The sequence below is a fragment of the Streptomyces sp. NPDC043853 genome (assembly GCF_056436025.1).
The window spans coordinates 57672-115342 of sequence record NZ_JBWKDJ010000005.1; the positions used below are offsets into that span (position 1 = coordinate 57672).

Here is a 57671-nt window from a genome sequence, read left to right on the forward strand (position 1 = left end):
GACAGGGAACGCACCGTTGTTGGGGAGCTGGACCAGGACCCGGTCGCCGGACCGGATGCCGAGGTCGGCGAGGCCGGCGGCCATCCGGTCGGCGCGCTCGTCGAGCTGACGGTAACTCAGCCGCTCGTCGCCCGCCACGATCGCCGGACGGTCCTCGTACTCCTGCGCCCAGTGGCGGAGCAGCGTGCCGAGCGTGCGCCCGTCCCAGTGGCCGGCTGCCACGTAGCGGGCTGCGTCTTCCTCCGGCCAAGGGGTCAGTCCCGAAGGCAGGGGCGCGGGGGGCATGGTGGCGTTCTGGGTCACGATGGCTCGACTCTCGTGGGCCGGAGGGCGTCGCGCGCACCTCGCTGGTTTCCGCTCGTCAGGGCGTGGATGTCGAAACTGTTGGCGGCATCCACAATCATGTCTGGTTAGGTTAACCTAAGTCCCGTCGTTGCACACCTCCCGTCGCGAAGGGTGCTCAGGATGGTCATGTCTGTTGCCTTGTACGCCATTTGACATCGGTCCTACTGGGCCCCGCCGCCTCTGGCCGGTCTTCCGGAAGACGGCGAGCCAGGCCCACGACTCCTACACCACACGACGCGTTAGGAAGATGCCGCTTCATGTTGTCCATCGACGACCTCCGCCGTGTGGTCACCGAGCTGCTCGGCCCGGATGCCGAGCCCATCGGTGACCAGGTCAACCTCATCGAACTCGGCCTGGACTCACTCAAGCTGATGAGGATCGCGGACCGCTTCCGCCGGGCCGGGATGGACGTGGGATTCGCCGACCTGGCACGGCAGCCGACCCTGGCCGGTTGGGGAGTGCTGCTCGCCGCTGCCGCTCCGCAGTCCGCTCCCGCCGACGGGAACACCGCCGCCGCCACCGCAGCTCCGGCCGAACCTGCCGAGTCCGCTGAACTGCCCGACGAGCAGGAGCCCTTCCCGCTCGCCCTCATGCAGCACGCCTACTGGATCGGACGTGGTTCGCAGACCCTGGGCGCGGTGGCCGCCCACCTGTACACCGAGTTCGAGGGCAGCGGCGTCGACCCGGACCGCCTGGGCGCGGCCGTGGCCGCCCTCGCCGACCGGCACCCGATGCTGCGGGCGCGGATCCTCGACGACGGCCGGCAGGTCATCGGACCGTGGACCCGCGGCACGCGCATTCCCGTCCTCGACCTGCGCGACGCCGGCGAGGCGGAGGCCGAGCAGCAGGCGGCCCGGCTCCGCGAGGAACTCTCCCACCAGCTGCTGGATGTGTCGGCCGGTCAGGTCTTCGACGTGCGGCTCACCCGGCTGCCCGGCGGACGCACCCGGGTCCACGTGGACGTGGACATGCTGGCCGCCGACGCGCGCAGCTTCCGCGTCATGCTGGCCGACCTGGTCCACCTCTACGAGCACCCCGACCAGCCGCTGCCCGAACTCGCCTACAGCTACTCCCGTTACCTCGCCGAACGCCGCGCCCAGCCGCCGCGCCCCCAGGACGTGGCCTGGTGGCGCGACCGCCTGGGCGAACTCCCGGGAGCACCCGACCTGCCGACCCGCCCCGAAGCGGAACGCGGTCCGGCCAACCGGGTGACCCGGCTCCACCACTGGCTCTCGCCCGAACAGCGGGCCCGGCTCACGGAGCAGGCCCGCAAGCACGCGGTCACACCCGCGGTGGCCGCCGCCACCGCCTTCGCCGAGGTGCTCGGAGCCTGGAGCGGGGAGCCCCGCTTCCTGCTCAACGTCCCCATGTTCGACCGGCGTCCGCTCCACCCCGACGTGGACCGCCTCGTGGGAGACTTCACCAGCTCGGTCCTGCTGGACGTCGACCTGACCGAGATCCGCAGCTTCGCGGATCGGGCGCGCGACGCCCAGGACCGGATGCACTCGGCGGCCGCCCACTCCTCGTACTCGGGCGTCGAGGTCCTGCGCGACCTCTCCCGGGACCAGGGAACGCAGGTCCTGGCGCCGGTCGTCTTCACCAGCGCCCTCGACCTCGGTGAACTCTTCGGAGCCGACGTGGAGCGGGTCCTGGGCGAGCCGGTGTGGATCGTCTCCCAGGGCCCGCAGGTCCTGCTCGACGCCCAGATCACCGAACTCCACGACGGACTGCTCGTGAACTGGGACGTCCGCTCGGACGCGTTCCCCGACGGCACCGCCGAGGCCATGTTCGCGGCCTTCACCGACCTGCTCGGCCGCGTCGCGGAAGGTACCGCCTGGGACGTCCCGGTCGGCCCGCTGGCCACCCCCGCCCAGCTCGCCGTACGTGCCGAGGCCAACAGCACCGACGGCCCCGCACCCCGGAACCCGCTGCACCACGCCTTCTTCGTCCGGGCCGCCGAACGGCCGACCGCCCCCGCGATCCTCGCCGGAGACGGCACGGCCCTCGACTACGGCCGGCTCGCGGACCAGGCGCTGCGCGTCGCCGGAGCCCTGCGTGACCGCGGGGTCAAGCCGGGCGACGCCGTCGCGATCAGCCTCCCCAAGGGCCCCGAGCAGATCGTCGCCGTCCTCGGCGTCCACGCGGCAGGTGCCCATTACGTGCCGATCGGCATCGAACAGCCCGCCGCCCGGGCGGAGTCCATCCGCGAGCGGGCCGGGGTGACCACCGTCCTGGGCTCCACCGCCGGCCCCGGCCTCCTCGCCCTGGACGAAGCCGCCACCTGGCCCGACCCGCTGCCCGAGCCCGTGTACGCCTCGCCCGACGCGGTCGCCTACGTCCTGTTCACCTCCGGCTCCACCGGAGAGCCCAAGGGCGTCGAGGTCTCCCACCGGGCCGCCGCCAACACCATCGACGATCTCGTGGAACGACTCGGCCTCGGCACCGGCGACCGCACCCTCGCCCTGTCCGCCCTCGACTTCGACCTGTCCGTCTTCGACATCTTCGCCCCCCTGTCCGCGGGCGGCGCCGTCGTCACCGTCGACGAGACGACCCGCAAGGACGCCGCCGCCTGGACGGGCCTGGTCCGCCGGCACGCCGCCACCGTCCTCAACTGCGTACCGAGCCTGCTCGACATGCTGCTCACCGCGGCCGAACAGGACCCGATCGACGACACGCTGCGCGCCGTCCTCCTCGGCGGTGACTGGGTCGGCGTCGACCTGCCGGTCCGGCTGCACGCCCAGGTCCCCGGCTGCCGCTTCCTCGGCCTGGGCGGCACCACCGAGACCGCCATCCACTCCACGATCCAGGAGGCCGTCGGCGGGCAGGTACCCGCCCGGTGGACGAGCGTTCCCTACGGCACCCCCCTGCGCAACGTCCGCTGCCGGGTCGTCGACGCCCAGGGACGGGACTGCCCCGACTGGGTCGCCGGCGAACTCTGGATCGGCGGAACGGGCGTGGCCGACGGTTACCGCGGCGATCCGGTACGCACCGCGGACCGCTTCCTCGAACTGGACGGACTGCGCTGGTACCGCACCGGAGACCGCGCCCGCTACTGGCCCGACGGCACCCTGGAGTTCCTCGGGCGCGCCGACGACCAGGTGAAGATCCGCGGTTTCCGCATCGAACTCGGAGAGGTCGAGGCGGCCCTCGCGGAGCACCCGGCCGTCCGCCAGGCCACCGCCCTCGTCCTTCGCACCGGCCCCACCCCGAGGCTGTGCGCCGTCGTCGCGACGGGGGCCCAGGAGGCCGACGCGGCGGACATCCGGGCCCGTGCAGCCGAGCGCCTGCCCGCCCACATGCTGCCCGACACCCTCGCCGTGCTCGGCGAGATGCCGTTGACCGCCAACGGAAAGACGGACCGCCGCGCCCTGCGCGAGCTCCTGGCCGCGCAGCTGAAGACGGACGGCGGCTCCGCCGGAGCGCTCACCGCGCTGGAGGACGTGATCGCCCGCGTCTGGGCCGGCGTACTCGATGCCGGGGCCGTGGGCCGCGAGGACGACTTCTTCGCGCTCGGCGGCGACTCCATCCTCGCCACGCGGATCACCTCGCGGCTCCGCGAGGTCCTCGACACCGACGACGTGTCGGTCCACGACATCCTCTCCTCCCTCACCGTGGCCGACCTCGCACGGACGCTCACCGCCCGGGAGGAGGACGCCGGCCGCCTGGAGGCCGTGGCCGAGATCTTCCTGGAGATCGACGGTCTCTCCGACGCGGAGATCGAGGCGCAGCTGGCTGCCGAGGACGGCAGCGGAGCAGCTGCCGCGGGACCGGACCATGCCTGAGCATCCACGCGGGCCCGAAGGCGCCCTCGCCTCCCCATGGTTCCGCCGGTACGCCCCCCGGCCGGACGCCGCGGCACGCATCGTGTGCTTCGGCCCGGCCGGCGGGTCCCCGGCCTTCTACCGGGATTGGGCCCGAGCCGTTCCCGGAGACGTGGAGGTCCTGTCGGTGGTCCTCCCGGGGCGCGAGCGCCGCCTTGCGGAGCCCGCGGTGACACGCATGGCCGACCTGGCCGGTGCGCTGGCGCAGGCCGTCACCGGCTGCATGGACCGGCCCACCGCGTTCTTCGGGCACAGCATGGGCGCGTCCGTCGCCTTCGAGGTCACCCGACGCCTCGAACTGCAGCCGGGGCCCCGGCCCGTGGGCCTGGTCGTCTCGGGCCGCCCCAGCCCCCGCAGGCTGCTCGAGCACCCGTCCCCGGTGGCCGATTACGACGACCCGCAGATCATCGAGTACCTGCGCGGCCTGGGCGGGACCCCCGACGAACTCCTCGACGACCCGGAGGTCCGCGCGCTGATCATGCCTCCGTGCAGGGCGGACTTCCAGGTCATCGGCCGGTACGCACCCGACCTGAGCCGGCCCCGGATCAGTACGCCGGTGCGCGTGCTGCTGGGGGACTCCGACCCCGCCACACCCGCGTGGGACGCCCCGCGCTGGGAGGAGGTCGCGTCACGCGTCACTGCCACGGACGTCCTGCCCGGCGGGCACTTCTACCTTCTGGACCACCTGACCACCGTGGTCGACCACGTGCTGCGAACCCTGCGAGGCGAGGCGGACCCCTCCCCGAACCGGACGTCCGCGGCGCCCCGTTCCACCGATTCCCGCGGGACATCCCGCCCCACCGGACCAACCGACTCCGGGAAAGAGAGAGAAGTCGTGACCCTGGCCCCTGCCTACCATGAGCGCCGGATACCGCTGACCGGCGACGTGCTGAGCACCGCGGCTGCCCTGTCCGAAACCTCGGCGGATGCCTACGTGCTCTACGAGAACCGTGGCGCCGTCGGATGGGCGGAAGGAGAACACGGCACGATCACCGTCCACACGGACCGCACCACCCTCAGCGTCAAGAACCCCGGTGGCGCGGACACCACGGCGGTGTTCACGGCCGATACGGGCGTGCTCCAGGCCCTGGACCAGGCCCTGGCCGCCGTCCCCGTACAGGGCTGGCGCGCCTACGGCTGGGCGGCCTTCGAGCTCAGCTATCCCCTGCACGGGCTGCCCGCCGCCCCCGGCGACGCCCCCCTCGCCATGCTGGCCGTGCCGCTGCGCGAAGTGCGGCTGGAGGACGGCAGCGCCCTGCTCCGGGCCCTCGACGCCGACGAGCTCGGCGCCCTGGAGCAGCGGGTGCGCTCGGCAGCCGCCCTCGGCGGTGCCTTCGGCAGTACCCGGCGCGTGGTCGCGGACATCGAGAACCACGACGCGGACTCCTACAAGGCCGCCGTCGCGGGCGCCGTGGAGGAGATCCGCGCCGGAAAGCTCACCAAGGTCATCCTGTCCCGCGCCGTGCCCGTGAACTCGCCGGTGGACCTCCCCACCACGTACGTGGAGGGACGTCGCGGCAACGACCCGGCCCGGTCCTTCCTGCTGCGCCTGGGCGGCTGGGAGACCGCGGGCTTCAGCCCCGAGATCGTCGCCGCGGTCACCGACGCCGGGCACGTCGTCGCCCAGCCGCTGGCCGGGACGCGCGCCCTCGAAGGTGACCCGGAAGGGGACCGCGGCCGCCGGGCCGAGCTCTACCGGGATGAGAAGGAGGTCTTCGAGCACGCGGCCTCCGTGCGCCTCGTCGCCGAGGAGCTCCACCAGGTCTGCACCGAGGACTCCGTCACCGTGGACGACTTCATGTCCATCAAGGAGCGCGGCAGCGTCCAGCACCTGGCCTCCCGGCTCTCGGGCACCCTCGCGGAGGGGCGTACCGCCTGGGACGCGGTCGGCGCGCTCTTCCCCGCCGTCACCGCGTCCGGCATCCCCAAGGCCGAAGGCTGCGACCTCATCCGCCGCGCCGAACTGGGCCCGCGAGGCCTCTACAGCGGCGCGGTGCTGACCGTGGACGCGGACGGAACGGTGGACGCGGCGCTGGTCCTGCGGAGCATCTACCGGCACGAAGGCCGGACCTGGCTGCGCGCAGGCGCCGGCATCGTCGCGCACTCGACTCCGGAGCGCGAGCTGGAGGAGACCCGTGAGAAGCTGCGCAGCGTCTCGCGATTCCTCGTGCCCGCGGCGGAGGCTGCGGTCGAGGGTGGTCCCGAGGTTTCCGCCCTGAACGAGGAGTCCGCAGCGCTGGCCCGCTGAACCTCCACCGGCCCGGGACGGAAACACAACAGGCCGGGCGCCGCGCGTCAGAGCGCGGCGCCCCGCCCTGCCGATGGACCGGGCCACGGTCAACCGGTGGGGTCAGGCCATGTCTTCGGGCGCGTGGACCCGAAAGGTCCACGCGCCCGAAGGAGCGCTCTCAGCGATCAGGAAGCCTTCCGCAGCTCCAGCGTGCAGCACTTCACGCTGCCGCCGGCCTTGAGCAGCTCCGAAAGGTCGATTCCCCAGGGTGTGAAACCGCGTTCACGCAGTTGCCCGGCAAGGTCCACTGCTCCGTGGGGCAGAACGACATTGAGGCCGTCCGAGGTCGCGTTGAGGCCGAAGACACGCGCGTCGGCGTCGCCGGCGATCAGTGCGTCGGGGAACAGCCGACGCAGCACGGCCTGGCTGGAGGGAGAGAACGCCGGCGGGTAGTACGCGATCGTCTCGTCGTCCAGGACGGACAGGGCAGTGTCCAAGTGGTAGTAGTTCGGGTCCACGAGGGTGAGGCTGATCACCGGTCGGCCGAAGAACGCCTGGGCCTCTGCGTGCGAACGGGGATCGCTGCGGAAACCCGTCCCGGCCAGCAGCAGGTCACCCACGAGCAGGTAGTCGCCCTCGCCTTCGTTGACGAGTTCGGCCGTCTTCGGCTCGGGGAACCCGTTGGCGTGCAGCCAGTCCCGGTACGCCGGAGCCTCCGCGACGCGCTCCGCATCGCGGAACTTGGCCACGAGGGCCCGCCCGTCGATCACGGTGGCCCCGTTCGCGGCGAAGACCATGTCGGGCAGGCCCTCGACAGAGTCGATGAGTTCCACGGTATGGCCGAGATCCACGTACAGCTGGCGCAGCTGCTCCCACTGGGCCACGGCCAGAGCCGGGTCGACGGGCTTGCCCGGGTCCATCCACGGGTTGATGGAATAGACCACGTCGAAGTACGTGGGTCGGCACATGAGGTAGTGCCGGGGCTTCGCAGTGCGCATGGTGTGCGTTCCTGGGGTCATGGGCTGTCCGGGGTCCGGAGCCCGGAGGGGGAGGACGGTGGGGATGCCCAACGTCCTGCTCGGGATGTGGGAAGTGCCGTACCGAAGCTCTGTCACGGGCCTTGCCCGCCCGCTCCGTCACCGATACAAAGCAAACACGGGCAGTAAAGCAAGCCTTACCTAATATTCGCAACGGCGGGCTACGATGCAGGAGTTGTATACAAGGTCAGGCGCCGGAAGCGCGACCGACCGCCGACCCCACAGGGTCCGGGACTTGATCGTTCCGCAGCCGCCCGAGCTCTCACCGGAAGGAGTTGGGATGCCTACACCCCGAGATGGTTCCATCGAACAGGCGCACCGAAAGGTCGCGGAGCTGGACGACGCCGTCATCGATCTGGTCCGCAGGCGAACCGCTGCTCATGCAGAACTCGTCGCCCTGCGGGTCAAGGCCGGCTTGCCTGCCACGGAACTCACGCGTGAGAACATGGTCTTGTGGCGATATGACGAGGCGTTGGGTGCGGGCGGTACGGCGCTGGCCCTCCTTCTGATGGAACTCGGCCGCAGGGCTCGAGTGCCGAAGCCGAGCATCCCGGCCCAGGTCCGGCGCGAAGGGGAGTTGGTCCAGGCCGATCGCTGAAGGCCTCCTTGCGGGGTCAACCCGCGCTCATGGCCGCGATGTACTCGGTCGCCGCGCGCCGGTCGGCTGACGTACGACGAGGGCCTGGCCCAGCGGATCAGGGAGCAGCTCGGTGAACGGCCGGACATCACCGAGAAGCGGATGTTCGGTGGGTTGTCCTTCCTGCTGGGCAGGGTGCGAGTGGAGGTTGGCCCGGCAAGGACGGGCGTAGCACGTCGGGTTGGTCCGCCTTCCGGCCGGGCCTATCGCTGACACCGACGGCCGCGCATAGGGCGAGGAGCGCACCTACGTCGCGGCCGTCAGGGGTGACTTCCGGACGGCTTTCCGCCGGGCCGCCTCACACGGGTTCGGTCCTGCGTCCTCCTGCCGGTACGACGAGCGGGGTGCCGGCGACGGGACACTCGATGACCGCGGCGCGCAGGCCGAAGACGTCCCGGACGAGGTCGGGGGTGACGATCTCGGACGGGGCACCGGCGGCGATGACACGGCCGTCGCGCATGGCGATGAGGTGGTCCGCGTAGCGGCAGGCGAGGTTCAGTTCGTGGAGGACCATCACCACGGTGCGGCCGTCGGCGCGGTTGCGTTCGGCGACCAGTTCGAGGACGTCGACCTGGTGGGCGAGATCGAGGTAGGTGGTCGGTTCGTCGAGCAGGAGGACGGGGGTGTCCTGGGCGAGGGCCATGGCGATCCACACGCGCTGGCGCTGCCCGCCGGAGAGTTCGTCGATGGAGCGGTGGGCCAGTTCCACGGCTCCGGTGGCGGTCAGGGCCGCGTCGACTGCCGCCTCGTCGGAGGAGGACCACTGGCGCCACCACCGCTGGTGCGGGGTGCGGCCGCGGGCCACCAGGTCACGGACGGTGATGCCGTCGGGGGCGCTCGGGGTCTGGGGGAGGAGGGCGAGGCGCAGCGCGAAGTCGCGGGCGGACATGCCGGCGATGTCCTCGCCGTCCAGGTGGATGGTGCCGCCCGTCGGCTTCAGGAGCCGTGCGAGGGCGCGCAGGGCGGTGGACTTGCCGCAGGCGTTGGGGCCGACGAGTGCGGTGACCTTGCCGGCGGGTATCGCCAGGTCCAGGTTCTCGGCGACGACGCGGTCGCCGTACCCGAGGCGCAGACCGGTGCCGCTCAGCGCGGCGGTGGCGGCTTCGGTGAGCTGTGAGGTCATGTCAGCCTCCCTTTCCGGCCCGGTTGGTACGGGCGAGGAGCAGCAGCAGGTAGGGGGCGCCGACGGCGCCGGTGAGCACGCCGACCGGCAGTTCGGTCGGCGACAGGACGATCCGCGCGGCCAGGTCGGCCAGGATGAGCAGAACGGCGCCGGTCAGCGCGCTGCACACCATCGGGATGCCGGAGGTGCCCGCGAGGCGGCGGGCGATCTGCGGCGCGCCCAGGGCGATGAAGGCGATCGGCCCGGCCGCGGAGGTCGCCAGCGCGGTGAGGCAGGTGGCGAGGACGAGCAGCGTGATGCGTGCATACCGGAGCGGTACGCCGAGGCTGCGGGCGGTGTCGTCGTCGTACTGGAGCAGTTGGTAGGGGCGGGCCAGCGCCACCGTCAGCGGCAGCAGCACGAGCAGGGCCAGGCCCGACCACTGAACGTGGTCGTAGCCGCGGCCGTTGAGGCTGCCGGTGAGCCACACCATGGCGCGGGACGCCTGGTCGATGTCGGCGCGGGCGATCATCCAGCGGGTGAGGGCGAGGAGCGCACCGTTCGCGGCGATGCCGACGAGGACAAAGCGGTAGCCGGTGATCGTGCCGTCCCGGAAGGCCAGCAGGTAGATCGCGGCGGAGGTGAGCAGGGAGCCGGCCAGCGCGCCGAACGGCACCGCACCGAACGTTCCGGCGCCGGCCGCGGTGACGCCGCCGATCAGGATGGTCCCCACGGCGCCGGCGCCCGCGCCGGCCGCTATGCCGATGAGGTCGGGGCTGGCGAGCGGGTTGCGGGTGACGGCCTGGTAGACCGCGCCGGCCAGGCCGAACGCGGCGCCGACCATGAGCCCCGTCAGGGCGCGGGGCAGCCGGAGCTGATGGACGATCAGGTCGGCGGCGCCGTCGCCGGTACCGAGGACGGCACCCAGGACTTCCCCCACGGGGATGGCGTACGTGCCGAGGGACACCGAGGCGACGAGTCCGGCGAAGCCCAGCAGGGCGAGGGCGACGACGGTGAGGGCCACGCGCAGGCGCAGGGCCACGCCGAAGGGGCCGAATTCCATGCGCAGGGTGCTCATCGCGTGTGCTCCTTGAGCTTGCCGCGCTTGACCAGAGCGGCGAGGAAGGGGGCGCCGAGCAGTGCGGTGACCACGCCGGCCTCCAGTTCGCCGGGGCGGGCGACCACGCGCCCGACGACGTCGGCGGTGAGCAGCAGGGCGGCGCCGCCGAGCGCCGAACAGGGCACCAGCCAGCGGGCATCGGGCCCCGTGAACGCCCGTATGACGTGCGGGACGATCAGGCCGACGAAGGTGACGGGTCCGGCCGCGGCGACGGCGGCGCCGGTGAGCAGGATGACCGCGAGGGCGCCGAGGAGACGGGTGCTCCGTACCCGGGTGCCGAGGGTGGTGGCGAGGTCGTCGCCGAGGGCCAGGGCGTTGAGCCGACCGCTGAGCCCGACCGCGAGCACCAGGCCGGTGGCGATGAACGGCAGTAGTTCCACCCCGAGTTGGGGGTCGCGCCCAGCGAGTGAGCCGACCGCCCAGAAGCGGTACTGGTCCAGGGTGCGGACGTCGAGCAGGACCAGCGTGTTGGTGCCGGCGTCCAGGAGCACGGTGACGGCCGCGCCGGCCAGGGCGAGTTTGGCGGGCGTGGCGCCACCGTAGCCGGTACCGCCGACGGCGTACGCGAGCAGGCCGGCCAGTCCTCCGCCGAGGAAGGCGAACCATATGTAGTGGTAGGAACTGGTCAGTCCGAGCGCTCCGATGCCCGCGGCGACGGCGAACGAGCCGCCTGCGCTGATGCCGATGAGGCCGGGATCGCCCAGCGGATTGCGGGTGATGTCCTGGGCGACGGCTCCGGCGGCGCCGAGCGCCAGCCCGACGAGCAGGCCCAGGAAGGTCCGGGGCATGCGCAGTTCGCGGACGACCATCGCGTCACCGTCCGTTCCGCCGGCGATGGCGGACAGGACGTCGGAGAGCGGGACGGACTTGGTGCCGATGGCGAGCGAGGCGCACGCCGCGGCGACAAGTGCGGTCACCAGCAGCGCCGTGACGAGCACGCGCGCGGCAACTCGTGGAGGGCGGTGGGGTGGCGGGGCGGGCGGCGCAGGAGCGGCGGCCGCCCCTTCGGGGAGGGGCTTCACAGACACCCGCACAAGGTAAGGCATGCCTCATTTAGCGCGTACGGCCACCCGCTGTGTGGATTCGGCCACGAAGAGGCGCTATCCTCACCTCCGCTCACATAGGTAAGCCTTGCCTAAGCAATATCTTGTGTCCAGGGAGACCCATGAACACCCTCACCCAGCGCCGCCGGCCCGGCCGGCTGACCGCTGCCGTACTCACCGCGGCCATGGCCTTCACGCTGGCCGCCTGCGGCGGCGGCAGCGCTGACGGCAAGGCGAAGGCCGACAAGCCGGCCCCCGCCGCCGACTCGGGCTTCCCCCGCACTGTGGACCACGACAAGGGCAAGACCGAGATCAAGGCGAAGCCGAAGCGCGTCGTGGCGCTGGACAACAGCCTGGTCGAGGCCGTCGTCGCGCTGGACGCCCCGCTGGTGGGCGGCATTGGAGCCTACCGCGACCAGAAGGGCTTCCCCGCGTACCTCGGTGACGCGGTGAAGGACACCAAGGACGTCGGCCCGATGGACAGTCCGAACCTGGAGGCGATCGCCGCCCTCAAGCCGGACCTCATCGTATCGGCGACGGTCCGTCACAAGGACCTCTACGACCCGCTGAGCAAGATCGCGCCGACGGTCTTCGTGCCGACCACCGGCCCGATCTGGAAGGAGAACATCACCTTCCTGGGCAAGGCGCTGGGCGAGGAGAAGAAGGCGGCCGACAAGCTCGCCGCGTACCAGACCCGCGCGAAGAAGATCGGCGACGCGGTCAACGCCAAGAACCCCAACCAGACCTACTCGGTGGTCCGCTTCCTGGACGGTCCGACGCGCATCTACCTGCCCAAGACCTTCAGCGGCATCATCCTGAACGACATGGGCCTGGCGCGGCCGGCGAACCAGCAGGACCCGGCGAAGTTCAACATCGAGATCAGCGAGGAGCAGGTCCAGCAGGCGGACGCGGACCACATCTTCATGACCACTTTCTCGGGCGGTGAGGAGCGCAAGAAGAAGTTCCTCGCCAACCCGCTGTGGCAGCGCCTCAACGCCGTCCAGAAGGGCAACGTCCACGAGGTCGAGGACGCGGTCTGGATGACCTCCGTCTCGCTCCAGGGCGCCGACATCGTCCTCGACGACATGGCGAAGATCTTCCAGGTCGACCCGGCGAAGTAAGCGGGCCGAATCCGAACGGGCCGGTACCGATGGGTGTTCACAACCGTCGGTACCGGCCCGTTGCCGTACGCCGCATGCCGTGCGTACGGAACCGCGCTCAACCCTCGTCCTCGAGTCGGCGCAGCCGCTCGGCGACGCACCTCCGCGGGCAGGTCAGACACGCTCCGTCCGGCTCGATCGTGTAGTACGGGCAGCACCCGAGCCGCGTCCGGGTCGGGTAGCGGCGTCCCCCGACAAGATGTCTCGGTCCGGACTAAGTTGGTGGTGTACTCGGTCTTGACTGAGCGAGGCGGTGGATCATGCACCTCGGACGCTTCATGCAGGGCGAGCGCCGTACGGACACTCCGGGCGTGACGATCGGTACGCCCCACGTGTACGAGGTGTGCGGCGCCCTCTTCTTCGGTGGCCTCCGCCACCGCGCCTTCACGCGCCTCGCCGCTCTCAGCGGGGCCGAGGCCGGTGACCGCGTCCTGGACGTGGGCTGCGGCACCGGCTACCTGACCCGGCACATGGCCGAGCGGGTCGGACCCGGGGGTGTGGTGACCGGGGTCGATCCGTCGCTGTCCGTGCTCGACTATGCGCGGCGCAAGAGCCGCCGCCGGGCGCGGTGGGCGCCCGCCGCGTACCGGGAGGGGATCGCGGAGGCGCTCGACCTGCCGGATGCCTCTTTCGACACCGTCGTCACCAGCCTGATGCTGCACCATCTGCCGGCGGACCTGCGGCCGGTGGCGCTCCGCGAGATGTTCCGGGTACTGCGGCCCGGCGGGCGGCTCCTGGTCGCCGATTTCCGCCCGCCGAAGAGCGGGCTCGTCCGCCGTCTGGTCCATGCCACGGGCGGGCATGCCATGGCGGACTACCGGGCCGACCTGTTGACCGGGCTCGTCGCCGACGCGGGCTTCGACGTACGTGGCAGCGGTGACGTACGGCCGTGGCTGCGCTACGTCCAGGCGGTCCGGCCGGCAGCGTAGGCGGACGGTGCCCGGCCTGCGTCGCCCGACCGGACTCTCTCCCCGGGTCAGTCCGGGTGTTCGCCTTCGTTGCGATCGCCGTCACCGTTACCGTCGCCGTGGCCCGGGCGGGTGAGGCCCGTCTCGTAGGCGAGGATCACCGCGTGGATGCGGTCGCGGAGGCCCAGCTTCATCAGGATGCGCTTGACGTGGGTCCTGATGGTGGACTCCTCGACCACGAGCGCGGCGGCGATCTCCCGGTTCGACAGTCCGCGGGCGATGAGGGGCAGGACCTCGCGTTCGCGAGGGGTGAGGCGTTCCAGGTAGGCCGCCCTGTCGGCGTGGTCGGGCGCGGGCTGCCGGGCCATGCGGTCGATGACGCGACGGGTGACGGACGGCGAGAGCAGGCCGTCGCCGGCGGCGACGGTGTGGACGGCTGCGATCAGCTCCTCGGGGCGGGTGCGCTTGAGCAGGAAGCCGGAGGCGCCGGCGCGCAGGGCGCCGAAGATGTAGTCGTCCTGTTCGAAGGTGGTGAGGATCAGGACCTTGGCGGTCGTGCCGGCCCGGGTCAGTTCGCGGGTGGCGGCGATGCCGTCGAGGTGGGGCATGCGGACGTCCATCAGGACGACGTCCGGGGCGAGCCGGGTCGCTTCCCGCACGGCCTCACGGCCGGTCGATGCCTGTCCGACGATCTCGATGTCCGGGTCGACGGTGAGGAGTTCGACGAGTCCCGCGCGCATGAGCAGGTCGTCGTCCGCGATCAGGACGCGGGTCACCAGTGGCCTCCGTAGGGCAGGCGGGCATGGATGCGGAACTCGGCGCCCGTGCGGCCGGCTTCCAGCCGGCCGCCGAGCAGTGTCGCTCGCGGCGAGCAGGAAGAGGGCGACGGCGGGGCCGATGACCAGGTCGATCGGACGGACGACGGCCGCCAGCAGCACGCCGGCCGCGCCGGTGAACAGGAAGACGCCGAGGGGGAAGCGGCGCCAGACCAGGAGCGGGACGGTCGCGCAGGCCGCGAGCAGCAGGCCGGCCGGGGTGAGGTTGTCCAGGGCAGGGCGGGCAAGGGCGGGGCCGTCGTGTGCGAGCTGGGACAGCGTGGCCGCCAGCGCCACCACCGCGACGGCGATGTCGGAAAGCACGGGGTGGCGCGTCGGCGCGAGGCGGTGGCCGCGATCCCGGCCGCCACGACGTCCTTCGTCCCGCCGGAACTGCTGGAGGGCCGCTGGCTGAAGCCGGGTGAGAAGGGGGCGGTGGTCCTCAACCAGGGAAGACGACCAGGGTGAAGTTCTCCGGCGCGGCTATCGGCGCCCAAGAGGGGGCGGCCGTCGCGGGAAGTGAGGCCAGTCCGATGGATAAGGCGGCTGCGGCTACGCCCAGCGCCTTTCCGGTGAAACGCTTCATCGCCATCTCCGTGGGGAGTCGATGGGCGGGACGTCACGACACCGTGGCAGGGCTGCGCGGCGCTGCGGCGGCAGTGCGTAGGGCCGAACGCCGAACGGTGGATGACAAGTTGGAGCGTGGCTCGGCCGGTCCGTGCGGAACCGGCCGGGCCGTGGGAGACACGGCCCGGCCGGGCCGGGGGCGAGGTGTGACGCGCTTGCTCAGCGCACGTACGAGGCGACCGACGCGGCCGGGCGCGGGGCCGCCACGCCGGTGCCGCAGACGAACCGCATCACCGGTCCGGAGGTGGCCGCCGCTGGAAGGCCGGTGAAGCAGCGCCCTGGTCGTATCCGGGAGCGGTGAAGGCCTCGTCGGAGCCTCCAGCCCCTGTCCGGATGTGAGTTCCCGCCTGCGGGTCGGCCCGGCGGTGCCGCATGATGGGCGGGCCATGGACCCGACCGCGACGCACCCTTCCCCGCGATGCGCACCCTTGACCGTCCTGCGCGCCGGCTTCTTCGCCCTCACGCAGACCGCGCTGGGCATGGCCGGACACCATTTGGTCGGCGACGGCCCGGTGTCATGGAGCCACGGCGCGCTGGCTGCCGCTGTCCTGTACGTGACCGGGTGGGTCGGGGTCCACCGGGTACGCCGGTCGTGCCCGGCGCTGATCCGCTGTCGGCCGTTCCGCCACCGCCCCGGCACAGGTGCACGGATGCGCATATGGTGGGAGGAGGACGGTGCGCCATCGGCGGATCGCCGGCGCAGGAGCGGCCATGAGCGAGAACCCGAACGAGCGCCCTCCCCGCGGTGGGCGGCATGAACATCACGATCCCCGGGGAAACGGGCGAGCCGGGCCGCGGCAACGCTCTGGGCACGTCATCGCGCCACACGGGCACGCGGCAGCCGACAGGACCGACCCCGCCATGGAGACCTCACACGAGGGCATGCGCACGCTCTGGCTCTCGTTCGCTGTCCTCACGCTCACCGCGGCCATCCAGTTGGTGATCGTCGCGCTGTCCGGATCCGTCGCCCTCCTCGGCGACACCCTCCACAACGCAGCCGACGCGCTGACCGCCGTGCCGCTCGGAGTCGCCTTCCTGGTCGGCCGGCGAAAGCCCGACCGCCGCTACACCTACGGATACGGGCGGGCCGAGGACCTCGCCGGCATCGTCATCGTCCTGACCATCGCCGCGTCCGCGGCGCTCGTCGTCTACGAGGCGGTCGGCCGGCTGCTCCAGCCCCGGGAACTGAGCCACGTGGGGGCCGTGGCGGTCGCGGCCGTCGTCGGCTTCGCCGGGAACGAGTGGGTGGCGCGGTACCGCATCCAGACCGGCCGGCGGATCGGGTCGGCCGCCCTCGTCGCCGACGGCCTGCACGCCCGTACGGACGGTTTCACCTCGCTCGCCGTCCTGCTCGGGGCCGGTGGCTCAGCCCTCGGGTGGCACGCGGCCGACCCGGTGGTCGGGCTGCTGATCGGGGTCGTCATCGTGTTCGTCCTGCGGGACGCGGCCCGTGAGGTCTACCGGCGGCTCATGGACGCCGTCGATCCCGCACTCGTCGACCGTGCGGAAGAGGCCCTGCGCGGAGTCGACGGAGTCGAGCACGTAGGGCGGGTAAGGATGCGGTGGATCGGCCACACCCTGCGTGCGGAGACCGACATCGTGGTGGACCGGAGGCTGACGGTCGCCGAGGCCCACGCCATCGCGGTGGACGCGGAGCACACGCTGATGCACGCCGTACCCCGGCTCACGGCGGCGACGGTCCACACCGACCCGCACGCCACCGGCGGCGGTACGGCCGACCCGCACGCCCTGCTGCGCCACCACGGCGCCCGCCCGGTTCCCGCGCCCGGGGTCAGTCGTGCGGGGCCTCGCCGCTCACCCGGTGGTCGGCGTGGCTGAGGGCCTCCACGACCAGGCGGCGCAGGTGCCCGTCGCCGAGCCGGTAGTACACGTGCCGGCCCTCGCGCCGGGTCTCCACCAGACCGGCCAGCCGCAGCTTCGCCAGGTGCTGGCTGACCGCGGTCCGGGACGCGGAGCACTGCTCGGCGAGCGAGCCGACGTCCGACTCCCCTTGGGCGAGGAGCCAGAGCAGGTGCAGCCGTGTGGCGTCGGAGAGCAGGGCGAAGACCGAGGCGGCTTCGCCGAGCCGGGCGTCGTCGGGGGCGCGCAGATGCGCAGGTGTTGCAGCTGGGACTGACTCGCTCACGGGCATGTGGACAGGGTATGTCGGCGCGGTTCGCCGGCCGTAGGGACCGGCGTAAGAATCTCGCCAACATGTGCGCAGCTGCGCACATATCTGTATGGTGGAGAGGTCAGCCCCTCGGCTCCGCGAAGGACGCCCGCATGCTTTCCGTGCTGCGCAACCGCACCTACCGGCACCTCTTCACCGCCCAGGTGATCGCCCTGGTCGGCACCGGCCTCGCCACGGTCGCCCTGGGCCTGCTCGCGTACGACATCGCCGGCGCCCGCGCCGGATCCGTCCTGGGCACTGCCCTGGCGATCAAGATGGTCGCCTACGTCGCCATCGCCCCGGCGATCGGCGCGATCGCGCACCGCATCCCGCGCCGGGCGCTGATGGTCGGCTCCGACCTGACCCGCGCCGCAGTGGCGCTCACGCTGCCGTTCGTCGACCAGGTCTGGCAGGTCTACGTCCTGATCTTCGCCCTCCAGGCCGCCTCCGCCGCCTTCACCCCGACGTTCCAGGCCGCCATCCCGGACGTGCTGCCCGAGGAGCGGGACTACACGCAGGCGCTGTCCCTCTCCCGGCTCGCCTACGACCTCGAGAGCCTCTTCAGCCCGGCGCTCGCCGCCGCCTTGCTGACCTTCATGAGCTACAACTGGCTCTTCCTCGGAACCGTGGGCGGCTTCCTCGCCTCCGCCGCTCTGGTCGTCTCCGCCGTCCTGCCCAAGCCCGCCCCGGCCCCGCAGCCGACGGGCGGCGCGTACGCGAAGGCCACCGCTGGCAGCCGCCTGTTCTTCCGCGTCCCCCGCCTGCGCGCCCTGTTGTGCCTGAACCTGGCCGTGGCCGCGGCAAGCGCCCTCGTCACCGTCAACACCGTCGTCTACGTACGCGACCACCTCGGCCGGTCCACCGGCGACGTGGCCTTCGCCCTCGGCGCGTACGGAGCCGGCTCCATGCTGGTCGCCCTGCTGCTTCCGCGCATCCTCGACAGGGTCGCGGACCGTGCCGTGATGCTGCGCGGCGGCCTGTCCCTGACGCTGGTGTTCGCCGCCGTCGGCGTGATCACCTCGGCCTCCGGCGGCAGCTGGCGCTGGCCCGCTCTCCTCGCCGCCTGGGCGGCGTTCGGCGCCGCCTGCTCCATGGTCCTCACCCCGACCGGACGCCTCATCCGGCGCTCCGCCCCACCCGAGGAACGGACGCCCGCCTTCGCGGCCCAGTTCTCCCTCTCCCACGCCGCCTGGCTGCTCACCTACCCCCTGGCCGGCTGGGTGGGAGCGTCGGCCGGACTTCTCGCCGCCGTCGTCACCCTCGGCCTGATCGGCCTGACCGCGGCCCTGTCGGCGATGTGGCTGTGGCCCGCCCGCGACACCGAGGACGCCGCCCACGTCCACGCAGGCCTCGAGGCCGGCCACCCCCACCTGGACGGTGCGGTCCAGGTCCCGGGCGGCTGGCGCCACAGCCACCGCCACACCCCCGACGGGCTTCACCTGGCCGGGGCGAGCGCGACCCGCTGACCGCCGGGGGACGGCTGGTCGGGCCGAGGCGTCCGGGTTCCGGCGTTGGTCACGGACACCGGGGAACCGGGGGGATGTCGCCGGCCACCCGGGCAAGGGCGCAGCAGGTGGGGACCGCGAACGTCAGCGGCACGTGGCCGGCGGGCCTGGGGGTGTGGTGGGCGGGCGGGACTTCGGGCAGCAGGCCCGGCCACGCGAGGTTCAGTGCCTGAGCGGAGGCGGTGAACATGGGTTGTGGCAGGTTGCGCAGGGTGGAGGGGGTGTGCCATTCCCATCGGCTGATCAGCTCGGGTTCCCGCGCCGTGGGCCGGCCGGTGTAGTCGGTGATGCGGGCGATCTCGGTGATGCGGGTGAAGCCGTGGGCGGAGTCGCACAGCGTGCCCAGCAGGAGAACGGCCTCCGGCCGGGCGTGCAGGCCTGCCTCCTCGGCGAGTTCGCGGACGGCGGTCGCCTCGAACGCCTCGCCCGGCTCGACCTTCCCGGCGGGGAGCTCCCAGACGGCCCGGGTGCCGTTCCAGCCGAGGAGGACCTGCCCGCGGTCGTTGGTGACGACGACCGCGACCCCGGCCATCGCGGTCGGCTGCGGAGCCCGCTTCTCGCTGTAGATGACTGGGGCGGTCTTGGGCCCGCGGAGCAGCAGGAAGGTGGAGTCGCCGGCCTCGATGCGCTCGGTGTACTGCCAGCCGTCGGCGAGGAGGTCGATCTCGGCGTCGTCCAGGCAGATCCCGCGCAGCTCCTGCGGGTGCCGGTCGGCGTGCGGGGTGATCACGCACAGCGTGCCGTCCTCGTCGAGGAGGGCAGCGAGTTCGGCGACCGTGCGGGTGCGGTCGGGCAGGTGGGCCAGGGCCCTGCGCATGGTGATGACCCGGTATCCGGTGCCGGCGGCCGGGGTGAGGGCGGCCATGTCCTCGCTGGTGATGTCGAGCCGGTGGTAGGCGATCCCGTCGGACGGTGCGGCTGTGGCCCGCTCGATGGCGGACTCGGCCCAGTCCACCGCGTCGACCTGGTACCCGGCCGTGGCGAGGAGGCGGGCGAGCTCTCCGGTCCCGCAGGCCACCTCCAGGGCCCGGGCACTCTGGGCGTTCGCCGGCAGGGCCAGGTGTTCGGTGAGGAGGGCCTTTTCGGTGTCGGTCAGCGGGCGGAAGTCGCGTCCGGTCTGGTAGTGGGCGTGCCAGTCCCGGGCGGTGTGTGTGGTGCTCATGGTGGTGCGGGCTCCCTGTTCGTCGGGGTGGCTCAGGAGAGTTCGGAGGGCTGCCGGGAGGCGGGCCCGTAGAGGGCCGTCGGCTCGCCGGTCATCAGGGCCCAGTACCGGTCGCCGAAGGACCAGTGCCACCACTTCCCTGATGATTGGATGTGTTCAAGCATCAAGGGAGGGGCGCGTGTGAGTGAGTGGCATGTGGTGTGGGTGCCCGACCCGGGCCGGTGGGGGACGCTTCCTGAAGCGGGAGTGTTGGGTGTCGAGGACCTTCCGGCGGCGGTCGAGCGGATTGGCTTGATGCCGGGTGATCCTGTCTTCATCGCTCCAGATTTCACCATCGACTCCGACCTGTTGGAGTTCGTTCTCTCGAAGCACTTCCGCTTCCTTGCACGGGAGACGAAGCGGAACTACGCCACGGACATTCGGATCCTCCTGACGTTCCTGTCGTCGCGCGGGATCGACTGGCGCCGGGCCTCCGAGCAGGACCTGCTGAACTACAGGACCTGGCGCTGTGATGCTCCGCAGAATCCCGAGCGAATCAGCGGGTCGAAATGGAACCGTGAGGCCGCCGCCTTCACCCGCCTGTTCAAGTGGGCGAGGGTGAGCCCGCGGCCGGTGGACGCGTCCCGGCGGGAGGACCGTGCGGCTGACTCGGTCAGTGCCCGGGTGTCGTGGCTGACACCGCGTACGTGGAGCTTGTGGTCGGACGTCGGCCTGCGCGGTCACGGCCGCGACGGGGTGCCGAGTTGGGGATGGGATGCGCGGACCGAGGACCGTAACACCTCGTTTGTGCAGTTCATCTTGAGCTCGGGGCTTCGGCGACAGGAAGGCGGGTCGCTTTTGACGTTCGAGCTGCCCGCTCAGCGATTGCAGCACGGGCGCTACCAGCACGGCCAGCTCGCCGGGGCGGTGACCCGATCGAAGAACGGCCGTACCTTTTACACCTCGCTGGATGCCCTGCGGCAGGTCGAAACCTATGTGCAGTCGGAGCGTGCTTGGGCGGTGAAGCGCGCTCAGCACATGGGCCGCTACGAGCGGGTTGAGCAGATGCGCCTGGTCACGAAGGTGGCCCGCGGCCGGGCACCGAGAGTCTTCTGGGTGGACCGAAATGGTGTCGAAGGCCATCAGTACTTGACCCATCTGGGCTGGCGGGAACGGCAGTGGTTGTTCGTCGAGGGCCCGGAGGGGCCGGAACCTGCGTGGCTGTGGCTGACCGAGCAGGGCTTGCCGATGCTTCCCGACCGCTGGAACACGGTGTTCACCACGGCGAACCTGCGCTGCGAAGAGGTGCTGTTGTCCCCCGCCGAGCGGGAGGTGAGCCGGAACCTCCGAGCCGCGGAGGTCCGGGGCCTGACTCCGTACGCGACCCCGCACTCCACGCGTCACTCCTTCGCGCTCTACATGCTCATCGTGCTGAACCAGCTGATGGAGACGCGCTTCGGATTGACCGCGGCGGATCGCCGGGATTTCGCGATGCTGTTCGGCGATCCCTGGTGGCTGGTCAAGACCCTCCTCGGGCACGCGGACGTCGAGACGACCAAGCGTCATTACCTGGCTCCCGTCGCGCACCTGCAGCTGGAGTCGATCCTGGCGACGGCCGAGGCCGACGAACCCGACCGCAAGGTCGAGGACATCGACGGCGTGTTCGCGCGGCTCGCGAAGGAGTCGGCCGGGATCCAGGACATCGACGTCATTGTCGACCGGCTGCCGGTGGCCGGCCAATGAGCCGCCGCGGGCGTCGGGCAGTGCTGCCTCCGACCGACTTCACTACGGAGCCAGCGCTTGCCGCAAACGGACTGGTGGTCACCGTCGTCAACAAGGCTGGCCACAGGAAGGACTTCGCCTTCCCCGACCTGCCAGTCCCGGAGCCGATGCAGCGCTCCCTGGCAACGGTGTTCGCTGCCCAGCAGGTGAGGTGGACCAGCCATTACAGCGCCACAGCCGCCTGGAACAGGCTGAAGGTGTTCGCCGAGTTCATCTCCGGTCTCGACACTCCTCCCGAGGATCTGACCGGCCTGGACGCGGCGACGCTCAAGCGCTGGCGGCTGCAGAACATCAGCACGAACACCGGTCGCACCACGCTGCGGGTAGTCCATCGGATACTCCGCGGCGACCCCCGGTTGAGCGAAGGACCGGTCCCAGAGGAGCTGGCCCGTCGTGTTCCCGCACCGAAGCCCGTCAGGAAGTCCTACGACGAGGCGGAACGCGAGCACGTGCTGCTGGCAGCAGGCCGTCAGTTCCGGGCTGCCTGGCTCAGGATCCGGGAGAACAGTGAACTGCTGGAGAGGTGGCGGGCGGGAGCCCTGGATGAGGGCAGCCATGACTGGCGGCTCGGGGAAGCGCTGGACCATGTGGCTCGTGCCGGGGACGTGCCCCGTACGCAGCTGCCGAGTGGTCGACAGGCCATCACCAACCGCGGATTGCTGGGCGGCCGCGACATCGAGCACACGTGGGGCCGACTGTTCCTGACCCCGTCGGAGCTGACAGCCCTGGCCGTAATGCTGACCGATCGCTTCGGCTGGAACCTCTCCATCTATGACCGTATGCCGGCCCCGACCAGGGCTCCGTCGGTTGCGGAGAGCACGAACGTGACCTACCACGTGAAGGTCGAGAAGCGCCGGGCCGGGAACGGCCGCTGGTTCTCCAAGGAGAACATCACCGACTCCGGTGCCGACTCGCCAGGGCGATTGATCACGCAGGCGCTGCAGGCCACACTCCACGGTCGACTCCTGGCTGCGCAACTGGTTCCAGGCACAGACCTGTTGATGACAGCCCGTGCGGTTCGGCAGAGGGGCGGCCGCAGGGATATGGACCGTCCCCCGGCAGTGGGCCCGCTCGTCTTCGGTGTCTCGGGTGTCGACGGGAAGTCCTGGGCGATCGAACACAAGCTGAGCGGCTCGCCCTTCCGTCAGATCCGACGCACAACGGTGACTCGGGAGGGCAAGCCTCTCCAGCACACGCAGGGGACGCACGAGAGCATCTACGTGCTGCCCGACCAAAAAATCAGGCACGCCTCGCAGCAGATCTTCGAGGACGGCGTGCTCGAAGCTCTCGACCAGGCGCAGAAGATCTTCTTTGGCGGCCACCTCGCTCAAGGTCCGGACCCGGCCCACGGGCAGACCGCGACCGCGGACTGCGCGGACGAGACCACCACCCCATGGCCTGCCCCGGACGGCGGCTGCGGAGCCGACTTCCTGCTCTGCCTCGCATGCCCTAACGCACACGTCCACCCGGGTCACCACCCCCGCCTCGCCCTCCTTCACGAACACATCCAGGGCCTGCGGTCGGCGATGCCTGAACACAGATGGCACCAGCGCTGGTACGCGCACTGGCAGCGGCTCGACGACCTGGCGGACAAGGTCGGCCGCCCGTCCTGGGCTGCCGCTCGGGTACGGGCCTGCGACACCGACCGCACCCTGGTCGATCTTCTGCTGAAGGGACAGCTTGCCCCATGAACCTCCCTCTTGCCTCGGAGAGCGACCCCTATCTGCTGCCGATCCCCACCCCGGACAGCCCGGTCGTCCTTCCTCGGTGGATCAGCTCCGGAAACGCCAACCCCAACGGTCGTTACCAGGAGCCGGTCTGGCCGCTCGGGCCGTTCATCGACAGTCCCGGCGCCAGCCTGATCAAGATCCACTGGAGGAACTGCCCCGCGCCGATGACGGGGCAGATCAAGCAGGTGACCTGGATTCTGTTGAACGGCCAGCTGCGGCCCACCCACCTCCGGAGCCGAGGGATTCGGGCCCGCTCCAGGGGCTCCGCCAATGGAATGCGGGAAACCTGCTACGAGTGGATGCGACTCGGCCGCTGGCTGGACACCGCTGGCGTCAAAGATCTGCGTGGCTGCACCGACGACCACTGGATTGCTTACGTCACCGACCGTTTCCGTGCCAATCCGAACCACGCTGAGGAGACTCTGAGTCGCCTCACTGACCTGTGGGCATTCGACCAGCTCTACACTCAGCCCATCGGCGTCACGCGACCGCCTTGGGAAAGGGAAGGCGTCGACAACTATCTCCCGTCCTCCACCCCGCAGGACCCCGGCGAGAACACAACCGAGCCGCTGGATCCGAGCGTGGTGAGCCCGCTACTGATGTGGGCGATCCGCATGGTCGACGACCTCGCGGACGACATCCTGGCCGCCTGGGTGGAATGGCGCCGCATGCAGCAGTTGGCCATCACCAACCCGAGTTCTCCTGCGGGACTGGCCGCGCTTGATGACTACCTTGTGCCCCGGCTCGCCGCGGGCACGGACCTGCCGACCACCGAGTGGCGCGGCAAGACTGTCCTGGCCGCAACATTCATCGCGGCCACCGTCGGCTGCAGCGTCAACCAGGTCAGTGGCTTTCGACAACGCCATGAGCTCAGCACGCTGCAGCCAGGGCCCTGCCCGCTCCCGGTAGCCGTGACCGGGCAGATCAACGGCAGGCCCTGGCGCGAACACTTCGACTTCAACGAGGTCTCGACCTTGATGAGGCAGTTGGCCACCGCCGCGATGATCGTCTGCCTCTATCTGACCGGCATGCGACCGCAGGAAGTACAAGGTCTGCGGTCCGGCTGCTGCCCCGACCCCGAGCGCGGCAGCCGCCACCTCATCCGCAGTCACCACTACAAGAACGTCACCAACGACGACGGCCAGCACGTCTCGGCTGGCGAGGAACGGGAGGTCCCTTGGGTCGCCATCACCCCGGTCGTCCGCGCGATCCGAGTCCTTGAGCGCATGGTCCCTGAGGGCGAACTGCTCTTCGGTTCCGCCCATCACGACTTTGCCCGCGGCCGCCAGCGCGACGGCGCCTTGAAGAACAGCAGCATGAACCAGCGGATCGAGGACTTCATCGCCTGGATCAACCGGGAGACCGACTCCCATGGGCTGCAGAATCAGGGCGTCCCCCAAGACCCTCACGGCGCCATCGGGCTCGGGGGGTTCCGCCGGACCCTGGCGTGGCACATCGCCCGCAGACCTGGTGGGCTCGTCGCGCTCGCGATCCAGTACGGCCGCATGCGCACCGTCCTCGACGCCCGTACGTCGAGCGGGTACGGCAGCCGAAGCCGCCGCGGCATCCACAGTGTCCTTGATGTCGAGACCGCCCTGGCCGCGGCTGACACCGCCGCGCGGCTGCGGGACCGCCTCGCCGCCGGCGAGAAGATTTCCGGTCCTGCCGCCCGACGAGCCCTCACTGCCGCGGTCCAGGTGCCACGATTCGAGGGCCGTACCGTCACCCAGAAGTTCGCCAAGCAGGCCGCCGACTACCTGGCCCGCGACGGCCTGGTCCTCTTCGACAACCCGGACGCTTCGCTGATCTGCGTCTTCAAGCGCGACAACGCGCTCTGCGAACCAGGCCCCGACGCACCGCCCCGAACCAGTTCGACTGCCGCCCCGGCTGTGGGAACGCGGTCCGCCTTGACAGCCACGCGACCGAACAGCTGGAAGAGACCGACCGCATCAACAAACTCGCGGCCCTCTCCCCTCAGCCGCTGGCCAGGCGCTCCGCATCGCCGCCGAGCAATACCGCGCCACCGCCGACACTCACCACGCCACCGCCCAACCTGTCGAGGACCTGTCGTGACCGAGCGATACACCGACGAGCGGACACGCATCCGCGCCGCCATGGACCGGCTTCTCGCCGGCCGACCGACAGCCTCCGACGGCGCACTGACCGTCGTCGCTCTCGCGGCCGAGGCGGGTGTTCACCGCATGGCCCTCCAAAAGCGCCATGCGGACCTGAAACACGAGTTCTACGAACGCGTTCGGATTGAGACGAAGCAACCCCCGGAATCGGAAAAGCGGCTCCGCAAGACTGTGTCCGACCTTAAGGAAACCGTTGCCGCGCAGAAGGCCGAAATCACGGCACTCCGGCACCAAGTCACTCAGCTCGCACTCGCCAACGCCGTCCTCACTCGCCAGGGCCACAATCTGAGCGAGAGCTCGGCGGAGGCGCCAGCCAATGTCGTGCCCCTCCATCCGAAGGGAGAATGACCAGACGGGCACCTCCGAGCGTAGGTCTGGGCCACCTCTCTACCGATAGCACCTGGGCATCGAAATCCAGGAGCCATTCGGTGACGTTCCAGGCAGGATGCCTCTGTGAACCATGTTCTGTGCGGGCTTGCCGCCAACGTAAGCCTGCCGTCCGAGCTGGTCGACCGGCTGATCGCGGTCGCGGACTCCGAGATCGCTGCGGACCTCGCGCATCGGGCCGACCTCAGCCACGCGCAAGCGGTGGTGCTGGCTTCTCGTGTCGAGGAAGGCGCTGTCTCGCTTGCGTATGCAGGCCTGCTGACCGCCGCAGACGTTGATCCCGCGACGCAACCGGACGTCGCGCTCGCACTGCTGGCCGAGCGTGCGGGACGCCCGGAGTGGGCGCGCCTCCTCGCGGAAGATCCAGTCGTCGAGCGCCGGGAGAAGCTGGCCGCCTGCTCCGGCCTGCCTCTCGATGTGGTGGAGATGCTGGCCACCGACTCGGACGTACAGGTCGTCGCGGAGCTCGCGTTGTGGACGACACCGGAGACAGCCACCAGACTTGCGGCGCATCCGCATGCCGAGGTCCGTCGCGCGGTGGCGGCCAACGAGGCGACGCCACCGGCCGTACTGGCGGCGCTGCTCACCGGCGAGGGCCTGCCACCCGCACAGCGGTGCCTGGTCTGCGACCGTGAAGAGGCACCGTTCGTGCACGATCCGCAATGCTCGCGACTCGACTGCGATCTGCCGTCCGGTGCCTCCTGCGACGGCTCCCACGAGTCCACCAGGCACGACATGCAGCAGATGGCGATTCGGAACCCGGCCACACCCACGGAAGCCGTCGTTGGCTTCGTCGGCCACCCTTCGCTGCTGCTGCGCTGGGCGCTCGCCGGCCGCCCCGATCTGCCATCGGAGGTCTGCGCTCGGCTCGCCGTGGATTCGAATCCCGGTGTTCGAGCTGACCTCGCCGAAAATCCGGCGATCGACGAGGCCCTGATCCGCGTACTGGCCACCGACCGTGACCATGAAGTGCGGCGCAGGCTCGCCCACAACCCACTCGTACCGCTCGACGTGCTGACCCACCTGGCCAGCGCTACCAGGGTCGGCGCCACTCTGCTGCCGCGGATCGCCTCGGCATCCCCCGACGAGGTCGAGAGGCTGGCCGGATCACCGAACCCAGCCGCGCGGATGCTCATAGCCCAGCGCCGCGATTTGCCACCCGCTATACGCGACGGGCTGGCCACCGACTCCGACGCAAAAGTGGTCAAGTCCATCGCTCCGCACCCGGGCCTCTCGGAAGGCCAACTGCGCACCATGCTCGACCGGCACGGAGTCCGGGTCGTCGCCAAGGTGGCCGCCAATCCGGACGCGACTCCGGCACTTCTGGAGGACCTTGCCCGGCGCGAACCATCGGTACAGAAAGCGTTTCGCGAGATCGCCCGGCATCGGAATGCGTCGGCACCGGCGCTGCTCGCCTGCCTGGCAGACGCACAGGCGAGGCCTATAGCCGCCAGTCATGCGGCACTTCCGCCGCCGATCATCGAAGAGCTACTCACCGACGCCGACTGGCAGGTGGTGGAGGCGGCAGCCGCCAATCCTTCGCTGCCCCTCGCTGTCATGTCGGATCTAATATCCCGGCTGTAAGCCCTGGCCGCGCCAATTGAACTCTCCGCCCCGCCAGTCACATCCTGGGGGCCCTTCGAAGGACCTCCTACTCTTGAACACAAGAACTTGACTGGGAACACCACTCCGTGCCGTAGTTGACGAGCCCTGCGGCCGTAAGGGCACGGCTCAGGGTCGCGCGGTGCAGGCGGGCCGGGTGGGAGAGGCCGTCGGCGAGGGTGTAGCAGGCGCCCGCGCTCTCCTCCGGGCTGGCGTTGACCCGGGTGCCCATGTCCAGCTCGGTGCCGTCCGCGCCAACAAGGGTCAGGTCGACGGCGGCGCCGGCGCTGTGCGGGGCGATTTCCGGCGGAGAGACGTACCGGCTCGCCTGCGCCCGCAGCTCCTCCGCGGACCAGCCCGAATTGGCGGCGCGCAGCGTGGCCGCGTACTCCTCGAAGTACCGCTGCTGCAGGGCGGGTGGCCGGTACCCCTCGACGATGAGCATGCGCAGGCCTTCGGGCAGCAGCGACTGGGGGTGCAGCAGCCGGTCCAGGACACCGGAGCGGAGGTGGGCGAAGGCGGACTCGGGATCGGAGCGGCGGCCGTCGAGGAGGAGTTGGCCGTCGGCGCGGACGTCGGTGAGGGGGCTCACGGTTGTCGGCGATGGGGATCGCGGCGACCCGCGGGTCGGACATCAGGACGATGCTCATTCAGGCCTCCCAGTCCCAGGTGTCGAAGTACGCCGGGATGCCGGCGTGGCGGGCGGCCGTGACGGCCTCGAGCCGTGCGTGGTCCCGCCCCGGCACCAGCTCCCGCCACTCGGGCACGGTCAGGGCACGGACCTGGTCGTGCTCGTCCGGGTCCAGCACGATCCCGGCAACCTGACCGGCGGAGAGCCGACCGCCGTCGAAGACGAACCCGACGGAGGCGAGCGGCCAGTCCTTGCCCGGCAGCCCGAATACCGTGGCCAGGAGCTTCGGAGGTCCCGCCACGCGGAGTCCGGACTCCTCCCGGCACTCACGGACCGCGGTCTCCCAAGGGCGCTCGCCGGCCTCGGCGACACCACCGGGCCACTGCTATGGGTGGACGCTGGAGTACGTGGCGCGCAGCTGGACGGGCCGGTCGTCCTCGTCGGTGAAGAAGACCGCTGCGAAGACAGTCGCCTTCGGCAGCGTCGCTGCGAACTCCTCCGGCGGAAGCCACTTCCTGCTCACGACGCGGTCCCTCCGGCGGGGAAGCGGGTCATCCGCATGAGCGGTCGGCCGCGAAACCGAGCCCCTCGTACAGCGGGGCGGACCCGGCGCCGGCGTACAGCTCGTAGAGGGTGACCCCGTCGCCTTCCCGGTGGTCGAGGAGGGCGGCGAGCGCGGCCCCGGCGTGGCCGCGGCGCCGGTGAGCGGGGTCGGTGGCCACCGCGTGGATCCGTACGGCCGGCCCCTTGGGGTACTTCGGGGCCGGCAGGACGGCGTGGACCAGGCCGAGGGCGCAAGTCGCGAGCCCGCCGGCGGGCGCGTCGATGACGTGGGCGCGGGCGTCACCGCCGTCCTGGAGGCGTAAGGCGAGCTGGTCGGCGCACGTGGCCGGCCAGACTTCGTCCAGGGGTTCGCTGAGGATGTTCTCCGACCGCAGGCGGGCGATCTCCACGGCGTCCGCGGGGGTGGCCAGACGGGGTTCAGGCACGGAACTTCCCTTCTCGAAGGGGCAGATGGGGCCCACGTTACGGGCGGTGAGCGGCGTGGAGGCGGCGGAGGGTACGGTGGCCGCGCTCGGTGACCTCCGGGTCGTCGTGGCTGGTGCCGTAGGCGATGCCGGAGACGGCGTCGAAGGCGGCCTCGCAGTCCAGCCGCAGCTCCTCGACAGGCGTGAGTGCTCTGCCGTAGCCGTCGAGGAACGCGGCGCGCAGCTCCGGGCGGCCGGTCCAGGTGTCGCTGAGGCGCACGAGGTCCCGCGTCACCGTCCCGTACTCGGACCGCTCGAAGTCGAACAGGAGCACCTCGCCGTCGTCGGCGAGCAGGACGTTGCGGTACTGCAGGTCCCCGTGCGTAGGCACAAGCACCGGCTTCGGCAGGTCCGCGCAGGTACGGGCCAGGGCGAGGACCAGGTCCTCATCGCCCTCGGCCAGGTACGGCCGGGCGCCTTCCAGATGCCGCTTGATCTTGTCGGCGGCCGTCGCGGACCCAGCGGGCTGCTCGGGCGCGGTGCTGTGGAGCATGCGGAGAAGGCGACCCAGCTCGTGCTGGACCCGTGCCTCGCCGGCAGCGGGGAGGGCCATGCCGTGCAGTGGACGTCCGGCCAGCGCGGTGACGACGACGGCCTGCGCCTCGGTGTCGGCAGCGATGAGACGGGGAGCCTTGTGCCCGAGCGCCGGCACCCAGGACTGGTACGCGGCGACTTCCCGCTCGTGGAACTTCCGCCCTCGGTGCCGCTTGAGGTACCAGGTGCCACCATCGGCTCCGATGAGCCGCCACACCCGGCTGCCGGTGCGTACCCAGGACACCTCCGGCGCCTCCGCGATACGGCCGACGGCCTTCTCGGCGAATACGGCCAGCCGGTAAGGCAGTTCCACCTCGCCCATCGGCGGGCCGGGCAGGAGGCGGGTGCGGTCGGGCCCGTGCGGGCTGTGTTCGACGGTGTCCCCCGGCTGCTGGAAGTGCACAGCGGCGGGCAGGCCGGCGCGGTAGGCGTCCAGCCCGGCCCGGCAGTACGCCACCATCGGCTCGGGCAGGGCATCCAGCGAGTACCAGACCATGCCGTCACAGCGGTCCGGCTCCATGACCTGGGGTTCGCCGGCCCACTGCCGCACCTCGAAGAACACACCGAGCCGCGAACGGGACCCCGTCGGGGGGTGGTGATGGACGGTGACGGCGACGGCCACGTCCTCAGCCGCGATGAGCTCACCCGTTTCCTCCCGGGCCTCCCGGATCACCGCCGCGACCATGTCCTCGCCGGGGTCGAGGTGCCCGGACGGGAGATGCCACAGGCCCGACGCGTAGACCGGTCCGGCCCGGCGCGACAGCAGCACCTCCGGGCCGCGCTCACCGTCGCGGCGGAGGAGGAGGTGGACGTCGACCGGCACGGTGTGCCGGTCCCCGCCGCTCACCGCGACGTCCCCGGATGCCGGGCGATCAGGACGGTGAACACACCGTCCTCGTTCAGGACTCCGTCCTGGGCGTGCTCGTGGAGGAGGTCCCGGGCCTGCTTTTCGAATCGTGCGTGGTCGGTGAACAGGTCGCGTCGGGCGAAGCTGGTGGACCGCAGGTAGCCCAGGACTTCGCGGGGAGTCCAGGCGCGGGTGAAGGGAACGCGGTGCTTCGCCAGGAGCCGGACGACTTCCTCCGGCAGCCCGGGCCGGTAGCGGGCGTAGTGGTGGTCCACCGAGTCGAACAGAGGCACGTCTCTCCGATCTTGAAGCGTGGGCCGCGGGCGGTCGGCAGGGACAGCACGGCGTTTCAGCGGTCAGCGGTCGGGGTGGTGGTTGCGGGTGTCGGGGACCTGGGGCAACCAGGGCACGGCGGTGTCGCGGAAGCTCTAGTTGACCGGGACCAGGTCGGGCGGGTTGCCCAGCGCGGACAGGGCGATCGCGATGCTGGTGGCGCCGTCGTCGAGGGCGTACAGCTGGCTGCCGCAGGCCGGGCAGAACCCGCGCCGGGAGTCCGGCCACGTGTAGTGCCATCCCGGCTCTCCGCCGCCGTTCCAGGTCAGGCTCTCCAGAGGGAAGGACGCCCACGACATCATCGGGCCCCCGGACAGCCGTTGGCAGTGCCTGCAGCTGCAGGTTTCCCTGTCAAGTCCTTGTGTTCACGTCTTGTGCCTCCTCTGCGTGGGGCGCGTGGTGGTGGTTCAGAGTTCTCCGTCGTCCTAGCTGAGCTTGTCCCGCTGCGGGTCCCGGCTCGGGAGTTCGAGCACTGCTCGCGGGCAATCACCGTCAGGTGGTCGACGGGATCTATCATCGGGTGCGGACCGAAGTGCAGTGGCGTGATCTGCCGGAGCGGTTCGGGCCGTGGAAGACCGTCTACGAGCACCATGTACGTGGAGTGCGGCCCGGCCTATCAACGACGGCACTCCCGCCGCGCACAGCCAGGCAGGGAGCGGCGCAAGTTGCACAGGGCGCGTCGGGCGCACTGGGTAGTGCCCTGCGGGGCATCATCCACCACCGCGCGCCACCCGCGCCTCCGATTGCCCAGCCGCCCGTACGCGCACCCACGACCGCCTGGCGGATTCGGCCCACCATGATCTGACCATGCATTAAGTTGTGTGCTTTGGAACGACCGTAGTCAACAAGGCGGAACCACACAGGAGATCAAGGGTGTTGACAGAGGCACTGCTTCAGCTGGCAGCCACGGGGGGCGGAGCGATCGTGGCCGCTGCGGCAACCGACGCCTGGCAGAGCACCAAGGGGGGCGTGGCCCGACTGTTCAGCCGTGGGGACGATCGGGAGGAGCAGCGCATCTCCGTGCAGCTCGACCGAATCCCGCACCACCTGGAGCAGGCGTCCGCGGCGGAGCAGGACCAGACCCGGACCGCGCTCGCAGATCGCTGGCGGGTGAAGCTGACGGAGCTCCTGGAGGAGTATCCAGAGCTCGAAGACGAGCTCCGGGCACTCGTCGAGCAGGTCCGCGCGTCGGCACCGGAGGCGCAGCAGTTCTTCACCCAGAACAACCACTCGCACGACCAGTCCCGGCAGTACGTCGTCCAGCACGGCACGATCGTGATCAACGATGATCCGGACGCCCAGCAAGGATCATGATGTCCGCCAATCACAGGGGCACCCAGGAGAACAACGCACACGGCAACGCCCGGCAGTACATCGCTCAGAACGGCAACGTCATCGTTCCGGAGGCACCCGAGGAAGCCGGTCACCGAGCGAAGCACCGCAGGTGGGTCCAGTACGGCCTCGCTAGCATCCTGGCCGGCGCGGCGGTGGTGGCGTATTTCGTCATCAAGATCGAGGGACACTCCAAGGAGTCCAACGACCTTGCCCGGCACGGCCCGGAACTGAAATCCGATCTCGTGGCGTCGCAGGTGTCGGCCTACATCAAGGGAGGCATCGAGGGGGAGTCATACGATGCCACTCAAGAGAACCCGGTGCGCACGAAGACGACCAACCTCCACGGGCCCCACATCGACATCACGCTAGGGAACATCGCCAACGGCGCCTCCTTGGTTACGAAGGCCAGCATTACGTTCAACCGGCTCCAGTCCCTGGAACCGTGCGCCGCACTCGGCGGGGAAGTGGCCGTCTCGGCGAACTACCAGTTCAAGATCCCGGAAGATCAGCAGCCCGTACCGCCGGCGAAGCCCTTCACCCTCACGAAGACGATCAGCTACGAGGTGACCGCCAACAAGCACGACCGCCTCATGCTCACGGTGGGACTGCCGACAACCATCGAGGGTGCTTCACCATGGCTCGGCGTGGTGGACGTCGTTCTCGAACACGACGGCGGGCAGCAGCTCAAGATCGGCCCCATCGCCCTAGTAGACACCGGCGACAACGCCGAGTTCTACCCCGACGGCGACAAGTGGAAGATCCCCGCGAAGCCCGCTGAGGGATGCATCGAGAAGAACATCAAGCTGGTCTCCGAGGTCTTGAAGACACCGAACCTCGTCGTCGCAAGGGAAGTTACAGGCTTGGATCGCGCCCTCCGGAACTTCAAGGAGTCACCCGCAGGGCAGCGCATGGATGACGCACCGTCGCCGCCTCCCTCGAATCCCACAAAGAACCCACCGACGGGACAACCCGCGGATGACGCACCGCCAGCGCCCGCACCGGTCGACACCAACGTCTATACGCTGCCTTGAGGCGCCGCAGTGGCATGACCGTGTTCGGAGAATCCCAAGTCATAGCCCAAGTGACACTGAGCGGCCCGGCGGCAGATGCACCCGTCGCCGGGCCCGTAAGGGGAGGGGAAGACCGCGGTGACCGTGAGGGACGCGGAGGTCGAGGACCCGGCTACCTGGGACGACCTTTGGCTAGCCCTCTTTAATCGGTGGATGGGCGAAGCGGGATGACGTTGTCGGGGTCAGGGTGGTCCTGGCTGTCGGGTTGCCGGAGGATGAGGACGGCTGCCGCGAGGGCCATCTGCTCGGCTCGATGCCGAGACTCAGCCTCGGCAGCACGGGAGTCCTTGAGAGCTTCCTTCAGGCGGACCACCTCCTTGCGAAGCCGCCTTTCGACTTCCGGCGTCTGGTGCGTGTCGGTACGCACCCGCGCGTAGAACTCCTCCTTCAGGTCGGAGTGGCGTTTTTGCAGCGCCATGCGGTGGACACCGGCCTCTGCGGCGAGCGCGGCGGCTGTGAGGCTGCCGTTGGAGCAGGTGGGCTCGCCGGCCAGGAGGCGGTCCATGGCTGCGCGGATGCGGAAGCGTTCGTCCTCGTGCCGCTGGTTCATGCGATGGCCTCCTCGGCGGTCTGGGCGGCGGCGGCGTGGGCGTCGCCAAGGGCGCGGAAGCGGTCGGCGGTCAGGCGAAGCCGGTCGCCCAGGGGCTGGGGCATCAGGGCCGCCTTCGCATCGAGTCGGCCAGCGTGCTCGCGCGCCGCCTGCGCGTGGCTGTCGGTGCGGATCGCGTTGCCGCAGCCGAGCTGGCAGGCGAACTGGTTGGGTGCCGTCGCCCCCGGATCCGGGTCGCACAAGGCGGTGTCGCGCTTGAAGGCGCAGATGAGGAACGCGTCCGGGTTGTCGAAGAGCACAAGGCCGTCGCGAGCGAGGAACTTGGCGGCGGCCTTCGGGGTGGTCAGGGCGCCTTCGAAGCTGGGGATCGAGGCCGCTCCGACGATTGCCCGCCGCGCTGCCGGGCCGGAGATCTTCTCGCCGGCCGCTGTGGCGTCGCGCAGACGTGCCGCGGTGGTCGCGGCGGCGAGGGCGGTCTCGACGTCGAGTTCTCCGTGGAAGCCTCTGCGCTCGCGGCTGCCGTAGCCGCTGGAGGTGCGGGCGTCCAGGGCGGTGCGCATGTGCCCGTACTGGATGGCGAGGGCGACCAGGCCGCCGGGCCGGCGGGCGATGTGCCAGGCCAGGGTTCTGCGCAGACGGCTCAGTCCCAGGTTGCCGTGCGGGTCCTCCGGTACCCGTTGAGCTGGCAGGCCCTGAGCAGTGGCCTCCTGGTTGATCCACGACACGAGGTCCTCGACGCGGCGATCCAGCGTGGCCCGCTTCAGCGCACCGTGGTGCCTTCGCTGGGAGACGATGTCGTGGTGGGCGGAGCTGAACAAGAGCTCGCCCTTGGGGACGATGCGTTCCAGGACGCGGATGGCGTTGACGACCGGAGTGATCGCGACCCATGGGACTGCCCGCTCCTCGCCGGCGGAGACATGGTGCCCGTCGGAGTCACGGACGTTCTTGTAGTGGTGGGAGCGGATCAGATGCCGCGGCATGGAGCCGTCGGGATTCGGTTGCGGGTCGGGGCAGCAGCCGGATCGCAGCGACCGTGCCTCCTGGGAGCGCATCCCGGTCAAATACAAGATCACGATTGCGGCTGCCGTAGCCAGGTGCCGCACCAGGATCGGCGTCTCCTCGTAGTCCATGAACTCGCGCCATGGCCGTCCCTCGATCCGGCCCGTAACCGGCACCTGCATCGGGCTGGGGCCAGGCCGCTGAGCCGCGAGTCGGTAGAGTCCGTGCTGGGCGACGATGGTCTGGACTTGGGTCCGGCTGCACCCGGTGACCGTGGCGACGTAGTGGTGGGCCAGTGTGACGCCGTGCAGTCGGCTCACGGTGGCGGGCAGCGGTGCACCGGAGTTGACCAGAGGCAGCAGATAGCTCTTGAGAGCTGCCAGGCCCTCGCGGGTGGTCTTGGCTGCTTTCACCTGTGCGTGCATGCGGCGGCGTTTGTCCCAGGCAGCCAGGATGTCGCCGGAGAAGTCCTCGACCAGACGGATCGACCAGGTGAGCAAAGGGCCGATCACGGTCGGATCCAGCGGCTCGGTCTTGTTCTCCCCGCCTGCCTCTCCCGTCTCGGCGGGCAGATAGTCGTCGATGCCCTCGTCCTCCCAGGGCGGACGCGTAATGCGGCAGGGGCTGGCCGAGAGCTGGTCGAAGGCCCACAGGTCCGAGAGCCAGCGCAGAATCGTCAGGGCATGACCGCGCGTACAACCGCTGGCGTACTTGGCGGCGTACGCCTTCCAGTGTTCCGTGGTGCAGTCGCTGAGCCGGGAAACGCCTTGTCGGTCGAGCCAGCGTACGAACTTCATCCACTGGATGATGTTGTCGCGCATGCTGGTCACGCCGTCGCGTGTCCGGTTCTGAAAGCCGCCTTCCCGTATGTAGGTGGGGCGCAGCTCGCCGTTGATCAGGACCCAGAGGACACGACGGACCTCGCTCCGCAAGGTAGCCGGGCACTTCCTCAGATTGATCTTGTGGATGCTGTCCCCGGGGTTGTCGGTCAGCGGGCCCAGCGACCAGATGTCGTCGCTGTAGACGGAGTTGGCGTGGGTGTTGCCGGCGCTGATCCACCGTTCCATGACGACCGGGCTGTCTGGCTCCGGCAGCGGCAGGATGTAGGGATCGGCCTCGATGGATAGTGCGGTCGTCACGGGGCCAGGTCTCCCTCGAGCAGGTGGTCGATGATCATTCGGTCGCGGTCGGTGATCCGAGCCAGAGCGGCGTCCCAGGTGCGCTCGTTGACCTTCGTCCGCAGGTCATCGAGACGCTGGAGATGCTCGTCCCAGCGCTCGCGCCAGAGCTTCTCCGGCCAGGCGGAGCGAAGCGACATCAACTGGCGGCGGAGGAGGGCGAGGCGCGGGTGGTGCCCGGTATGGACCCGGGAGTTCTCGCAGGACAGGCAGAGCAGGAAGTCGGCGCCGCATCCGCCGCTCGGGTCCGGCCAGGGGCTGGTCTCCTGGTCGGCGCAGTCCGCGGTCGCGGTCTCCTGGTGAGCCACGTCGGCCGCATCCGAGAGCCGCCCCTTGAAGGTGTAGTCGCGGGCCTGTTCGAGGGCTTCTTCGGCGCCGGCCGCGATCACGTCCACGGCGGCTTGCTGGACGTTCTCGTCGGGCAGGACGTAGACGCTCTCGTGGGTGCCGCGTTTGTGCTGCAGCGGCTTGCCCGTGGTGGTGACGGTGGTCCTGCGGGCGCGTTGGAAGGGTGAGCCGATGTGGTGGGCTCTCGCCCATACACGTGCGTCGGCCTTGGACACCCCGAAGCACAGCGGGCCGACGTTCCGGGGCCGGTCCAGATTGGAGTCCACGTCAATACGGCGCCGGTTGCGGGCGACCATCAGCAGGTCGTGGCCCGGTGACAGGGAAGCAGCCAGGGTTCGCCCGTGCTGCGTGGCCTCCAGGGCCTGGGTGATGAGCCGGCCGGGCGAGTCCGCGCCGGAGTCGGTGTAGTTCTCCGTATCGAACCAGCGCCCTTCGCCCGAGCGGCGCTTCTCCACCAGGACCTCGTAGGCGACGGTGGCGGTCTCACCCGCGGACGGGGTCGTGACGGGCACGTGCAGACGGTCGTAGACCGACAGGTTCCACCCGTAGCGGTCCGTCATCATCACCGCCAGGGCCGTCAGCTCCGCCCGTCTCAGGAACAGCCGGCCCGTGGTCTTCCCGCGGTTCTTTCCGCGCAGCAGCCCTTCGGCTCGGGTGTAGGTCTTCCCATTCTTGTCCGGGTATCCGGGCAGTTCACCCGTCGCGGCGATGTGCTCGAGGAACGCTCCGATCCGCCAGTCACGGCTGTCCAGATCCAGTGCACCCGCCCGGTAGCGGGCGAGCAGCGCGGTGTTCTCCGGATCCGCAGCAACGCGGCCCGGAACTGCCGTTCGGCGACCAGCAAGATCTGGTCGCGCTCCGGCGGCCGGTAGGACTGCTTGGACGGCGTCCCCTTCTTCGGAACGGGGCGGGCCAGTTCCTCGGCGACCAACCCCTGTGCCAGCTGCGGCTCGCGTTTCAGCAGCGTACGCATCTTCGCGAGGGCCTCGCGCCCGCCGGGCGTGTCCTTGTGGTTGTTGCGCCAGAGCCGGAGCGTGGCAGAGGTGAGGTCCCTCAGATCCTCAGCCGGCTGGCCCTGGTCCTTGAGGAAGCGGGCGAAGACCTCGATGGATCGCCAATATGACTCACCGCTCGCGTGGCTGTTCCACCCCATGGACTGCGCGGCGAACGCCCGCGCAAGAGAGCAGCGCATCGGCTGAGGTACGGCCATCGCGGCGAAGTCGAAGACGCGCTCGAAGCCTTCCTTGTTCACCACGGTGACCTGCAGTCCGTCGGCGGCTATCCGCTCGGTCGCCTGGAAGTCCGGTGGCGGCAGGACGGCCTTGCGCCCCCGCCCGCTCACGATGCCGCCGCGACGGGCAGGGCGTCGACCAGCACCTCGATGTCCTGGATCCCGGAGGTTTCCCGGGCCAGCTGGGCGAACAGGCCGTTCAGATCCTTCGCCTGGTCCGCCTCGCCGTTCTCGTCCTCGGTGTCGAAGGCGAGGATCGACTCCAGCTGCAGATGCATGACCGGGCTGAGGTAGTGCTCCTTCGTCGTCTCGACGTCCTTGTGCCCCAACAGGGTCTTCACCAGCCACCACGGGTCGCCGTAGAGCTGGGCGAAGTCACGCCGGTCCGCTGCGGTCAGCCCGTACTTCCTGTCCATCAGCTCGTTGAGCAGGATCAACATGTAGAGCGCCATCGAGTGCCGCATGGAATGGGGTGTCGCGTACGGGACCTTCCCGCGGATCTCCGCGACCCGCAGCAGCCGGGGTGTCTCGCGTTCCTCCGGGGTCAACAGAGCCTGTTCGCAACGTTGGTTGGCCTGCCGGAACACGGTGTTCCAGCGGTCCGGTAGCATGGGCATGCCCTGCTCGGTCAGCCACAGCCACGCCGGCTCCGGGCCCTGTGGCCCCTCGACGAACAGCCACTGCCGCTCGCGCCAGTCGAGCAGGCTCAGGTCATGTCGCCCTGGGACGCCGTCGCGGTCGACCCAGTGGACCATCGTGGTCCGGCCCGTCGTGACCTTCGTGACCAGCCGCATTATCGGCAACTTCTCGTACCGCCCCTGGGCTTGCGACCGTTCAACCGCCCAGGCCCTCTCCGACTCCGCGTAGGCGCTGACCTGGCGCAAGGAATCGACCGACGCATAGAAGGTCCGGTCCCGCTTCGAACGGGACAGCGCCCGGGCCATCTGCCCGTGGCAGTAGCGGCCCGAGCGCAGCGGGCGGGACCGCACTTCGAACGTCAGCATGGCGCCGGATTCCTGCCGCCGCAGTTCCGAGCTGAGCGTGAACCCAACGAACGAGGTGTTCCGAAGCTCGGTCCTCCCGTCCCATCCCGGCACCGGTGTCCCGTCGGGACCGAGCCCGCGCAGGCCCACGTCCTGCCACAGACCCCACGTTCGCGGTGTCAGCCACGACACCCGAGAGCTGCGGGCGTCCGCTGCGCGGTCCGTCCGGCGCTGGCTGTCCACCGGCAACGGTTTGACCTTCGCCCACCGGTAGAGCCGTGTGAGAGCCGACGCTTCCCGATCCCACTTCGTCCCGCTGACTCGGCTTGGGTTGAGTGGCGAGTCGCACCGAAATTCCCTGTACGCACGCAAGTCGCTCTCGGTCGCCTGCCGCCACGGGATCCCGCGTCGCCACAACCAAGTCAGCAACAGCCGGATATCCAGCGCGTAATTCCGCCGAGTTTCTCGCTCCAGAGGATGGAATTCCGAAGAGAGAACGAATTCCAGCAGCTCGGGATCGACCACGAAATCAGGACGTACAAAAACCGGATCACCCGGCTGAAGCCCCACCGCGGCCACAGCTGCCGGCAAGTCACGGACCCCCAGCACCCCCTCCTCCGGCAGCGGCTCCCACCGCTCGGGATCCGGCACGAACACCAGCCACCACTCGTCCATCTGCCACCCCTGCGAGTCCTTGAACTCGCTCAATCATCAGGGAAGCAGGTGTGGGGATAGTCGGGGTCTCCGGCGACCGTGAACTGGATCTTGCGGCACTGGCAGCTGCCGGTCCGCGGCGTCGTGGTGGCAGGGGGCGTGGTCATAGGGTCGCGTCCTTCGGTGCGTTGTGGTCGGGGTGGGGCTCGTGCGGTGGGTGAGGTGCTTGCTCGGGGGTTGAGGGGGGCCAGGAGAGTTCCGCCGTCCCGGCGTCGCCGGCGGCGACCCACTGGGTGCCGCCAGGGTCGAGGTGGAGCCGGTACGAGGAGGGGGATCCGGCGTTCTGCCAGCGGGCGGCGGTGTCCTGGATCTCGCTCGCGAGCGCCAGACCGCCGGCGGCCAGCTGTTCCGGCCACGCCGCGGCACGCGGGGGACGGCGTAGGAGACGAAGATCAGGTCGTACGGCGCCCGCGGGAGCCAGCCGTCCCGCCCGTCCCCGGTCACCGCCACAGGCCGGTGCCCGAGCGCGGCCAGCCGCTCGCGGGCGGCGGCGGTGACGTGCGGGTCCCGGTCCACGGTGACCACCCCGGCATCCCCGGCGACCATCTCCGCCCGGGCGCTCGCCGCTCTCCCGTCGGGGGCGGTATCGGTCCGGGCGGTCGGCACGGTGGGATCGGCCACGTACGACTCCTTGCGTTTGGTGAGACCGTGGGCAGGGTGTGGGGGTGGTCAGGCCCAGCCGAGTTCGGTGTAGGCGCGGCCGGCTCGGATTCCCTCGATCGCCGCGCGGGTGTAGGGGACGATGGGCTCGGGGAGGGCGTCGGCGGGCCACCAGTCCCAGGAGAGGCACCGGTCCGGCTCCTTCACTTCCGGCGTCCCCGTCCACTGCCGGGCGCGGAAGACGAACCCGACCCGGGGCTGGTCGCCGGGCTTGTCCACCATGTGCACCACGTGCGCCAGCTCGACGTCGGCCGGGTCGATGAGCAGGCCGGCCTCCTCCTTCGCCTCGCGGACCAGGCAGGCCACCGCGGATTCCTGCTCGCAGTGGCCGGCGAGGAAGTGGTGGGTCGCTCCGGCGTACGCGGAGTGCGGGTGCCGTAGGCCGAGCAGGACCTGGCCGTCGCGTTCCAGGTAGAGGTGGACGCCGACGATGTGGGGAACGCTGGTGCTGCCGGCCTTCGGCCCGTCCGGCACGCGGGCCCCGGGCCGGGCCGCCACCAGCTGGTCGCGGGCAGAGTGCTCGGCGTGCCGGCGCACCAGGTCAAGGGTCGTGGGGCTCAGCCGGAGGCGGGGCATGGTGTCGGGGTGGAACCAGGCGAGCATCACGCCTTCGGTGAGGGGCAGGCCGGCGGGGTCGCCGTTCCACCGGGTGGTGAAGATCTGGACCGGTACGGTCAACCCGTCGGTGCCGGTGGCGAATTCGACGGCGAAGGGCTCCAGGGCGTCGGGCTCGAGCCCGGCTTCCTCACGGAGTTCACGGCGGACGGTGTCTTCCAATGAGGTGTCGCCCGGCTCGCGGCCTCCGCCGAGCAGGGACCAGGCGCCCGGTTCCCAGATGCCGGGCAGATCGTCGCGCAGGTGGAGCAGGTAGCGGCCATTGCCGTCGTGGATCAACGCCGAGGCGTTGACCGGCTCGATCCGTCCGTCGAGCCCGGAGGCGCAGAGCTTCGTCCGCAGGGTCGGGGACGTGACATGCTCGAAGGGCAGCCACGCGGTGGCCGAGACCTCCTCGGCCTGCACCGTGATCTCCGCGTCGTCATCGACGAGCGCGAGGACGAACCGGAAGTCGTAGTGCTGATGGGCACCCTCGGCCTTGGCCGGGTTGGCGTCGATGTCGTGGACGTCGATGTCGAAGGGCAGTCGGCCGTAGGCGGCGGTGGTGCACAGGGAGCCGGGCGCGATGCCGGCCTCCTCGTGGACCTCGCGCAGCGCCGCCTCCAGAAGTGAACGGTCGCCCGCCTCGACGTGTCCGCCCGGCGCGAGCAGTTTGCCCGTGGCGTTGTGACGGACGTGCAGGACGCGGCGATGGCGGTCGACCACGACCGCGCTGCACGTCACGTGACCGGGCAGGCTGGACCGGCTCGTGGGCTCGTCATCGCCGTCGAGCGCGCGCAACAGGGGTGCCAGCAGGGTTGCTTTGCCCGGATGCTGGTCCAGGTAGGTGATGAGGAGATCGTGGATGTGCGAGCGGGTGGGCGGCAAGGCGGGCCTCACAGTTCGGCGGGACAGCGGAGTGAAGGAGTCGCAGCCCTCCTGGTATCCGGTCGTGAGGCGCAGGAACGGGCGAAGGGGGCGTCAACCTGACGGTTGGCCGCCGGTCGCGAGCACCGGGCGGATCCGGGATGTTCGATTGCGGCAGGCGCGTCTGGGTGCTTCGGCAGGGCATTCACGGAGTCCTCCGGATGGGCGCACGGCTGGTACTGGTGCTCCAAGAACCGCTCCCGATCGGGTCAGTCACGCCCGAACGGGGGGCGGATCGTGAACGTATGTTCCAGTCGGCCCTGGTGGGCTTGGCAGGTCTGACGTGATGGCGTTAAAACTCGCTCGAACAGGTTCCTGTCGCCCCTTCGGGGGATTGCCGGCTCCAGCTCGGTCGCTGGGGCAGGCGTATGGGGAGCCCTGGCAAGGGCAGCACCGGTCGATGGGTGGTCCATCGACTGGTACCTCCAGGGCTGCCGTGGCGTGGTTTCCAGGCGGACCATCGCGAGGCTTCGGCCAGGAGGCGGGTTCAAGAGGACGACAGGCTGTGGCGCATCACGCGGTCACTCCGCTGAAGTGCTGCATCCAGGGCGCGATGGACGGGACGCGGGATCGCAGCAGTTCCCAGAGTGCAGGTCTCGACCAGGTCGCGGCAGGCCGCACGTGTGTCGGAGAGGCCCCACTCTGTGAGCAGGGGGTCGGCCAGTGCTTCTCGGGCGGCGAAGCCGTCGCGATCATCGGCGATATGGTGGTGCACCTGTTCGATGATGAGCTGTGCGGCAGCGCTTGCGGGGGAGCTGAGGGGGGCCAGGGCCGTGAGGTGCAATCCGACGTCGAAGACCGTCATTCCCTGCTCGGCGGGGACGGCCAGGATCGCGGCCGTGGATCGCGTCGGATGAACTGTGGTCGCTGATCGAGCCGTTGCTGCCGGAGCCGGAGCCGGAGCCGGCGCCGGAGCAGGTGGAGGGCCGACCGCGGGTGCCGGATCGGCAGGCGCTCTGCGGGATCCTGTTCGTGCATACCGGCATCCAGTGGGAGTACCTGCCGCAGGAGCTCGGCTTCGGTTCCGGGATGATCTGCCGGTGGCGTCCGGCCGCGTGGAACGAGGCCGGCGTGTGGGACCAGCTGCACCTGGTGCTGCTGAAGAGGCTGCGGGTGGCGAAGAAACCGGACTGGTCGCGGACGGTGATCGACTCCTCCCACGTCCGGGCCGCGCGAAGGGGCCTGCGATTCCGCGAGGCAGGCTCAGGGCGGTGACGGTGCGGGAGCGGACGTCCGTCGCTCCGGTGTCCGAGCCGGGCGAACGCCTGATCCGAGGCAGGCGCGGAACGGACGCGGAATCCGTCCCGCACCCTGCGTATCGTCAGCGCTGTGACGCGGCGATCCGCGCGCGCAGTGCCTTCTTGTCGACCTTCCCCATGGGTGTGCGCGGGAGCTGCGGCACCGGAATGAGCCGGTCGGGGATCTTGTAGGCGGCCAGGCCGCGGCCCCTGAGGAACTCCTTCATGGCGGACGGGCGGAGGTCAGCGTCCTCGAGGACGACGAAGGCGTACGTCCGTTCGCCGAGCACGGTATCCGCCACGCCGATCACGGCCGCGTCCTGCACGGCCGGGTGGGTGCGCAGCTGCAGTTCCACCTCCTCCGCGGAGACCTTCTCGCCGGCCCGGTTGATGATGTCCTTGGTCCTGCCGACGATCACGATGTTGCCGTCCGGCCTGCGCCGGACGAGGTCGCCCGTGCGGAAGAAGCCGTCCTGCGTGAACGAGCGGGTGTTCTCCTCCGGGGCACGGTAGTACCCGCGGATCGTGTAGGGCCCCCGCACCTGCATCTCGCCCGCCTCCCCCTCGGGCACGTGGTTCCCCGTTTCGTCGACGATCCTGACCTCGTCACCCGGTGACATGGGGCGGCCGTCGGTGTTGACGGCCACCTCCTCCGGGTCGTCGAGCCGGGTGTGGGTCAGCAGCCCCTCGCTGATGCCGTACCACCGCTGGATCCGGCAGCCCAGCGCCCGGGCCGCGCGGCGCGCCAGGGCCGGGTCGAGCGGGGCACTGCCCACCTGGATCAGCAGGCGGGACAGTTCGCCGGGCGGTCGTCCGGAATCGGCCCACAGCCGCAGCACCGAGGGCACGACCGTGGTCACGGTGACCGCCTCACGGCGGATCAGCGAGAAGACGTCGTCGGGCCGCACGCTCGACGTGAGGACCGCCTTCCCTCCCATCAGGAGACTGCCGAACACACCCGGACAGGCGAGGGCCGCCTGGTGTGCGACCGGGTTGACGGCGAGGTAGACCACCTCCGGGCCCACCTGCATCGCCTCCGCGCTGGCCCGCATGACGTACTCGTAGTCGTCGTGGGTCCGGGGAATCAGCTTCGGAAGTCCGGTGGTGCCGCCGGAGAGCAGGAATAGTGCGGGGTCGGACGCGTCCACCCGGGGCAGCGGGACGTCCTGGAGGTCCAGCGACTCCAGCGACTCCAGCGACTCCAGCGAAATGAACTCCTGGGCGTCGCCGCTGACGATCACGTGCGGGACCGACGGGATCTCCCGGGCGATCGTACGGAAGTCGAATCCGCCGAACTCGTCCTTCACCACGTAGGCGACAGCCCCGGAGTGAGCGCACAAATGCGCGATCTCGGACCTGCGGTGCCCGGGCAGCGCGAGCACCGGGATCGCTCCGGCCCGCAGCAGCGCGAAGACCAGGACGACGAACTCCGGGATGTTGGGGAGGTGGACCACCACCCGGTCCAGGGGCCTGATGCCCAGTCCGATCAGGCCGCCCGCCAACCGGTCCGCCCGTCGAGACAGCTCCGCGTAGGTCATTCGGCGTTCGCCGCACACCACGGCCACCCGCTCTGCGTTCCGTTTGCACGACTCGTGCAACAGGTCGCCGATCGGCCGGCCGAGCCATATCCCTGTCCGGCGCAGGTCCACCGCGATCTGTTCTGGCCAGGGCACAAATCCGTCAAGCATGATCGCGTTCCCTTTCAACGGTCGGTCGAGGCAGCGTGGATCGAGGACGGTGGCGATGCGGGTGAACGGGTGAAGGGCGGGTGCCCTCCCCGGCGGCGGACCTTGTCCCGGTGCGGTGGTGCCCGCCGCCCCGTGCGACGTGGGCTCGCCGCCCCGTGCGACGTGGGCTCGCCGCCCCGTGCGACATGGCCCGGTGCCGTGGGGCGGCGCGCCTGCGGTCCTTGTTGCCCTTCGGCATCGTCGGCGCCGTGGTCCACCGCGCTCCCATCTCTTGCCGACATCTGTCGCGGGCCCCGCGAATCCGCGAGGAGTGGAAAACATGGTGCGAACGGAATGACAGCCGGTCAGAAAGGCGCAGAGAATGAGCCTGATACGGGAGCGCGGCTGGGTGCGGTCGATGATCGCCGGTGACCCTCTCGGCCTTCGGATGGTGTGCTTCCCGCACTCGGGGGGCTCGGGGATCGCCTTCGGCGAGTGGGCCGCCGCGGTGCCGCCCGGGGTGTCACTGATGGCCGTGCAGTACCCGGGCCGCGGCGACCGTTTCAGGGAGCCGCCCGTGGACGACGTGGTGGCGATGGCCGGCTGCGTGGCGGCGGAGCTGTTGCGGTTGCCGCCGGGCGACCACGTGCTGTTCGGGCACAGCCTGGGGGCGCTGGTCGCCTACGAGACCGCCCTGCTGCTGCGGGACGCCGGCGAGGAACCCCTGGCGCTCTGCGTGTCCGCTGCGCTGCCGCCCGGACACATGAACAATCGGGGTGTCCACCTGGCGCCCGACGACGAGTTCTGGGCGACCCTGTGCGCACTGGGCGGCATCGAACCCGCGGTCGCCGAGAACGCCGAACTGCGCGACCTCCTCCTGCCCGTCATCCGCTCGGACCTGCGGGCCCACGCGACCTATCGGCCCCGCCCCGGCACCCGTCCGCTGTCCTGCCCCGTGCGCTGCTACCACGGCGCGGGCGATCCGCTGGTGGAGCAGGCCCAGCTGGCGGGGTGGGCGAGCGTCACCTCCGGTGGTTTCACGGAGGCCGTGCGGCCGGGCGGGCACTTCCACGTGACGACCGACGTCGCGGAACTCGTCACGGACGTGCTGAGCCAGGGCCGGAAATGAGGCGGCCTTGACCACCATCGCCGTGATCCCCGGTGACGGGATCGGTCCCGAGGTGATCGAGCCGGCGCTGGACGTCCTCGACGCCCTCGGCCTCGGAGCGCGGACGGACGTCCTGGACCACGTCAACGCGGAGACCTACCTGCGCACCGGAACCGCGCTGACCGGAGCCGACCTCGACCGGATCAGGTCCAGCGAGGCGGCGCTCCTCGGCGCGGTCGGGGATCCCCGGCTGAGCGACACCGCGTACGTGCGCGCCGTCCTCACCACCCTGCGCCTCGAACTCGACCTCTACGTCAACTACAGGCCGGCCAGACTCTGGCACGACCGGCTCAGTCCGCTGCGCGATCCGGCCCGCCGGCCGATCGACTGCGTGATCGTCAGGGAGAACACCGAGGGGCTCTACAGCGGCATCGGCGGAGGTACGCGCACCGGGACCCCCCAGGAGATCGCCATCGACGTGGACCTCAGCACCCGCCAAGGCGTTTCACGGGTGCTGGAGTTCGCCTTCTCCGTGGCGCGCAGGTCGGTGTGCCTGGTCGACAAGGCCAACGCCGTCCGCAACGGCGGACAGCTGTGGCAGCGGTGCTGGAACGAGGCGATCGCACGGCATCCGCAGGTCGAGACGTCCCACCTCTACGTGGACACCGCCGCCATGCGACTGGCCACCGATCCGACCGCCTTCGACGTCATCGTCACCAACAACTCCTACGGCGACATCCTGAGCGACCTCACGGCTGCGCTGGCCGGCGGCCTCGGAGTGGCGGCGTCGGCCAACCTCAACCCCGTCACCGGACACGGGCTCTTCGAGCCCGTGCACGGCAGCGCCCCGGACATCGCCGGGACCGGCACCGCCAATCCGTTCGGCGCGATCCTCTCGGTGGCCCTGCTGGTCGAGCACCTGGGCCGGCCCGAGGAGGCGGACGCGGTGCGCCGGGCGGTCGCCGCGGCCGTGGCCGCGGGCCGCGTGACCCCCGATCTCGGCGGATCGCTGAGCACGAAACAGGTGGGTGCCGTGGTCCTGACCGAACTGCGGCGGCCCTAGCCGGGTGCAGATGTGGACACGACCCAGGAACTGCCGGCAGAGCAACGGACGAAAGGCAAGGACGGCGTGAACGGGAACGGCGCGGACCGCACGGACGGGAATCCGGAGACCGTCATCGTAGGGGCCGGTCTGGTGGGCGCGGTCACGGCTCTCTACCTAGCGCCCCGCTTCGGACCGGTCACCCTGCTGGAGAAGCGGGCGGATCCCAGGCGGAACCCCGGTGGACAACGCCGGTCGCTCGTCGTGATGCTGTCGGCGCGCGGCTGGCGCGTCCTGTCGGATCTCGGTGTCGCGGACGCCGTGCGCCGGATATGCGTCCCCCTGCACGGACGCTGCGGGCACCTGCCCGACGGCCGGACGCGGGTGACCCCCTACAGCCGGGACGGACAGCCCATCTGGGCGGTGGAGCGCCGGCGGCTGCACCACATTCTTCTGGATGCCGCCGAGGCGACCCCCGGTGTGCGAATCCGGTTCGGGCAGCACGTGCGCTCGGTGGACCTGGACGAACCTGCGGTGCTGGTGGAGGACGGGCCCGGCGCGCACCGGCTGACCTGCCGCTGGGTGCTCGGCTGCGACGGCGCGCACTCCGCCGTCCGGGCCGCCCTGGAGGCGCGCGGCACCCGGGTCGAGGTGCGCAGGCTGGACCTGGCCTACCAGGAGATCGATGTACCGGCCGGCCGGCTGGACCCGATCATCACCCACTATTGGCCCGGGGAGAAGGCGATGTTCGCCGCACACCCCCTGCCGTCGGGGAAGCTCTCCGGCTCCCTTTTCATGCGCCTCGACGGCCCCGCACCGTCCTACGAGGCTGCCCGCGGCGGCCAGGACCTGTACGGGATGTTCGCCGCCCACTTCCCCGAACTGACCCGGATCGTTCCCGACATCGCGGAACAGCTCGCCGACAAGGCGGTCTCGACCCTCACGGCCGTTCGCTGCGACCGATGGGTCTGGCGGGACGCCTTCGCGCTGCTCGGTGACTCCTGTCACGCGATGGCGCCCTTCATGGGGCACGGAATGAACTGCGGCTTCGAGGACGCCCGGGTCCTCGTCGACTGCCTCGACACCGCCGCGGACCGAGCGGCGGGCCTGGCCGCCTACGAGAAGTCGCGGACCGAGGACGCCGACGCGATCTCCCGGCTCTCCTACCAGCACTACTTCACCATGGCCAACCCACCGCACGGGGAGACCGCTGCGGAGGTGCTGCGCGGGCGGCTGATGGCCCTCTTCCCCGACAGGTTCGTTCCGCTGTACGAGCGGTGCGCCTTCACCGAGGAGAGCTACGCCTCCATCCTGCGCGACGACCAGCGCCTGGACGGGCTCGTGGCGGATCTGCTGATCCGGTACGGCAACGGGCTGGTTTCGGCGCCCGACGACCTGCTGCGTGCCCGTACCCCCGCCCCGACCACCGCCACCCTGGAGGACTCCGGATGTTCGTGATCCTGTTCAAGTCGCGCCTGTCCGAGCAGGCCGGCGAGGAGTACTACGCAACCGAGGAGCGGATGCAGGAGCGGGTCCGTGCCATCGCCGGGTCCGACCCGGTGGAAGTCAAGCACTACACCGGGGAGGACGGTGAACGTCTCGCCGTCATGATGTGGCGGGACGGGGAGACGCTGGAGAAGTGGCGTTGCGATCCCGAGCACCAGGTGGTGCAGCAACTGGGCAGGAACCACTGGTACTCCTCCTATGAGCTGACCGTGGCCGAGGTGATCCGGACCAGCGCGCACGACAACGGGGCCCCGGCCGCGGCGGCCGAGGAACCGCGCCAGTAGGACTTCGTCGGGTTGCCCCGGCTCGCTGTCCCCACCCGGCCGTCCGGCAGCACCGATCGCCCGGGACCGAAGCGTCCTGCGATGGCGGTCGTGGTGGGACAGATGACCGGGGTCTCGAGCAGTCTGGCGGAATTTCTTCGAGTAATGGCCAAGTCCCGTTCAGTCTCTGGCCAATATCTTTCACCCCAGTTGATCAGCCCGATGGGCCGCGACAAGCATTGGTACGGCAATGGGCAGTTGACCGGGAAAACCACTTTTGTGGGGGCATCTGGATGGGTTGTACCGGCGTCACATCCGCGCAGGAAGCCATGTGGCTCGCGCAGGAATTCGCACCGGCCGTACCGAACAACGTGGCGACTCTCTGGGACATCGACGGTGACCTGGACACCGCCCTGCTCGACGCGGCCCTGCGGGCGGCGGTGGCGGAAGCCGACGCCCTGACGGTGAACTTTCGCCGCGACGACGACGGGCTGCGAGCCATCGCCCGGGACCTCGGGGCGTGGGAGCCGTTCCGCCTCGACGTCGCTGACGCCGCCGACCCGGCCGCCGCGGCCCGCGCCGTCGTCGCCGATCTCGTGGGCCGGCCCTTCGACCTGACCGGGGAAGCACTGCTGCGGATCGGCTCGATCCGGCTGGCCCCCGGCCACCACCTGCTCGTGCTCGTCTTCCACCACATCCTCACCGACGCTTTCGGCGTTCTCACCCTGTTCTCCCGGCGGATCGCCGAGATCTACCGCGCGCTGCGCGCCGGCTCCGCGGTGCCGGAGGGCGCTCCGACCCCGCCGGAGGACGCGGCGGCGAAGGACGCCGCCTACCGGGCTTCGGAGCGGTTCGCCGACGCCGAGCGGTTCTGGCGCGACTACCTCGCCGAAGAACGGCCCGCCGCCCGTCTTCCCGCCGGTGTCCGTCCCGGCGCCGACGCCCCGGAGAGCGAGCCCGGGTACTGGGACGGCCTCACCGCACCGCAGGGGATGGCCACCCGCACCGCGACGGTCCCGGCCGCCGAACTGGCCGCCTGGGGGAACGCCTCCGCCGCAGCCGGGACCTCGGTACCCGACCTGATCACCTCGGCCGCCACCGCGTTCCTGGGGCACATGTGCGGTCTGTCCGAGCCGCTGCTGACCATCACCGTCAATCACCGCGTCGGCGCACTGCGCCGCTCCCTCGGCCTGCTCTCCAACCGGGTGCCGCTGCGCTCGCGGGTGGATCCCTCGGCCGACTTCGTGGAACTGGCCGAGGCGCTCGGCCGGGAGCGGCTCCGTGTCCTGCGGCACGCCCGGCATGACGTCTCCCTGATCAAACGGGCCACCGGCCGCGCCGGCGACGTGCGCAGCCCGTTCGGCGCCGTCGTCAACGTGCTCCCCTCCGTCGAAGCACTCGACCTGGACGGCGCCACGGCCCACTTCGCCGGTGGCACGTTCGGCGTGATCGACGAGGTGATGGTCTGCGTCTACACCGACGGAAGGGCGGACAGCGACCTGTACGTCCGGTTCGACGCGCCTCGGGCGGACTACGACGACCAGGACGTCGCCGGGCTCGCCGAGCGCTTCGTGACGTTCCTGCGTGCGGCCCTGGCCGACCCGCATGCCCAGGTCGGGACCGTCTCCGCACTGCACCCCGCCGAACGCGGCGCGCTGCTCACCGAGTACGCCGGACCCACGGTGACCCCGCCGCCGACGACCCTGACCGAACTGCTGGACCGGCAGGCCCGTGCCACCCCGGACGCCGTCGCGGTGACCTTCGAGGACACCGTGGTGACCTACCGGGAGCTGGCCGAGAGGTCCGGCCGGCTGGCCCGCCTGCTGACCGAACGGGGCGCCGGGCCGGAGCGGTTCGTCGCGGTCGCGGTGCCCCGTTCCCCGGAGCTGGTCGTCGCCCTGGTCGCGGTCCTCAAGGCGGGCGCCGCCTATGTCCCCGTCGACCCGGACTACCCGGCCGCGAGGGTCGAGTTCATGCTCGCCGACGCCGGACCCGCGCTTCTGCTGACGGTCAAGGACACCGCGGACCGGCTGCCCCGGACGGAAGTCCCCGTGGTCATGGTCGACGACGTCCCGCTCACGGAAGGGCCCGCCACGCCCGCCCCGCACCGTGTCGACCAGCCCGCGTACATGATCTACACCTCGGGATCGACCGGACGGCCGAAGGGCGCCGTCGTCACGCACGCCGCGATCGTCAACCGGCTGCTCTGGATGCAGGACCGCTTCCGGCTCGACGGAACCGACCGGGTCCTGCAGAAGACGTCCGCCTCGTTCGACGTGTCCGTCTGGGAGTTCTTCTGGCCGCTGATCACCGGCGCCACCCTGGTGGTCGCCCGGCCGGACGGGCATCGCGACCCGGGCTACCTCGCCGAAGTGATCCGGCGGGCCGGCGTCACCACGGTGCACTTCGTCCCGTCGATGCTGGCCGAGTTCGTCACCGAGGAGACGGCTGCCGCGTGCACCGGTCTGCGCCGCGTCGTGTGCAGCGGAGAGGCCCTGCCGGCCGAGCTGGCAGCGCGGTTCCACCGGACCTTCGGCGTGCCGCTGCACAACCTCTACGGGCCGACCGAGGCGGCCGTGGACGTCACCGCGTGGCAGTACCGGCCCGGGGCACGGACGATACCGATCGGCACCCCGATCTGGAACACCGCGCTCTTCGTCCTGGACAGCCGGCTGCGACCGCTGCCGCCGGGCGCCTTCGGCGACCTCTACATCGCGGGCGCCGGACTCGCCCGGGGCTACCACGACCGCCGCGCCCTGACCGCGGAGCGCTTCGTGGCCTGCCCGTTCGGGGAACCCGGGCGCCGCATGTACCGGACCGGCGACCTGGCGCGCTGGAACGCCGACGGCGAGCTGGAGTTCGCCGGCCGCGCCGACCACCAGGTCAAGCTCCGCGGTTTCCGGGTCGAGCCCCAGGAGATCGAGGACACCCTGACCGACCACCCCGGAGTGCTCGGGGCGGCCGTCGTCGCCCGGCCCGGCCGAGGCGGGGACGGAGCCGCGCAGCTCGTCGCCTACGTCGTCCCGGCCACCTCCGGCCGCAGTGGTGGGACCGGTACCGACTGGGACCTGCACGCTGGCCTGGACATCGCCGAGCTGCGGGGCTTCGTGGCGACCAGGCTGCCCGCCCACCTGGTGCCCGCCGTATTCGTCGCGCTGGACCGCATGCCGTTGACCGCGAACGGCAAGCTGGACCGGGCCGGGCTGCCCGAGCCGGAGGTCACCGGTCGGACCCACCGGCCGCCCCGGACGGGTGACGAGAGCCTCCTGGCCGCAGCGTTCGCCGAGGTGCTCGGCCTGAGCGAGATCGGGATCGACGACGACTTCTTCGCTCTGGGCGGCGACAGCATCCGGGCGATCCAGGTGGTGGCACGCGCCCGCGCCGGTGGTCTCGGGCTCAGCCCACGCACCGTGTTCGAGTGCCGCACCGTCGCCGCGCTCGCACAGGCGGCGACTCGCGACACCGCTCCGGCGGCCCTCGCCGAACTGGAGGGCGGGGGCGTCGGCCTGCTGCCGCTGCCCCCCATGGCCCGGCTGTACGCCGAGCGGGGCCCCGGCCTGGACCGCCTCGCCCAGTGGCTGGTGCTGGAGCTGCCCGCAGCCGTCGACCTCGCGGGCCTCACCGCGGTTCTGCGCTCCGTCCTCGACCGGCACGACGTCCTGCGCTCACGGCTGACCGACGACGGCCTGCTCGTGCAACCACCGGGCACTCCTGACGCCGGCGCGCTCGTCGACCGGGTCGACTGCCCGGGGGACTGGGACGGCGAGGCGTGGCAGACCCTGCTGCGCGCCGAGGCCGCCGAGGCCGTGAGGCGCATCGACGCCCGGGCCGGGCAGATGCTCCGGCTGGTCTGGTTCCGGGGGGCCGCGGGAGGTCCGGGGCGGTTGCTGGTCGTGGCCCATCACCTGGTCGTCGACGGCATGTCCTGGCGTGTGCTGCTGCCCGACCTGGCCGCGGCCTGGCGCCAGGTCGAGGAAGGCCGGACTCCCGAGTTACCGCAGGCGGGCACCTCCTTGCGCCGATGGCTGCACGCCCTGGCGGAGGAGGCGGCCCGCCCTGGACGGGCGGCGGAGGCGTCGTTGTGGCGCGACCTGCTGGCGGCCCCCGTCACACCGGTGGGCTCCCGGCCGCTCGACCCGGGGCGGGACCTCACCTCCACCGCGGAAACCGTCCGGGTCGAGCTCCCGGCCGACCTCACGAACGCGATCCTCACCTCCGTCCCCGCGGCCTACCACAGCGGCGCGGACGACGTCCTGCTAACCGCTCTCGTCCTCGCGCTCGCCCGGGAACGGCGGGGTCTGACCGACGGCACGACGGTCGTACGGCTGGAAGGGCACGGCCGGCAGGAGGAGCTGGTGCCGGGCGCGGACCTGTCCCGCACGGTCGGCTGGTTCACCACGGTCACCCCCGTGCGCCTCGACGTCTCGGGGATCGATGTCGACGCCGCGATCGCCGGAGGAACCGCCGCCGGTGACGCTCTCAAGCGGGTGAAGGAGCAGCGCCGGGCCCTGCCCGACCAGGGCATCGGCTACACCCTGCTGCGCTACCTCGACGAGGACACCGCGGCGCTGCTGAGCCCGTATCCGGCGGACGACATCGGATTCAACTTCCTGGGCCACTTCTCCTTCGAACGCCCCGAGCCGACACCCGTCCAGGACCCGCCCCGCGGTTCCGGATGGACCCCGGCACCCGAATGCCCCGAGTTGGTCGCCGCACCTGCCGGGGACATGCCGCTGTCCCACGCGCTCGAACTGAACGCTCTGGTGACCGGTACCGGCGACGAGGCGCGCCTCACCGCCCTGTTCACCTTCCCCACCGGGGTGCTGACCGCCGACGAGGTCCGCGCCCTGTCCGGCACCTGGTGCGCCGCCCTGCGCGGTCTGCGGGACCTGGTCGCGTCCGGAGGGCGCGGACTGACCCCGTCCGACGTGCCGCTGGTCACCGTCGGCCAGGAAGAACTGGACGGCTGGCAAGGGCGCTTCGGACGCGTCAGCGACGTATGGCCGCTCACGCCGTTGCAGGACGGGCTGCTGTACCACACCATGCTCGCGCAGAGCGCGTCCGAGGCGTACCAGACGCAGTTCGTGTTCCGGATCGAAGGCGTGGTGGACCCTGCGCGGCTGCGGGCCGCCGGCCAGGCCCTGCTCGATCGGCACCCGAACCTTCGGGTCGCGTTCCAGTCGAGCACCACCGGTGAGCCCGTGCAGGTCGTCGTGGACGGCGTCCCGCTGCCCTGGCGGCATCTCGACCTCACCGGCGAGGACGACGCCTCCACGCGGCTGGAGGAGATCATCGCCGAGGAGCGGGACGCCCGCTTCCACCCGGACAGCCCGCCGCTGCTGCGCCTGACCCTCGTCACGTCGGGCCCCCGACACGCCGAACTGATCCTCACCGCCCACCACGTGCTGCTCGACGGCTGGTCGGTGCCGCTCGTCGAGCGCGAGCTGATGGAGCTGTACGAGACGGGCGGCGTCGACACCGCACCGGCGGGCTCGCACGGCTACCGGGACTTCCTGAGCTGGCTGTCACGGCGCGATACGGCACGCTCTGCCCGTGCGTGGGCCGAGGAACTCACCGGTGTGGCCGAGCCGACCCTGCTCGCGCCCACGACGCCGGGGGCCCGGCCGGCCGGCCACGGCAGCGGGCAGATCGACGTGCCGCTCACCGGAGAGGACACCACCCGGCTGGCGCGCCGGGCCGCGGAGTGGGGCGTCACCCCCAACACCCTGGTGCAGGGCGCGTGGGCCATGGTGCTCGCGCAGCTCACCGGCCGCGAGGAGGTGCTGTTCGGCGCCACGGTCGCGGGCCGGCCCTCCGGGCTGCCGGGCGTGGACACCATGATCGGCCTGTTCATCAACACGGTGCCCGTTGCGGTGCGATGCACGCCGGCCGACCCGGTCCCGGAGGTGCTCGGCCGGCTCCAGGACGCCCAGGCGAGACTGCTGGACCATCACCATCTGGGGCTCGCCGACATCCAGCGGGCGACCGGGCTGAACGCACTGTTCGACACGCTGGTGGTGTTCGAGTCGTTCCCCGTCGACCGGTCCGGCCGCTCGGCGGCGGGCGCGTCGGCGCGACCGGTGGTGACCGGTATCCGCCCGTACGCCCCGCCGCACTACCCGCTGACCGTGATCGCGGCGGCCGACCCGCTCCTGCGGATCTCCTTCCAATACCGCCGCGACGTCTTCGAGCGGACCGCCGTGGAGGCGCTCGCCGACCGGCTGGTGCGGGTGCTGCGGCAGTTCGCCGCCGGTTCGCAGACCACCGTCGGCGCGCTGGACGTGCTGTCCGACGCCGAGCGCGAACAGGTGTTGCACGGCTGGAACGACACCGCGGCCCCGGCCCCGGAGCGGTCCGTCCCCGACCTGGTGGCGGCGCGGGCGGAGATGACGCCGGACGCGGTCTGCGTCGAGTTCCGCGGACTCCGTCTGACCTACCGGGAGCTGGACGAGCGGGCCGGTCGGCTGGCCCACTGGCTGGCCGGTCAGGGCGTGGGCCCGGAGTCCCGGGTCGTGGTGCTGCTGCCCCGTTCGGCCGACCTGGTGGTGGCCCTGCTGGCCGTGTGGAAGGCCGGCGGCACGTACGTGCCGGTGGACCCGGAGTATCCGGCTGCCAGGGTGCGGGCCGTGGTCGAGGACAGCGCACCGGTGCTGGTCCTCGACGAGGAGCGGCTGGCCGGGGTGGACCTGTCCGACAGGTCCCCCCACCCCGTCGACGCTCCGCGCGTGCCGGTCGGGGCCGACCACGCCGCCTACGTCATCTACACCTCCGGCTCCACCGGGACGCCCAAGGGCGTGGTGGTCCGGCACGGTGCGCTGGCCGTCCTGCTGGCCGGCATGCAGGATCGATTCGCCCTGACGCCGGACGACCGGCTGCTGGCCTGCGCCACCGTTGCCTTCGACATCGCCGTGCTGGAACTCTTCCTGCCCCTGCTCGCCGGCGGCCGGGTGGTACTGGCCGCCAAGGACGACATCACCCAGCCGTCGGTACTGCTCGACCTCGTCGAACGGTCGGGCATCACCGTCATGCAGGCCACTCCCGCGCTCTGGCAGAGCCTGGTCACCCATGAGCCGGCCTGCCTCGACGGGCTGCGGGTGATCTCCACCGGTGAGGCCCTGCCGCTGGCGCTCGCCGAAACCCTGTGCCGGCACGCCGCGGAGGTCACCAACCTCTACGGTCCGACCGAAACCACCATCTACGCCACAGCCGCCCGTCCGCTCCCCGGCCACTCCGGTATGCCTCCCTCCGTCGGCCGCCCGGTCCCCGGCACCCGGATCCTCGTACTGGACCGGGCGCTGCGCCCGGTGCCGCCCGGCGCTGCCGGTGACCTGTGGATCGCCGGCGAGGGCCTGGCCCGCGGCTACCACGACAGGCCGGGCATGACCGCGGAACGGTTCGTGGCCTGCCCGTTCGGACCACAGGGCACGCGGATGTACCGGAGCGGGGATCTCGCCCGCTGGACGGCCACAGGTGAGGTGGAATACCTCGGACGCTCCGATCACCAGATCAAACTGCGCGGCTTCCGCATCGAGCCCGCCGAGATCGAGCACACCCTGACGCGCCACCCCGCGGTCCGACGGGCTGTCGTCATCGCCCGCGAGGACCAGCCGGGCGACCGCCGACTGGTGGCCTACGTGGTCCCGGAGACGGGCACCGGCCTGCCCACCACGGAACTCCTGCGTGAGGCGGTCGGAGAGCGGCTGCCGGCCTACATGATCCCGGCCGCGTTCGTGACGCTCCCGGAACTCCCACTGACACCCAACGGCAAACTCGACCGATCCGCCCTGCCCCGGCCGGAGTTCGGCGGGGACGAGTACCGGGCTCCCCGCTCGCCCCGTGAGCAGACGCTGTGCGCGCTGTTCGCCGAGGTCCTGGGCGCCGAGCGGATCGGTCTCGACGACGACTTCTTCGTCCTGGGCGGCCATTCCCTGATGGCCACCCGACTGGTGGCCCGGGTACGCGCCGAACTGGGGGTGGACATCCCGATGAGCATCCTGTTCACCGCCCCGACCGTCGCCGAACTGAGCGCCCGCTGGCACGAGATGCCGACCTCCAGCCGAAAGCCGCTGCGGAGAATGACCGAAAGGTAGGAAACACCATGACCCCCCTGTCCTACGCGCAGCGGCGCATGTGGTTCATCAACCGCTTCGAAGGTCCCTCCTCCACCTACAACATCCCGCTGCTCCTGCGCTGCCACGGCCCGCTGGACACGGTCGCGCTGCGGGCGGCGTTTCGCGACGTGATGATCCGCCACGAGGTTCTGCGCACGGTCTTCGCAGAGACCGACGGCCAGCCGTACCAGCGTGTTCTCGACCCTGCCGAGATCGAACTGCCCTGGCAGGACTGGGGTCGGGTGGCCCCCGAGCGGGTGCCCGGTGTGGTGGCGTCGGTGAGCCGCAGCTGGATCGACCTGTCGACGGACGTGCCGTTGCGCGGTTGCGTCCTGCAGAGCGGCGACGAGGAATTCCTGGTCGTCCTCGTGATCCACCACATCGCAGGGGACGGCGCCTCGCTGGCCCCTCTGGCCCGTGACGTGTCGACGGCCTACCGGGCCCGGGTGTCCGGCACGGCACCGGACTGGCCCGAACTGCCCGTTCAGTACTCGGACTACGCGCTGTGGCAGCAGGACATGCTGGGCGAGGAAAAGGATCCGGACAGCGTCGTCTCGGTGCAGAGCGCCTATTGGCGCGAGGAACTGGCGGGTGTGTCCAAGCCGCTCGCCCTGCCCCTGGACCGGCCCCGACCCGAGGTGGCGAGCTTCCGGGGCGGATCGGTTCCGGTCGGGCTGTCCGCCGAACTGCGGGCCGCGGTGGAAAAGTTGGCACAGACCCACGGGGTCACGACGGCGATGGTGCTCCAGGCCGCCTTGGTGGTGCTGCTGCACCGGTTGGGAGGAGACAAGGACGTGACGGTCGGCTCGCCGATCGCCGGCCGTACCGAAGAGACGCTGGGTGATCTGGTGGGATTCTTCGTCAACACCTGGACCCTGCGCGTCCAGGTGACCCCCGACCGGCCTTTCGAGGGGGTGCTGGAGCAGGTCCGGAGGAAGGCGCTGGCCGCCTATGATCATCAGGACGTGCCGTTCGAGCGGCTCGTGGAGCTGTTGCGGCCGGAAAGGTCGACCGCGCACCACCCGCTGTTCCAGGTCGTGCTGGCGTGGCAGAACAACACCCCACCGCACCTGGACCTGCCGGGTCTCACCGTGACGATGGAACCGCTGCCCACCGGCAGTGCGAAGTTCGACCTGTTCCTCAACCTGGCGCCGGACGAGTCCACCGGCTCCGTCGTCGGTGAGATCGAGTACGCCACCGACCTCTTCGACCGCTCCACGGTGGAGGAGATCGCGGCACGATTCGTGGCTGTCGTCGAAGAGGTCGTCGCCGATCCGAGGACCACCGTCGGCGCGGGTGCCGAGGCCGGGCCCGGTCGCTCCGGCGGCACGCTCGACGCCGCCGAACGCCGGAAGATACTCGTCGACTGGAACGACACCAGCCGCCCGCTCCACTGCCCGGGACCGGTCCACCTGCTCTTCGAGGAGCAGGCCGCACGACGCCCGGAGGCCACCGCCCTGCGCTGGGCCGGCGGCAC

The 57671-nt window shown here is 70.8% G+C and carries 40 protein-coding genes and 7 pseudogenes (2 of these 47 cut by a window edge); 21 read left to right on the forward strand and 26 right to left on the reverse strand.

From position 1 onward, the window contains the following. Positions 1–303, reverse strand: the 5' end (the start) of a protein-coding gene (locus tag AC067U_RS15295) for a (2,3-dihydroxybenzoyl)adenylate synthase (RefSeq protein ID WP_478830170.1). The gene continues 1356 nt to the left of window position 1, outside the view; the window shows 303 of its 1659 coding nt (coding positions 1–303); it begins with the start codon at positions 301–303; its stop codon lies beyond the left edge, outside the window. A 299-nt stretch (positions 304–602) separates the two neighbouring features. Here AC067U_RS15295 and AC067U_RS15300 point away from each other — a divergent pair, with 299 nt between their 5' ends. Continuing rightward, on the forward strand, positions 603–4127 hold the full coding sequence (locus AC067U_RS15300) for a non-ribosomal peptide synthetase (protein ID WP_478830171.1): 3525 nt from the start codon (positions 603–605) through the stop codon (positions 4125–4127). After that, positions 4120–6414, forward strand: coding sequence for a salicylate synthase (locus AC067U_RS15305; RefSeq protein ID WP_478830172.1), 2295 nt, complete (start codon positions 4120–4122; stop codon positions 6412–6414). Before AC067U_RS15300 ends, AC067U_RS15305 begins: the two co-directional genes overlap by 8 nt. A 167-nt stretch (positions 6415–6581) precedes the next feature. Here AC067U_RS15305 and ddaH read toward each other — a convergent pair whose 3' ends face one another. Continuing rightward, on the reverse strand, positions 6582–7394 hold the full coding sequence (gene ddaH, locus AC067U_RS15310; RefSeq protein WP_478830173.1) for a dimethylargininase: 813 nt from the start codon (positions 7392–7394) through the stop codon (positions 6582–6584). A 319-nt stretch (positions 7395–7713) separates the two neighbouring features. Between ddaH and AC067U_RS15315 the strand changes: the two genes are divergently transcribed. Continuing rightward, the gene (locus AC067U_RS15315; protein ID WP_478830174.1) at positions 7714–8031 is read left to right on the forward strand and encodes a chorismate mutase family protein; all 318 of its coding nucleotides are present in this window, start codon (positions 7714–7716) and stop codon (positions 8029–8031) included. A gap of 337 nt (positions 8032–8368) precedes the next feature. Here AC067U_RS15315 and AC067U_RS15320 read toward each other — a convergent pair whose 3' ends face one another. From AC067U_RS15320 to AC067U_RS15330, 3 genes are read right to left on the reverse strand one after another with little or no spacing between them, the layout of a single operon-like run. After that, a complete protein-coding gene (locus AC067U_RS15320) occupies positions 8369–9193 on the reverse strand; it encodes an ABC transporter ATP-binding protein (RefSeq protein ID WP_478830175.1) in 825 nt (274 codons plus the stop codon). A gap of 1 nt (position 9194) precedes the next feature. Further along, positions 9195–10250 (reverse strand): FecCD family ABC transporter permease, encoded by a 1056-nt coding sequence (locus AC067U_RS15325; protein ID WP_478830176.1) that lies wholly within the window; start codon positions 10248–10250, stop codon positions 9195–9197. Then, positions 10247–11320, reverse strand: coding sequence for a FecCD family ABC transporter permease (locus AC067U_RS15330; RefSeq protein ID WP_478830177.1), 1074 nt, complete (start codon positions 11318–11320; stop codon positions 10247–10249). The genes AC067U_RS15325 and AC067U_RS15330 overlap by 4 nt, the downstream gene beginning before the upstream one ends. A gap of 137 nt (positions 11321–11457) precedes the next feature. Here AC067U_RS15330 and AC067U_RS15335 point away from each other — a divergent pair, with 137 nt between their 5' ends. Beyond that, positions 11458–12456, forward strand: coding sequence for an ABC transporter substrate-binding protein (locus AC067U_RS15335; RefSeq protein ID WP_478830178.1), 999 nt, complete (start codon positions 11458–11460; stop codon positions 12454–12456). A 299-nt stretch (positions 12457–12755) separates the two neighbouring features. Beyond that, positions 12756–13424, forward strand: a complete 669-nt coding sequence (locus AC067U_RS15340; RefSeq protein WP_478830179.1) for a class I SAM-dependent methyltransferase — start codon at positions 12756–12758, stop codon at positions 13422–13424. 47 nt (positions 13425–13471) lie between these two features. On the opposite strand, the gene AC067U_RS15345 is transcribed toward AC067U_RS15340, so the two are convergent. Together AC067U_RS15345 and AC067U_RS15350 are read right to left on the reverse strand one after the other, a co-directional pair. Further along, the gene (locus AC067U_RS15345) at positions 13472–14182 is read right to left on the reverse strand and encodes a response regulator (protein WP_478830586.1); all 711 of its coding nucleotides are present in this window, start codon (positions 14180–14182) and stop codon (positions 13472–13474) included. 478 nt (positions 14183–14660) lie between these two features. Next, entirely contained in the window at positions 14661–14804 is a 144-nt protein-coding gene (locus AC067U_RS15350; RefSeq protein WP_478830180.1) for a hypothetical protein, read from the reverse strand. Positions 14805–15556: 752 nt separating this feature from the next. Here AC067U_RS15350 and AC067U_RS15355 point away from each other — a divergent pair. After that, positions 15557–16684, forward strand: a complete 1128-nt coding sequence (locus tag AC067U_RS15355; protein ID WP_478830181.1) for a cation diffusion facilitator family transporter — start codon at positions 15557–15559, stop codon at positions 16682–16684. Here the strand turns inward: AC067U_RS15355 and AC067U_RS15360 are convergent. Continuing rightward, positions 16638–16997: an ArsR/SmtB family transcription factor gene (locus tag AC067U_RS15360; protein ID WP_478830182.1), complete on the reverse strand. Its 360-nt coding sequence runs from the start codon at positions 16995–16997 to the stop codon at positions 16638–16640. The genes AC067U_RS15355 and AC067U_RS15360 overlap by 47 nt on opposite strands. A 131-nt stretch (positions 16998–17128) precedes the next feature. Between AC067U_RS15360 and AC067U_RS15365 the strand changes: the two genes are divergently transcribed. Beyond that, positions 17129–18481: an MFS transporter gene (locus AC067U_RS15365; RefSeq protein WP_478830183.1), complete on the forward strand. Its 1353-nt coding sequence runs from the start codon at positions 17129–17131 to the stop codon at positions 18479–18481. 49 nt (positions 18482–18530) lie between these two features. Here AC067U_RS15365 and AC067U_RS15370 read toward each other — a convergent pair whose 3' ends face one another. Then, on the reverse strand, positions 18531–19682 hold the full coding sequence (locus tag AC067U_RS15370; protein WP_478830184.1) for a bifunctional class I SAM-dependent methyltransferase/NUDIX hydrolase: 1152 nt from the start codon (positions 19680–19682) through the stop codon (positions 18531–18533). Between the two features lie 32 nt (positions 19683–19714). After that, positions 19715–19819: pseudogene (locus AC067U_RS15375) on the reverse strand (M15 family metallopeptidase); the annotation flags it as partial. Positions 19820–19862: 43 nt separating this feature from the next. Here AC067U_RS15375 and AC067U_RS15380 point away from each other — a divergent pair. The 4 genes from AC067U_RS15380 (at position 19863) to AC067U_RS15395 (ending at position 27279) form a co-directional block, all read left to right on the forward strand. Then, positions 19863–21404 (forward strand): site-specific integrase, encoded by a 1542-nt coding sequence (locus AC067U_RS15380; protein WP_478830185.1) that lies wholly within the window; start codon positions 19863–19865, stop codon positions 21402–21404. A gap of 74 nt (positions 21405–21478) precedes the next feature. Then, positions 21479–23134 carry a hypothetical protein gene (locus tag AC067U_RS15385; RefSeq protein ID WP_478830186.1) on the forward strand — a complete coding sequence of 552 codons (1656 nt, stop codon included), beginning with the start codon at positions 21479–21481 and terminating at the stop codon, positions 23132–23134. Between the two features lie 2153 nt (positions 23135–25287). Next, positions 25288–25656: a hypothetical protein gene (locus AC067U_RS15390; RefSeq protein WP_478830587.1), complete on the forward strand. Its 369-nt coding sequence runs from the start codon at positions 25288–25290 to the stop codon at positions 25654–25656. Between the two features lie 105 nt (positions 25657–25761). Beyond that, a complete protein-coding gene (locus AC067U_RS15395; RefSeq protein ID WP_478830187.1) occupies positions 25762–27279 on the forward strand; it encodes a hypothetical protein in 1518 nt (505 codons plus the stop codon). Between the two features lie 100 nt (positions 27280–27379). Here the strand turns inward: AC067U_RS15395 and AC067U_RS15400 are convergent. The 7 genes and pseudogenes from AC067U_RS15400 to AC067U_RS15430 form a co-directional block, all read right to left on the reverse strand. Then, positions 27380–27947: pseudogene (locus AC067U_RS15400) on the reverse strand (M15 family metallopeptidase); the annotation flags it as partial. Further along, positions 27948–28247, reverse strand: a pseudogene (locus AC067U_RS15405) (NUDIX hydrolase); the annotation flags it as partial. A gap of 66 nt (positions 28248–28313) precedes the next feature. Further along, entirely contained in the window at positions 28314–28451 is a 138-nt protein-coding gene (locus AC067U_RS15410) for a hypothetical protein (RefSeq protein ID WP_478830188.1), read from the reverse strand. A 28-nt stretch (positions 28452–28479) separates the two neighbouring features. Further along, positions 28480–28917, reverse strand: a complete 438-nt coding sequence (locus tag AC067U_RS15415) for a GNAT family N-acetyltransferase (RefSeq protein WP_478830189.1) — start codon at positions 28915–28917, stop codon at positions 28480–28482. Positions 28918–28954: 37 nt separating this feature from the next. Next, positions 28955–30337, reverse strand: coding sequence for a phosphotransferase (locus tag AC067U_RS15420; protein ID WP_478830190.1), 1383 nt, complete (start codon positions 30335–30337; stop codon positions 28955–28957). Continuing rightward, positions 30334–30630, reverse strand: coding sequence for a hypothetical protein (locus tag AC067U_RS15425; protein ID WP_478830191.1), 297 nt, complete (start codon positions 30628–30630; stop codon positions 30334–30336). The genes AC067U_RS15420 and AC067U_RS15425 overlap by 4 nt, the downstream gene beginning before the upstream one ends. Positions 30631–30765: 135 nt before the next feature. Beyond that, a pseudogene (locus AC067U_RS15430) lies at positions 30766–31008 on the reverse strand (GFA family protein); the annotation flags it as partial. A 146-nt stretch (positions 31009–31154) separates the two neighbouring features. Between AC067U_RS15430 and AC067U_RS15435 the strand changes: the two are divergent. From AC067U_RS15435 to AC067U_RS15445, 3 genes and pseudogenes are all read left to right on the forward strand, one after another. Then, positions 31155–31268 (forward strand): annotated as a pseudogene (locus AC067U_RS15435) (transposase); the annotation flags it as partial. 326 nt (positions 31269–31594) lie between these two features. After that, positions 31595–31984: a hypothetical protein gene (locus AC067U_RS15440; RefSeq protein WP_478830192.1), complete on the forward strand. Its 390-nt coding sequence runs from the start codon at positions 31595–31597 to the stop codon at positions 31982–31984. Next, on the forward strand, positions 31984–33036 hold the full coding sequence (locus tag AC067U_RS15445) for a hypothetical protein (protein WP_478830193.1): 1053 nt from the start codon (positions 31984–31986) through the stop codon (positions 33034–33036). Before AC067U_RS15440 ends, AC067U_RS15445 begins: the two co-directional genes overlap by 1 nt. A gap of 181 nt (positions 33037–33217) precedes the next feature. Here the strand turns inward: AC067U_RS15445 and AC067U_RS15450 are convergent, their stop codons facing one another. From AC067U_RS15450 to AC067U_RS15485, 8 genes and pseudogenes are all read right to left on the reverse strand, one after another. Further along, on the reverse strand, positions 33218–33625 hold the full coding sequence (locus AC067U_RS15450) for a hypothetical protein (RefSeq protein ID WP_478830194.1): 408 nt from the start codon (positions 33623–33625) through the stop codon (positions 33218–33220). Next, positions 33622–35763 (reverse strand): integrase, encoded by a 2142-nt coding sequence (locus tag AC067U_RS15455; protein ID WP_478830195.1) that lies wholly within the window; start codon positions 35761–35763, stop codon positions 33622–33624. The genes AC067U_RS15450 and AC067U_RS15455 overlap by 4 nt, the downstream gene beginning before the upstream one ends. After that, positions 35760–36713, reverse strand: coding sequence for a hypothetical protein (locus tag AC067U_RS15460; protein WP_478830196.1), 954 nt, complete (start codon positions 36711–36713; stop codon positions 35760–35762). Before AC067U_RS15460 ends, AC067U_RS15455 begins: the two co-directional genes overlap by 4 nt. Before the next feature lie 29 nt (positions 36714–36742). Further along, positions 36743–37492 carry a hypothetical protein gene (locus AC067U_RS15465; protein ID WP_478830197.1) on the reverse strand — a complete coding sequence of 250 codons (750 nt, stop codon included), beginning with the start codon at positions 37490–37492 and terminating at the stop codon, positions 36743–36745. Then, positions 37489–39039 (reverse strand): site-specific integrase, encoded by a 1551-nt coding sequence (locus AC067U_RS15470; protein WP_478830588.1) that lies wholly within the window; start codon positions 39037–39039, stop codon positions 37489–37491. The genes AC067U_RS15465 and AC067U_RS15470 overlap by 4 nt, the downstream gene beginning before the upstream one ends. Positions 39040–39495: 456 nt before the next feature. Beyond that, positions 39496–39624: pseudogene (locus AC067U_RS15475) on the reverse strand (protein-L-isoaspartate O-methyltransferase); the annotation flags it as partial. Between the two features lie 123 nt (positions 39625–39747). Beyond that, complete coding sequence (locus AC067U_RS15480) at positions 39748–41220, reverse strand: NUDIX domain-containing protein (RefSeq protein ID WP_478830198.1); 1473 nt, start codon at positions 41218–41220, stop codon at positions 39748–39750. Positions 41221–41746: 526 nt separating this feature from the next. Further along, the gene (locus AC067U_RS15485) at positions 41747–42064 is read right to left on the reverse strand and encodes a hypothetical protein (RefSeq protein ID WP_478830199.1); all 318 of its coding nucleotides are present in this window, start codon (positions 42062–42064) and stop codon (positions 41747–41749) included. On the opposite strand from AC067U_RS15485, the pseudogene AC067U_RS15490 reads away from it, so the two are divergent. Next, positions 42043–42435: pseudogene (locus AC067U_RS15490) on the forward strand (transposase); the annotation flags it as partial. The gene AC067U_RS15485 and the pseudogene AC067U_RS15490 sit on opposite strands and share 22 nt — an antisense overlap. 145 nt (positions 42436–42580) lie before the next feature. Here the strand turns inward: AC067U_RS15490 and AC067U_RS15495 are convergent. Next, positions 42581–44185 (reverse strand): (2,3-dihydroxybenzoyl)adenylate synthase, encoded by a 1605-nt coding sequence (locus AC067U_RS15495; protein WP_478830200.1) that lies wholly within the window; start codon positions 44183–44185, stop codon positions 42581–42583. Positions 44186–44546: 361 nt separating this feature from the next. Between AC067U_RS15495 and AC067U_RS15500 the strand changes: the two genes are divergently transcribed. The 6 genes from AC067U_RS15500 to AC067U_RS15525 form a co-directional block, all read left to right on the forward strand. Further along, positions 44547–45293 (forward strand): thioesterase II family protein, encoded by a 747-nt coding sequence (locus AC067U_RS15500; protein ID WP_478830201.1) that lies wholly within the window; start codon positions 44547–44549, stop codon positions 45291–45293. Positions 45294–45300: 7 nt separating this feature from the next. Next, positions 45301–46335: an isocitrate/isopropylmalate dehydrogenase family protein gene (locus AC067U_RS15505; RefSeq protein ID WP_478830202.1), complete on the forward strand. Its 1035-nt coding sequence runs from the start codon at positions 45301–45303 to the stop codon at positions 46333–46335. 12 nt (positions 46336–46347) lie between these two features. Then, entirely contained in the window at positions 46348–47772 is a 1425-nt protein-coding gene (locus tag AC067U_RS15510) for an FAD-dependent oxidoreductase (RefSeq protein WP_478830203.1), read from the forward strand. Then, complete coding sequence (locus tag AC067U_RS15515) at positions 47763–48104, forward strand: antibiotic biosynthesis monooxygenase family protein (RefSeq protein WP_478830204.1); 342 nt, start codon at positions 47763–47765, stop codon at positions 48102–48104. Before AC067U_RS15510 ends, AC067U_RS15515 begins: the two co-directional genes overlap by 10 nt. Positions 48105–48376: 272 nt before the next feature. Then, the gene (locus AC067U_RS15520) at positions 48377–56173 is read left to right on the forward strand and encodes an amino acid adenylation domain-containing protein (RefSeq protein WP_478830205.1); all 7797 of its coding nucleotides are present in this window, start codon (positions 48377–48379) and stop codon (positions 56171–56173) included. 8 nt (positions 56174–56181) lie between these two features. Further along, a protein-coding gene (locus AC067U_RS15525) for an amino acid adenylation domain-containing protein (RefSeq protein ID WP_478830206.1) crosses the window boundary here: on the forward strand, positions 56182–57671 show its start. It continues 7915 nt past the right edge of the window; only the first 1490 of its 9405 coding nucleotides appear in the window; the start codon lies at positions 56182–56184; the stop codon falls past the right edge of the window.

What these genes read in the sequence shown, in the direction of transcription:
- AC067U_RS15300 (WP_478830171.1), top strand. Translation starts at nt 603, where the DNA reads ATGTTGTCCATCGACGACCTCCGCCGTGTGGTCACCGAGCTGCTCGGC.
- AC067U_RS15305 (WP_478830172.1), top strand. Translation starts at nt 4,120, where the DNA reads ATGCCTGAGCATCCACGCGGGCCCGAAGGCGCCCTCGCCTCCCCATGG.
- ddaH (WP_478830173.1), bottom strand. Translation starts at nt 7,394, where the DNA reads ATGCGCACTGCGAAGCCCCGGCACTACCTCATGTGCCGACCCACGTAC.
- AC067U_RS15315 (WP_478830174.1), top strand. Translation starts at nt 7,714, where the DNA reads ATGCCTACACCCCGAGATGGTTCCATCGAACAGGCGCACCGAAAGGTC.
- AC067U_RS15320 (WP_478830175.1), bottom strand. Translation starts at nt 9,193, where the DNA reads ATGACCTCACAGCTCACCGAAGCCGCCACCGCCGCGCTGAGCGGCACC.
- AC067U_RS15325 (WP_478830176.1), bottom strand. Translation starts at nt 10,250, where the DNA reads ATGAGCACCCTGCGCATGGAATTCGGCCCCTTCGGCGTGGCCCTGCGC.
- AC067U_RS15335 (WP_478830178.1), top strand. Translation starts at nt 11,458, where the DNA reads ATGAACACCCTCACCCAGCGCCGCCGGCCCGGCCGGCTGACCGCTGCC.
- AC067U_RS15340 (WP_478830179.1), top strand. Translation starts at nt 12,756, where the DNA reads ATGCACCTCGGACGCTTCATGCAGGGCGAGCGCCGTACGGACACTCCG.
- AC067U_RS15350 (WP_478830180.1), bottom strand. Translation starts at nt 14,804, where the DNA reads ATGAAGCGTTTCACCGGAAAGGCGCTGGGCGTAGCCGCAGCCGCCTTA.
- AC067U_RS15355 (WP_478830181.1), top strand. Translation starts at nt 15,557, where the DNA reads ATGAGCGAGAACCCGAACGAGCGCCCTCCCCGCGGTGGGCGGCATGAA.
- AC067U_RS15360 (WP_478830182.1), bottom strand. Translation starts at nt 16,997, where the DNA reads ATGCCCGTGAGCGAGTCAGTCCCAGCTGCAACACCTGCGCATCTGCGC.
- AC067U_RS15365 (WP_478830183.1), top strand. Translation starts at nt 17,129, where the DNA reads ATGCTTTCCGTGCTGCGCAACCGCACCTACCGGCACCTCTTCACCGCC.
- AC067U_RS15370 (WP_478830184.1), bottom strand. Translation starts at nt 19,682, where the DNA reads ATGAGCACCACACACACCGCCCGGGACTGGCACGCCCACTACCAGACC.
- AC067U_RS15390 (WP_478830587.1), top strand. Translation starts at nt 25,288, where the DNA reads ATGGACCGGCTTCTCGCCGGCCGACCGACAGCCTCCGACGGCGCACTG.
- AC067U_RS15445 (WP_478830193.1), top strand. Translation starts at nt 31,984, where the DNA reads ATGTCCGCCAATCACAGGGGCACCCAGGAGAACAACGCACACGGCAAC.
- AC067U_RS15450 (WP_478830194.1), bottom strand. Translation starts at nt 33,625, where the DNA reads ATGAACCAGCGGCACGAGGACGAACGCTTCCGCATCCGCGCAGCCATG.
- AC067U_RS15460 (WP_478830196.1), bottom strand. Translation starts at nt 36,713, where the DNA reads ATGATGACGGACCGCTACGGGTGGAACCTGTCGGTCTACGACCGTCTG.
- AC067U_RS15470 (WP_478830588.1), bottom strand. Translation starts at nt 39,039, where the DNA reads ATGGACGAGTGGTGGCTGGTGTTCGTGCCGGATCCCGAGCGGTGGGAG.
- AC067U_RS15485 (WP_478830199.1), bottom strand. Translation starts at nt 42,064, where the DNA reads ATGACGGTCTTCGACGTCGGATTGCACCTCACGGCCCTGGCCCCCCTC.
- AC067U_RS15495 (WP_478830200.1), bottom strand. Translation starts at nt 44,185, where the DNA reads ATGCTTGACGGATTTGTGCCCTGGCCAGAACAGATCGCGGTGGACCTG.
- AC067U_RS15500 (WP_478830201.1), top strand. Translation starts at nt 44,547, where the DNA reads ATGAGCCTGATACGGGAGCGCGGCTGGGTGCGGTCGATGATCGCCGGT.
- AC067U_RS15515 (WP_478830204.1), top strand. Translation starts at nt 47,763, where the DNA reads ATGTTCGTGATCCTGTTCAAGTCGCGCCTGTCCGAGCAGGCCGGCGAG.
- AC067U_RS15520 (WP_478830205.1), top strand. Translation starts at nt 48,377, where the DNA reads ATGGGTTGTACCGGCGTCACATCCGCGCAGGAAGCCATGTGGCTCGCG.